The 56965-nt window shown below is 66.3% G+C and carries 49 protein-coding genes, 1 tRNA gene and 1 pseudogene (1 of these 51 cut by a window edge); 21 read left to right on the top strand and 30 right to left on the bottom strand.

What is annotated here, in order from left to right:
- Positions 1–900, bottom strand: partial view of a cystathionine beta-synthase gene (locus LQ144_RS05110; protein ID WP_230117486.1) — the 5' portion only. Its footprint begins 486 nt before the window's first position; only the first 900 of its 1386 coding nucleotides appear in the window; the start codon lies at positions 898–900; its stop codon lies off the left edge, out of view.
- A 120-nt stretch (positions 901–1020) separates the two neighbouring features.
- Here LQ144_RS05110 and LQ144_RS05105 point away from each other — a divergent pair, with 120 nt between their 5' ends.
- Positions 1021–2154: an SLC13 family permease gene (locus tag LQ144_RS05105; protein WP_230117485.1), complete on the top strand. Its 1134-nt coding sequence runs from the start codon at positions 1021–1023 to the stop codon at positions 2152–2154.
- 93 nt (positions 2155–2247) lie between these two features.
- Positions 2248–2679, top strand: coding sequence for a VOC family protein (locus tag LQ144_RS05100; protein WP_230117484.1), 432 nt, complete (start codon positions 2248–2250; stop codon positions 2677–2679).
- Between the two features lie 2 nt (positions 2680–2681).
- Here LQ144_RS05100 and LQ144_RS05095 read toward each other — a convergent pair whose 3' ends face one another.
- Positions 2682–3107, bottom strand: coding sequence for a VOC family protein (locus LQ144_RS05095; protein ID WP_230117543.1), 426 nt, complete (start codon positions 3105–3107; stop codon positions 2682–2684).
- Between the two features lie 141 nt (positions 3108–3248).
- On the opposite strand from LQ144_RS05095, the gene LQ144_RS05090 reads away from it, so the two are divergent.
- Positions 3249–4229, top strand: a complete 981-nt coding sequence (locus LQ144_RS05090; RefSeq protein ID WP_230117483.1) for a 3-methyladenine DNA glycosylase — start codon at positions 3249–3251, stop codon at positions 4227–4229.
- Positions 4230–4297: 68 nt separating this feature from the next.
- On the opposite strand, the gene LQ144_RS05085 is transcribed toward LQ144_RS05090, so the two are convergent.
- Positions 4298–5215 carry a hypothetical protein gene (locus LQ144_RS05085; protein WP_230117482.1) on the bottom strand — a complete coding sequence of 306 codons (918 nt, stop codon included), beginning with the start codon at positions 5213–5215 and terminating at the stop codon, positions 4298–4300.
- Positions 5216–5345: 130 nt separating this feature from the next.
- Positions 5346–7022, bottom strand: coding sequence for an AMP-binding protein (locus tag LQ144_RS05080; protein ID WP_230117481.1), 1677 nt, complete (start codon positions 7020–7022; stop codon positions 5346–5348).
- Between the two features lie 103 nt (positions 7023–7125).
- On the opposite strand from LQ144_RS05080, the gene LQ144_RS05075 reads away from it, so the two are divergent.
- Positions 7126–7404 carry an antibiotic biosynthesis monooxygenase gene (locus LQ144_RS05075; RefSeq protein WP_230117480.1) on the top strand — a complete coding sequence of 93 codons (279 nt, stop codon included), beginning with the start codon at positions 7126–7128 and terminating at the stop codon, positions 7402–7404.
- Between the two features lie 91 nt (positions 7405–7495).
- Here the strand turns inward: LQ144_RS05075 and LQ144_RS05070 are convergent, their stop codons facing one another.
- Together LQ144_RS05070 and LQ144_RS05065 are read right to left on the bottom strand one after the other, a co-directional pair.
- The gene (locus LQ144_RS05070) at positions 7496–7933 is read right to left on the bottom strand and encodes a thioredoxin family protein (protein ID WP_230117479.1); all 438 of its coding nucleotides are present in this window, start codon (positions 7931–7933) and stop codon (positions 7496–7498) included.
- A gap of 111 nt (positions 7934–8044) precedes the next feature.
- Entirely contained in the window at positions 8045–8590 is a 546-nt protein-coding gene (locus LQ144_RS05065) for an acyl-CoA thioesterase (RefSeq protein WP_230117478.1), read from the bottom strand.
- Between the two features lie 321 nt (positions 8591–8911).
- Here LQ144_RS05065 and LQ144_RS05060 point away from each other — a divergent pair, with 321 nt between their 5' ends.
- Complete coding sequence (locus tag LQ144_RS05060) at positions 8912–9784, top strand: peptidoglycan-binding protein (RefSeq protein WP_230117477.1); 873 nt, start codon at positions 8912–8914, stop codon at positions 9782–9784.
- Positions 9785–9962: 178 nt separating this feature from the next.
- Here LQ144_RS05060 and LQ144_RS05055 read toward each other — a convergent pair whose 3' ends face one another.
- The 3 genes from LQ144_RS05055 to LQ144_RS05045 all read right to left on the bottom strand — a co-directional run bounded on the left by LQ144_RS05055 (position 9963) and on the right by LQ144_RS05045 (position 11863).
- Positions 9963–10982 (bottom strand): hypothetical protein, encoded by a 1020-nt coding sequence (locus LQ144_RS05055; RefSeq protein ID WP_230117476.1) that lies wholly within the window; start codon positions 10980–10982, stop codon positions 9963–9965.
- A gap of 428 nt (positions 10983–11410) precedes the next feature.
- A tRNA-Tyr gene (locus LQ144_RS05050) sits at positions 11411–11492 on the bottom strand.
- 116 nt (positions 11493–11608) lie between these two features.
- Positions 11609–11863, bottom strand: coding sequence for a hypothetical protein (locus tag LQ144_RS05045; RefSeq protein ID WP_230117475.1), 255 nt, complete (start codon positions 11861–11863; stop codon positions 11609–11611).
- A gap of 243 nt (positions 11864–12106) precedes the next feature.
- Between LQ144_RS05045 and LQ144_RS05040 the strand changes: the two genes are divergently transcribed.
- The 4 genes from LQ144_RS05040 to LQ144_RS05025 all read left to right on the top strand — a co-directional run bounded on the left by LQ144_RS05040 (position 12107) and on the right by LQ144_RS05025 (position 15552).
- On the top strand, positions 12107–12598 hold the full coding sequence (locus tag LQ144_RS05040) for a YajQ family cyclic di-GMP-binding protein (protein ID WP_230117474.1): 492 nt from the start codon (positions 12107–12109) through the stop codon (positions 12596–12598).
- Between the two features lie 253 nt (positions 12599–12851).
- Entirely contained in the window at positions 12852–13802 is a 951-nt protein-coding gene (efeO, locus tag LQ144_RS05035) for an iron uptake system protein EfeO (RefSeq protein WP_230117473.1), read from the top strand.
- Positions 13799–15067, top strand: coding sequence for an iron uptake transporter deferrochelatase/peroxidase subunit (gene efeB / locus LQ144_RS05030; protein ID WP_230117472.1), 1269 nt, complete (start codon positions 13799–13801; stop codon positions 15065–15067). Before efeO ends, efeB begins: the two co-directional genes overlap by 4 nt.
- A complete protein-coding gene (locus tag LQ144_RS05025) occupies positions 15064–15552 on the top strand; it encodes a GNAT family N-acetyltransferase (protein WP_230117471.1) in 489 nt (162 codons plus the stop codon). The genes efeB and LQ144_RS05025 overlap by 4 nt, the downstream gene beginning before the upstream one ends.
- A 51-nt stretch (positions 15553–15603) precedes the next feature.
- Here the strand turns inward: LQ144_RS05025 and htpX are convergent, their stop codons facing one another.
- Positions 15604–16473, bottom strand: a complete 870-nt coding sequence (gene htpX, locus LQ144_RS05020) for a zinc metalloprotease HtpX (protein ID WP_230117470.1) — start codon at positions 16471–16473, stop codon at positions 15604–15606.
- A gap of 75 nt (positions 16474–16548) precedes the next feature.
- The gene (locus LQ144_RS05015) at positions 16549–17820 is read right to left on the bottom strand and encodes an MFS transporter (RefSeq protein ID WP_230117469.1); all 1272 of its coding nucleotides are present in this window, start codon (positions 17818–17820) and stop codon (positions 16549–16551) included.
- A gap of 76 nt (positions 17821–17896) precedes the next feature.
- Here LQ144_RS05015 and LQ144_RS05010 point away from each other — a divergent pair, with 76 nt between their 5' ends.
- The 3 genes from LQ144_RS05010 to LQ144_RS05000 all read left to right on the top strand — a co-directional run bounded on the left by LQ144_RS05010 (position 17897) and on the right by LQ144_RS05000 (position 20650).
- The gene (locus LQ144_RS05010; protein ID WP_230117468.1) at positions 17897–18364 is read left to right on the top strand and encodes a Fur family transcriptional regulator; all 468 of its coding nucleotides are present in this window, start codon (positions 17897–17899) and stop codon (positions 18362–18364) included.
- Between the two features lie 25 nt (positions 18365–18389).
- Positions 18390–19889, top strand: a complete 1500-nt coding sequence (locus LQ144_RS05005; protein ID WP_230117467.1) for a catalase — start codon at positions 18390–18392, stop codon at positions 19887–19889.
- Positions 19890–20014: 125 nt separating this feature from the next.
- The gene (locus tag LQ144_RS05000) at positions 20015–20650 is read left to right on the top strand and encodes a DUF2461 domain-containing protein (protein ID WP_230117466.1); all 636 of its coding nucleotides are present in this window, start codon (positions 20015–20017) and stop codon (positions 20648–20650) included.
- Positions 20651–20726: 76 nt separating this feature from the next.
- On the opposite strand, the gene LQ144_RS04995 is transcribed toward LQ144_RS05000, so the two are convergent.
- From LQ144_RS04995 to LQ144_RS04960, 8 genes are all read right to left on the bottom strand, one after another.
- Entirely contained in the window at positions 20727–22268 is a 1542-nt protein-coding gene (locus tag LQ144_RS04995) for an amino acid permease (RefSeq protein WP_230117465.1), read from the bottom strand.
- Between the two features lie 222 nt (positions 22269–22490).
- Positions 22491–27989 (bottom strand): peroxidase family protein, encoded by a 5499-nt coding sequence (locus LQ144_RS04990; RefSeq protein ID WP_230117464.1) that lies wholly within the window; start codon positions 27987–27989, stop codon positions 22491–22493.
- Positions 27990–28341: 352 nt separating this feature from the next.
- The gene (locus LQ144_RS04985; protein ID WP_230117463.1) at positions 28342–28770 is read right to left on the bottom strand and encodes a DUF779 domain-containing protein; all 429 of its coding nucleotides are present in this window, start codon (positions 28768–28770) and stop codon (positions 28342–28344) included.
- A 15-nt stretch (positions 28771–28785) separates the two neighbouring features.
- On the bottom strand, positions 28786–29808 hold the full coding sequence (gene adhP, locus LQ144_RS04980) for an alcohol dehydrogenase AdhP (RefSeq protein WP_230117462.1): 1023 nt from the start codon (positions 29806–29808) through the stop codon (positions 28786–28788).
- A gap of 128 nt (positions 29809–29936) precedes the next feature.
- Positions 29937–31460: an aldehyde dehydrogenase family protein gene (locus LQ144_RS04975; protein ID WP_230117461.1), complete on the bottom strand. Its 1524-nt coding sequence runs from the start codon at positions 31458–31460 to the stop codon at positions 29937–29939.
- Positions 31461–31591: 131 nt separating this feature from the next.
- On the bottom strand, positions 31592–33013 hold the full coding sequence (locus LQ144_RS04970; protein WP_230117460.1) for a helix-turn-helix domain-containing protein: 1422 nt from the start codon (positions 33011–33013) through the stop codon (positions 31592–31594).
- A 156-nt stretch (positions 33014–33169) separates the two neighbouring features.
- Entirely contained in the window at positions 33170–34603 is a 1434-nt protein-coding gene (locus tag LQ144_RS04965) for an FAD-dependent oxidoreductase (protein WP_230117459.1), read from the bottom strand.
- A gap of 125 nt (positions 34604–34728) precedes the next feature.
- Entirely contained in the window at positions 34729–35727 is a 999-nt protein-coding gene (locus tag LQ144_RS04960) for a DNA topoisomerase IB (RefSeq protein WP_230117458.1), read from the bottom strand.
- 249 nt (positions 35728–35976) lie between these two features.
- On the opposite strand from LQ144_RS04960, the gene rarD reads away from it, so the two are divergent.
- Positions 35977–36909 (top strand): EamA family transporter RarD, encoded by a 933-nt coding sequence (gene rarD / locus LQ144_RS04955; RefSeq protein ID WP_230117542.1) that lies wholly within the window; start codon positions 35977–35979, stop codon positions 36907–36909.
- Between the two features lie 68 nt (positions 36910–36977).
- On the opposite strand, the gene LQ144_RS04950 is transcribed toward rarD, so the two are convergent.
- The 3 genes from LQ144_RS04950 to LQ144_RS04940 all read right to left on the bottom strand — a co-directional run bounded on the left by LQ144_RS04950 (position 36978) and on the right by LQ144_RS04940 (position 40885).
- The gene (locus tag LQ144_RS04950) at positions 36978–37850 is read right to left on the bottom strand and encodes a universal stress protein (protein WP_230117457.1); all 873 of its coding nucleotides are present in this window, start codon (positions 37848–37850) and stop codon (positions 36978–36980) included.
- 158 nt (positions 37851–38008) lie between these two features.
- Positions 38009–39382: a 4-aminobutyrate--2-oxoglutarate transaminase gene (gabT, locus tag LQ144_RS04945; RefSeq protein ID WP_230117456.1), complete on the bottom strand. Its 1374-nt coding sequence runs from the start codon at positions 39380–39382 to the stop codon at positions 38009–38011.
- A 72-nt stretch (positions 39383–39454) separates the two neighbouring features.
- On the bottom strand, positions 39455–40885 hold the full coding sequence (locus LQ144_RS04940) for an aminobutyraldehyde dehydrogenase (protein ID WP_230117455.1): 1431 nt from the start codon (positions 40883–40885) through the stop codon (positions 39455–39457).
- A 142-nt stretch (positions 40886–41027) separates the two neighbouring features.
- Between LQ144_RS04940 and LQ144_RS04935 the strand changes: the two genes are divergently transcribed.
- Positions 41028–42464: a PucR family transcriptional regulator gene (locus tag LQ144_RS04935; RefSeq protein ID WP_230117454.1), complete on the top strand. Its 1437-nt coding sequence runs from the start codon at positions 41028–41030 to the stop codon at positions 42462–42464.
- A 5-nt stretch (positions 42465–42469) separates the two neighbouring features.
- Here LQ144_RS04935 and LQ144_RS04930 read toward each other — a convergent pair whose 3' ends face one another.
- Positions 42470–44074, bottom strand: coding sequence for a CYTH and CHAD domain-containing protein (locus LQ144_RS04930; protein WP_230117453.1), 1605 nt, complete (start codon positions 44072–44074; stop codon positions 42470–42472).
- 139 nt (positions 44075–44213) lie between these two features.
- Between LQ144_RS04930 and LQ144_RS04925 the strand changes: the two genes are divergently transcribed.
- The 4 genes from LQ144_RS04925 to LQ144_RS04910 all read left to right on the top strand — a co-directional run bounded on the left by LQ144_RS04925 (position 44214) and on the right by LQ144_RS04910 (position 48237).
- Positions 44214–45425 carry an MFS transporter gene (locus LQ144_RS04925; RefSeq protein ID WP_230117452.1) on the top strand — a complete coding sequence of 404 codons (1212 nt, stop codon included), beginning with the start codon at positions 44214–44216 and terminating at the stop codon, positions 45423–45425.
- A gap of 5 nt (positions 45426–45430) precedes the next feature.
- A complete protein-coding gene (locus LQ144_RS04920; protein WP_230117451.1) occupies positions 45431–46111 on the top strand; it encodes a FadR/GntR family transcriptional regulator in 681 nt (226 codons plus the stop codon).
- A 176-nt stretch (positions 46112–46287) separates the two neighbouring features.
- Positions 46288–46875: a hypothetical protein gene (locus LQ144_RS04915; protein WP_230117450.1), complete on the top strand. Its 588-nt coding sequence runs from the start codon at positions 46288–46290 to the stop codon at positions 46873–46875.
- A gap of 126 nt (positions 46876–47001) precedes the next feature.
- Positions 47002–48237: an AI-2E family transporter gene (locus LQ144_RS04910; protein ID WP_230117449.1), complete on the top strand. Its 1236-nt coding sequence runs from the start codon at positions 47002–47004 to the stop codon at positions 48235–48237.
- A 121-nt stretch (positions 48238–48358) separates the two neighbouring features.
- On the opposite strand, the gene LQ144_RS04905 is transcribed toward LQ144_RS04910, so the two are convergent.
- Positions 48359–48892 carry a hypothetical protein gene (locus tag LQ144_RS04905; RefSeq protein WP_230117448.1) on the bottom strand — a complete coding sequence of 178 codons (534 nt, stop codon included), beginning with the start codon at positions 48890–48892 and terminating at the stop codon, positions 48359–48361.
- Positions 48893–49068: 176 nt separating this feature from the next.
- On the opposite strand from LQ144_RS04905, the gene LQ144_RS04900 reads away from it, so the two are divergent.
- From LQ144_RS04900 to LQ144_RS04890, 3 genes are read left to right on the top strand one after another with little or no spacing between them, the layout of a single operon-like run.
- Complete coding sequence (locus LQ144_RS04900; protein WP_230117447.1) at positions 49069–49359, top strand: hypothetical protein; 291 nt, start codon at positions 49069–49071, stop codon at positions 49357–49359.
- Between the two features lie 7 nt (positions 49360–49366).
- A complete protein-coding gene (locus LQ144_RS04895) occupies positions 49367–50194 on the top strand; it encodes a DUF1206 domain-containing protein (RefSeq protein ID WP_230117446.1) in 828 nt (275 codons plus the stop codon).
- A gap of 25 nt (positions 50195–50219) precedes the next feature.
- Complete coding sequence (locus tag LQ144_RS04890) at positions 50220–51497, top strand: SRPBCC family protein (RefSeq protein WP_230117445.1); 1278 nt, start codon at positions 50220–50222, stop codon at positions 51495–51497.
- An 86-nt stretch (positions 51498–51583) separates the two neighbouring features.
- On the opposite strand, the gene LQ144_RS04885 is transcribed toward LQ144_RS04890, so the two are convergent.
- From LQ144_RS04885 to LQ144_RS04860, 6 genes and pseudogenes are all read right to left on the bottom strand, one after another.
- Positions 51584–53050 (bottom strand): FAD-dependent oxidoreductase, encoded by a 1467-nt coding sequence (locus LQ144_RS04885; RefSeq protein WP_230117444.1) that lies wholly within the window; start codon positions 53048–53050, stop codon positions 51584–51586.
- 87 nt (positions 53051–53137) lie between these two features.
- On the bottom strand, positions 53138–54403 hold the full coding sequence (cobA, locus tag LQ144_RS04880; RefSeq protein ID WP_230117443.1) for a uroporphyrinogen-III C-methyltransferase: 1266 nt from the start codon (positions 54401–54403) through the stop codon (positions 53138–53140).
- A 125-nt stretch (positions 54404–54528) separates the two neighbouring features.
- On the bottom strand, positions 54529–54825 hold the full coding sequence (locus tag LQ144_RS04875; protein ID WP_230117442.1) for an antibiotic biosynthesis monooxygenase: 297 nt from the start codon (positions 54823–54825) through the stop codon (positions 54529–54531).
- 169 nt (positions 54826–54994) lie between these two features.
- Positions 54995–55978 (bottom strand): ABC transporter permease, encoded by a 984-nt coding sequence (locus tag LQ144_RS04870; RefSeq protein WP_230117441.1) that lies wholly within the window; start codon positions 55976–55978, stop codon positions 54995–54997.
- Entirely contained in the window at positions 55968–56693 is a 726-nt protein-coding gene (locus LQ144_RS04865) for an ABC transporter ATP-binding protein (protein ID WP_230117440.1), read from the bottom strand. Before LQ144_RS04865 ends, LQ144_RS04870 begins: the two co-directional genes overlap by 11 nt.
- Positions 56694–56749: 56 nt before the next feature.
- A pseudogene (locus LQ144_RS04860) lies at positions 56750–56965 on the bottom strand (sulfonate ABC transporter substrate-binding protein); the annotation flags it as partial.

Here is a 56965-nt window from a genome sequence, read left to right as displayed (position 1 = left end):
GATCACCACCACCACTGCGTCCTCGGGGAGGTCGCGGGCGGTCTGGAGCGCGGCGACGACGGCCATGCCTGAGGAACCGCCCACCAGGAGGCCTTCCTCGCGGGCGAGCCGCCGGGTCATGGCGAAGGAATCAGCGTCGGTGACGGCGATGACCTGGTCCGGAACTGACTTGTCGTAGTTGGCGGGCCACATGTCCTCGCCCACGCCTTCAACGAAGTACGGCCTGCCGGTGCCGCCCGAGTAGACAGAGCCTTCGGGGTCTGCCCCGATGATCTTGACCCGGCCGCCGTCGGACTCCGGACGGTTCGCCGAGACCTCCTTGAGGAACCGGCCCGTGCCGGTGATCGTGCCGCCGGTGCCGGCGCCGATCACGCAGTGCGTCACCGTTCCGTCGGTGTCCCGCCAGATTTCCGGGCCGGTGCTCTCATAATGGCTGCGCGGTGCCGCAGGGTTGGAGAACTGGTCCGGCTTGTAGGCGCCGGGGATCTCGGTGACCAGGCGGTCCGAAACGCCGTAGTAGCTCTGCGGGCTGTCCGGCGCGACGGCTGTGGGCGTCACCACCACTTCGGCCCCGTAGGCCTGGAGGACGGCCCTCTTGTCCTCCCCCACCTTGTCCGGCACCACGAAGATGCACTTGTAGCCCTTTTGCTGTGCCACGAGGGCCAGCCCGACGCCGGTGTTGCCGGAGGTGGGCTCGATGATGGTGCCGCCGGGCTTCAGCTTGCCGTCCCGTTCGGCTTCCTCGATCATCTTGGCCGCGATGCGGTCCTTGATGGAACCGCCGGGGTTCACGTATTCCAGCTTCACGAGGACTGTGGCTTTGATGCCGTCGGTGACGTGGTTGAGCTTGATCAGCGGGGTGTTGCCGATTAGGTCCAAAACGGACTGGGCGTACTTCATGGGTACAAACTTACCGTCTTGCCCGCATGCGGTCCTCTTGGCAGCTTTCGGTGCGAAGATTATGCGGTGACGCCCCTGCGCCTGCCGAAGAACTTGCGGAGTTATCTTCTCCCAGGCGTCATGCTTGCCGCTGGCGCCGGAACCCTCGCCGCCGGGTTCCTGCCCTGGGACTCGTTCCGGGAGCTGGCCGGACGCACCGTTCCCGTGCTGGCCTTTGTGCTGGCGATGACGGTGGTCACTGAACTGGTGGACGACGCCGGGCTGTTCCGGGTGGTGACCGACCGCATCGCCGCGCTGGGCCGGGGCAGCGTCTTCCTGCTGTGGCTCCTGGTGCTTGCCTTGTCCGCCGTCGCCACCGCGTTCCTGTCGCTGGATACCACCGCCGTGCTGGTGACACCAGTTGTGGTGCTCCTGGCGGTCCATGCCCGGATCCCTCCGCTGCCGTTCGCCTTGAGCACGGTATGGCTGGCCAACACGGCGTCGCTGCTTCTCCCCGTCTCCAACCTCACCAACCTGCTCGCGCAGGGAAGGCTTTCACTGACTCCGCTGCGTTTCGCCGGGCTGATGTGGGCACCTTGGCTAGTGGGCGTCCTGGTGCCCGCCGCACTGCTGTGGCTTGCGTTCCGCAAGGACCTTCGCGGCCGCTACGGTCCCCAGCCGGCGCACTGGGTGCGGGACCGGAGCCTGCTGAAGGCGGCCGGCGGAACCCTGCTCGTGCTGCTTCCGGCGTTGGTTTCCGGCGTCCCGGTGGCGATTCCCGCCATGGCCGCGGCAGCGTTCCTCCTGGCGGTATTCCTGTGGCGCCGCCCGTCCGCGCTGCGCTGGTCCATGGTGCCGTGGCGCCCGCTCATGCTGACGGCTGGGCTGTTCATGGTGGTGGAGGCCCTGCACTCTCACGGCCTCACGCAGGCGCTGGCCCCGGCGGCCGGATCGGGCGAGACGTTCCCGGAGCTGCTGCGGCTGGCCGCGCTGGGAGCCGGTTCGGCCAACATCGCCAACAACCTTCCCGCGTACCTGGCCCTGGAGCCTGTGGCCGGCTCACCGGTGCGGCTGGCGGCCCTGCTCATCGGAGTCAACCTTGGGCCCCTCGTTTCGCCGTGGGCTTCGCTCGCCACACTGCTGTGGCACGAGCGGCTCCAGACCCTGAACCTGCGCGTCCGGTGGGGTGGCTTCGCACTGGCTGGCCTCGTCGTCGTCCTGCTGGCACTGCCGCTGGCAGTGCTTGCGCTGTGGCTGGGCAACGGGATGCCCTGAATTTTCGGCTGGGGCACCCTAGCCAATAACCATCCCGGCACGGCAGGCTGGCTACGCATCCTCCCTCAGCTTTCGACGAAAGGAACCCTTGCCATGGACTGGACCCTCGAAGTGGTGGTGCTCCCGGTGAGTGATATCGGCCGCGCCGTGGAGTTTTACCGCGACAAGGTGGGCTTCAACCTTGATCACGACACCAAGAATGAGCACATGCACGTGGTCCAGCTGACGCCGCGTGGCTCAGGCTGTTCGATCGTGATCGGCGATCTCCCCGCCCAAAATGAGATGGCCCCCGGGTCCATGCGCGGACTGCAGCTGGTGGTGCCGGACGCCCGGGCCGCGCGCGACGAGCTGCTCAGCCGGGGCGTGGAGGCGAGCGAAATAACCGTCTTTGACGAGCGCGACGGCGGCACCTTCTTCGGGTTCAGCGATCCCGACGGCAACACCTGGGCCGTGCAGGAACTCAAGGTCCGCGCCCAGAAGCCGCTGATCCCGGCGGAGGCCCGCGCCCGCTTCGGCGAGGAGTAGCTTTAGCCCGCTGCGCCCTCCGCACCGCCGGCCGCCCCGGCCGCTTCGGCCGGCAGGTTCTCCCACAGGCCCAGGACGTTGCCCTCGGTGTCCTTGAAGTAGGCATAGAAACCCATGCCGGGAATGGCATCCTTCGGCTTGACCACGGAACCGCCGAGCTGCTCGACAGTCCGCAGGGTGGCTTCGATGTCGTCGACGTCCACCGTGATGACGGGGGTCGTCAGCTCGCCTTCCCGGGCCATCATGCCGCCGTTGATGGCTCCGGGTTCAGTAGGCCTGCCGGTCTGTTCATCCATCGGGGTGGTGATGACCACGTTGTAGTCCATCTCCGGCATGGAATCGATCCGCCAGCCGAGGGCCTGACTGTAGAAGTTTCTCGCCCGGTCCTGGTCGTCCGCGGGGATTTCGAAATGCACCACTCCACCCATTGCGCTCACCTGACAGTTTGAAGGGAAGACGCGGCGGACCCGCGCCACACCTGGGATTGTAGTCCTCCGCACCGCACTGGTTAAGGGCTGTCCGGAAGCTCCCCGGCACGCGCTGTCAGCGGTCCGTGGGACGATGATTCAATGACCATCACAGACGTCCCCGCCAGCGTTGCCGCTGCCGCTGACGCCTCCCTGCGGTGGCATCCCGGAGGTCCCTACAGCCTGCGCCAGACCCTGGGCACGCTCATGCGCGGCAACGGAGATCCCTCATTTGCTTCCCGGCCGGAGGGCCTGTGGATGGCATTCACGACGGCGGAAGGTCCGGTCACGCTGCGGCTCACCAGCGCCGAAACAGGACCGGAACCCTACGTCGGTGTGCAGGCGTGGGGTCCCGGTTCCGCTGCGGCCCTGGCCTCCGTTCCCCGCCTGCTGGGAGCCGAGGACGATTGGTCGGCGTTTGACGAGGCCGTGTTCCACGCGACGCTCCCCCGCATGGTCCGTGACGCCCGACGCCGGAACCTCGCCGTCCGTCTGCCCTCCACGGGGCGCATGGCTGACTCGCTCGTGCCCACCATCCTGGAACAAAAGGTAACCGTCATTGAGGCGCGGCGGGGCTACCGCTACCTCATGTACCGCTATGGCACGCCAGCGCCCGGCGCGGGTTCCGTTGCACCGGCCGGGCTTCTCGTCAAGCCCACTCCTGAGCAGTGGCTCCGCATTCCGTCCTGGGAATGGCACAAGGCCGGGGTGGGTCCCCAGCGGTCGGCCACCGTCATGCGGGCGCTGCGTTCCGCCGTCGCGCTTGAACGGCTGGCCCAACTGCCGGCGGCGGAGGCTGCAGCGAAGATGCAGACCATTCCTGGCATAGGTGTGTGGACAGCCGCCGAGGTGGTGCAGCGGACACACGGCTGCCCGGACTCGGTCGCCGTGGGCGACTACCATCTGGCAGCCTATGTGGGCGCCGCGCTGACCGGCAGGAGAACTGACGACGCCGGTATGCTGGCCCTGCTGGAGCCGTGGAAGGGCCACCGGCAGCGGGTGGTCCGCATGATCGGTCTCAGCGGCTTCCGGAAACCCACGTTCGGCCCGCGCATGACCATCCAGGATCACCGCCGGCACTGAAACCAACGCGGGGTCACTTCGAGCCCAATTCCCTGCCTCCGTTGGGCGCCAAGTGACCCCGCGTTGTCTTAGGATGAGCGGCGCTTCGCACATTTGACCCGGCTGATCACCCGTTGGAATCCGTCCTCCAAATCGTCGGCGTTGACCTTGAAGTAGGTCCAGCCCGCACTGATGAAAGCCTCGTCGCGACGGTTGTCTCGGGACTGCTGTTCCCGCGAAAGGTGATGGGCGCCGTCGTACTGCAGTGCAATCCGAAAGCGCCGGTACCCGAGGTCGGCCGTCGGCGACCATGGGTCGGACGGGTCAACGCGCAGCTGCAGTTCCGGCTCGGGCAGGTGGGCGTCCAGCATGGCGAGCCGCAGGAACGTTTCCGGGTAGGAGTCTGCCCCTACACGCATCTCATCCAGCGCCTGCCGGGCCTTCTCCACGCCCTTCATGTTCGGGTGCTGCCGGATGAGCAGGCGCAGACCGTCCTTGTAGGCATGAGGCGTGGTCCGGCCCTCGAAGTTAGCCCTTGGAACCCTGATGAGCTGATCCCCCATCGCGATGACGTAATCGAGCGGCAACACCGCCGCCAGGTCCAGCCAGGTCCGGGGCGGCAGGGACATGGGGATGCCGTCACGCTCCCCGACCTCCCCTGGAATTATGCGGACCCGGTGACCGGTCACTCCGTCGCGGCGCACGCGGGGCAGCTCATGCGTCTTGCTGAGGTGAACCGTGTCCCCGTCCATCCACGGCGGAAGCCCCAACGGCGTGAGCTCCGCGGCGGTCTGATGGGACACCCATGCTCCCGGCGTGGCGGCCGCCAATACCCTGGCTCGTTCCCACAGTTCGAGTTCCCGGCCACGCGGCAGATAGATAAGGCGGCCGCCGTCGGCAAGGTCTTTGGCGCGGAGCCGTTTCGCTGAAACGCCCTGCGCCCTCGATTCGTACACGGTAAAGGGCAACTGGTTCAGGGTGTCGGGTAGCGGCGTTGACCGGGCCATGGGAACTATTCTGGCTGCTCGTCGCGGCCCTCAGGAGTTATCCACAGCCTGACTTCAGCTTTTGCAACGCGGGGTCAGATGGCGCCCAATAGACGCGCTCTATGCGGCGATATCTGACTCCGCGTTGCTCTCAGAGGCCGAGGCGAGCCACGGCTTCCTCGCGCATCTCCACCTTGCGGATCTTGCCCGAGACCGTCATGGGGAAGCTCTCGCGGACGTCGACGTAGCGCGGGATCTTGTAGTGGGCCAGCTTCCCGCGGCAATAATCAGCCACGGCGGCGGCGTCGAGCGGCTCCGCCCCGGGCTTGAGGATGATGCACGCCATGAGTTCCTCGCCGTACGTGGCATCGGGCACGCCGATCACCTGCACGTCCTGGATCGAGGGGTGGGTGTAAAGGTATTCCTCGATCTCGCGCGGGTAGATGTTCTCGCCGCCGCGGATCACCATGTCCTTCATCCGGCCCTCGATCACCACGTAGCCGTCGTCATCCATGCGGGCCAGGTCGCCCGTATGCATCCAGCCCTCGGCGTCGATGGCCTCCGCGGTCTTGTCCGGCTGGTTCCAGTAGCCCTTCATGACGGCGTAGCCGCGGGTGCAGAGTTCGCCGATTTCGCCGCGCTCCACGACGTCCCCCGTGGCAGGGTCCACCACTTGGCTCTCCAGCCGCGGCATGGTCCGGCCCACGGTTTCGGTGCGCTGTTGCATGGTGTCCCCGCTCCGGGTCATGGTGGACACCGGCGAGGTCTCGGTCATGCCGTAGCAAATGGCCACGTCCTCCATGTTCATTTCCGAGATCACCCGGTTCATAACCTCGATAGGACACAGCGAACCGGCCATCACGCCGGTGCGCAACGTCGAGAGGTCGTACGACGCGAAGTCCGGCAGCGCCAGTTCGGCGATGAACATGGTGGGCACGCCGTAGAGGGACGTGCCGCCGAAGTCCTGCACCGCTTCCAGCGCGGCGGCCGGCGTGAAGCTGCGGCCGGGAATGATGGTGGCCGCGCCGTGGCTGAGAGCATTCAGGTTCCCGATCACCATGCCGAAGCAGTGGTAGAACGGCACCGGAATCACCACGCGGTCGTGCTCGGTGTACCCCAGGAGCTCGCCGATCGAGTAGCCGTTGTTCAGAATATTGGAGTGCGTCAGTGTCGCGCCCTTGGGGAAGCCCGTGGTCCCGGAGGTGTACTGCAGGTTGATGGGGTCGTGCGCGTCCAGTTCCGCCATGCGGGCCTTCAGCCCGGAATGCCCGACGTCGTCCGCCCGCTTGAGCAGCTCGGCGTAAGTAAGCTCCTGCCCGGCTTGGGGGACGCCGGCGTCGAGCTGTTCCGCACCAAGATCCGGCAGAAACACGAGCTCGCGCAGCTCCGGACATTCGGCGAGCGCCTGTCGCGCCATCGCCACGTAGTCGCTATTCCGGTCCGACGGCGCCGTAACCAGCATCCGCATGCCGTTCTGCCTGACCACGAACTCCAGCTCATAGCTGCGGTAGGCCGGATTCACGTTGACAAGAACGGCCCCGATCTTGGCCGTGGCGTACTGCAGGATGGTCCACTCGGCGCAGTTGGGGCTCCAGATGCCGATCCGCTCCCCCTTCGCGACGCCCAGTGCGAGGAGCGCGCGGGCGAGCCGGTCGACGTCGTCGTTCAGTTTGGTGTAGCTCCAGCGGCGGGCGTCGGCGCCGGGCACCGCGGCCGCCTCGATCAGCGCATCATGGAACGGAAACCGGGCCACCACCCGCTCGAAATTCTGGCCGATGGTTTCTTCGAGCAGCGGGACGTCAGTGTCCCCGGCTGTGTAAGCGCGCATGATGGCACGCTATCAACTGGCTCCGGGCAAGAGAAGCGCAACAGAAGGGTGTTCGGCGTAAACAGGTCCGGACCCGCAGGCGGCGGCCGGTATTGTGAAATCCATGAGTGCACCCATCGACCTGCAGGCAACGTTCATCCCCAACGACGGCGAATTCTTCCGCGTGAAGCTCGCCCTGGAAATCGCCATTGACGAGGTAGTCAGCGAGCCCGGCTGCATCCAGTACGAGCTCACCGAAGTCAGCGAGGAGAAGCTGGTCCTGACCGAGCAGTGGGCCTCGGAAGAAGACCTCCACAAGCATTCCAAGGGGACCGCGGTCCAGGACCTCAACGAATCCCTCAGCGCCCTGCTGGCCGAGCCTGTCCAGCTCGTGCGCCTCTAGTCCGTCCCTACAAGAACCGCGGGGTCACTCCGCACCCAAGGAACCGAGGTTGTGGGTGCGGAATGACCCCGCGTTGCAGTTAAAAGCCGAACTAGAAATCCGGGATCTGGGTGCCGTCCTGCGTGCCGGCGTTGTTGCCCGTGCTGTTGCCTGCGGACGCGGCGGCTTCGGCCTGCGAGCGCGCCACGTGGGCGTGGACTTCCTCCATGTCGAGGGCCTTGACGGCGTCGATCACCTGTTCAAGCTGCGGGGCGTTCAGCGCACCGGGCTGCGAGAAGACCAGGACCTTCTCGCGGAAAGCCATGAGCGTGGGGATGGACGTGATGCCGGCCTCCGCGGCCAGCTGCTGTTCTGCTTCGGTGTCCACCTTGGCGAAGACGACGTCGCTGTGCTTCTCCGAAACGGCGGAGTACGTGGGGGCGAACTGGCGGCACGGCCCGCACCAGGCGGCCCAGAAGTCCACCAGGACAATGTCATTGCCCTCGATGGTCGATGCGAACTGTTCACCTGTGATGTCAACGGTAGCCATGGTTCAACCGTACGCGAGGCCGGTCCCGATGTCCCTCCGCCGGGCGGCTTGTTCGCTCCCCGCGTCACCGGGAATATCTCCGCCCCGGCTCTTCGACGGCCTCTTGCGTGGTCAGACCCAGGCGTGCGGTGCCGGCCTGCGAGCCCCGGGCAGCGCGTTGGTTTCGCGCCAGTCATTGATCCACTTCGGAAGCTCCAGCCCGGCCGGGGGCTCGCCAAACTCGGCGAGAATTTCCTCCTGGCTCACGGGCCTTCCCGCGCTCACAAGACGCGTGGCGATATATGCCCGGGCATAGATCTCGCCATCCACGACCATGCGCTGTTCGAAATAAATCGCCTTGGCATCCAGTCCGATGATCCTGGACTCGACCGTGTAGCGCTGCCATAACCGCAGGGAGCGGCGGAACGCGATGGTCTCGCCCGCGGCCACGGGACTCCAGCCGCGCCGGCGCATCTTCGCCCACGTGCCGCTCCGAACCATCAGGTCGAAGCGGCCCAGGTCCATCAGCGAGAAGTACATCCCGTTGTTGACGTGCATGGCGATGTCGATGTCCGTCGGGAGCACGCGGAGCGGAAGCGAGGACTCCTCCCAGACGCTGATTGCAGAGCGTTTGGAGGAGCTGAACAGCAGCATCAGGGTGCGCAGTAGCAGGTGCATTACGTCTATGTTACTTGTGAGTAACAACTTTCGCAGTTCCCCGCCCGCAGGTTCCCCGCGCCCGCAGGCCCCCGGCGAGGCCTGCGGGATTCAAGTAGGGGTCGCGCGGAAAGACAGGTACTGCCCACGCGGGTGCCCCCGGCCCCGCGCTCCTACACTCAACACTGCTGGGCAGATGCGTTTGTGAGCGCGTCCCTCTCAATTTAATGGTCAAGCGTGAACAGGAAGCGATCCCGCCAGAGCGCCTCCCCTGTCTGCGTCTGACCGCCCAGCAAGCGGCCGCGAGATACTGCCGGCCGCGCAACGGTTCAGGGGTCAGCCATGAATCAGCAGGAAATCGCCAGCCAGCACCGTGCGGCGGTTCAACTATTTGATCTGCAGCCAGGCTCGCTGCACACCGGATTCGGCATCCGGGTCCTCGTGCTCGCCGGCGTGCTGCTGGTGAGCGCTACGGCCCCCATTTGGTCAGCGGCTCCCGCGCACGAGACTCCTGCTTCAGCGAGCCAACCCGTACCGGCCGCCCTCCAGGATGACGCGATGCCGTGGTCCGGCCGGCCGGGCTCAGTGTCAGACATGCCCGCTTCCGAACCCGCCGCCAGGCCGTCGCCGCGGGTGTCCGCCGCAGTTAGCCGCACGGTCCCAAAGAAGACATCCGCCTCCTCGATTGCTGCGAAGGCCCGGGTGACTGCGGCCCCGCACAGAACTGCCCCCGCCGCCAAGGTGCCGGTGCGTGCTCCGGCTCCGGCGCCTGCTCCCGTTCCGGCACGTGCCGCGGTGGCGGCACCCGCTCGGGTAACGGTACCCGTTCCCGCAGCGGCCCCGGCAAAACCCGCGCCTCCGCAGCCGGCACCGGCTCCGGTGCCGCTCGTCCGGACCATCTACGTTGCTGGCGCAGGTGGACAGGCCATGGTGGACCAATGCATCGGACCCATCCACTACACACCAGACGACGGGTACTCGCTTTTCATCACTGAACACGACTTCTGCGGCGGCTGGGCGCGTTTCTCCGGAATCCAGGTAGGCGAGAGAGTGGACGTTCCGGGCTACGGCACCTACACGGTGGCCGCCCGGGGCCAGGTTCCCAACGGCGGTACCACCAACGATGTTGCCGCCGTGTTTGGCGGGTTCCCCAGGGCGGTGCTGCAGACCTGCATTCCCGGTACCACCCAAATGCTCGTGATAGCCCTTAACTAGCAGCAGGGCGGCCCGGCCCACGATACCCGGCAGCCGCTACGCCATGCCCGTAAGTGGCTGCCCTCGGCCGAAAAATTGCTGGTTCCAGGAATGACCGGTCCCTTTAGGGCGGCCGTTCGCCGCGATGGGGACCGGTCGATGGGTCCGGAAACCCATGTCGTCCTGGTCGTTCAACTCCTCAGTAGCCGCCGGTGCCCGCAGCCGCCTCTTCGGCGCGGGGCGTCTTGGCGTAGTCGGTCTTGTTGACCTGGTATGCGTGCGCGTCGAGTTTCATTGCCCCCTGGTTGACTTCTTTCAGCTGGGCGTCTGTCAGCTGCTCGATCTTGACCAGTTCGAGGGTCTCCTGGTCTGCGCCGCCCACTGCCGTCACTTTCACCAGTCCGGTGCCCGCTGAATAGTATTTCCGCTGGTGCCCAACAGCCGGTTCCAGCGGGTTGTGTTCATCGATGACCAGCACGTCGTCGTAGCAGCCAGTGGGCACGCACACCCGATCGTTCTCCTTGAAGACGTTGCCGCAGTCCAGGAAGTCCACTGCCGGTGCATGGGCCTGAACATATTCCGGAGTGCCGGTCTTGGGCTCGCCCGGCATGGCGACGCCGGCCTGGGCTTCGGAGATGCTGTGAATGAACGTGCTGGGGGCGCCCGTGAACTTGCCGTTCTCGTACTCTTCCGGGTACTCCCCAAACAGCCAGACTGTCCCCGACTCCGTTTGGGCAAAGAAGGCCAGTTCGGATTCGACCAGCACGCCGTCAGCATAGTCCCGGTCCCACATCACCTGGGTCTTCACGCCGTCTATCGTCTTGGTCAGGCCGGTCACTTCGTGGACAACCTTCCGCTCCGCGGTGCCCTCCTCGGTCTTCACGGTGCCCGTCGTCGTGTACTGCGCGCCCGGCTTCAGCGGGAACCACTTGTTGTCGATCTTCGGCGACGCCTGGAACGCGCTGAGGTCAAAGTTGATGGCAGAGCCGGGCCCGCACAGCTCTGTGGCGTCCGCGCTGCCCGTCGGCGACGCTGCCGGCGAAGTCGTTTCGGTTGTTACTGACGGGGTCGCCGAAGCAGAGGCCGACTGCGACGACCCCGAAGTCGCAGCCGGGGCTGGCGCGGCATTGGGCGCGCCACACGACGCCACTGTGGACATCGCTATGAGCAGCGTGAAAGCGGAACCCAACGCTGCCGGTCGTCTTTTTGGCTTGAACATCTCTGTAGCCTTTCGCTGTTGGAATTACTGGATTCCAGCAGCTGCGCCCGGCCCGCCGCATTGGGCTCATCTGGAGGGCAGCGCTGGCGAAACCGCACCCAGTACGGATACGTGCAAAGTCTCCGTGGACGGGGCGCGGATTAGTGTCTCTCGGGACGACTCACCGAGGAACGACCAGAAGATGCATTCAGCCTCCTCTACCTGAGACCGTTGCCAAGTCCGGACAGGGTTAGCAAAAGCATGGCCCTATTTGGTCTATTTGAGAAGGGGTGCGGAGGCGGCATTTGAGCGGCAGCATGAACGGGTTGCCGCGGCACAGGCTGGACCCGGGTGGTGCCTCATTGGGTCACCAGGCTGTAGGGGCCCTCCAGGGACGAAAAACCCCGCCCGGCCTGCGTTTCGCAGGTCAGACGGGGTTTTCCCGTGGGTGGCAGATGAGGGATTCGAACCCCCGTAGGCGTTGCCAGCTGATTTACAGTCAGCCCCCTTTGGCCGCTCGGGTAATCTGCCGAACTTCAAAGAAGTTACCCGGGTTATTGCTTCCAGTAACCGCGGGCAAGACAACTTTACAGAACTTCTGCCGAAGAATCGAATCGAGCCGGAAACGGCCCAAAAAGCCCGGAAATTCAGGCTTCTCCGAGAATGCGCCCGGCGAGTTTCGCTTCAAACCGGACAGCTTGCTCCTCGGTGATCTGATGGAGCTGCACTGCCCGCTGGAGGTCCGCGTGCACGCCGTCCAGTCTCGATGATGCGTCCGCGGCGGGGCTAAGGATGATCGACGCGGCCACGGCCGCGGCGGTGACCGAGGTGGCTGCAGTCGCGATCACCCCGGCGGCGGCTGCGGTGGATCGGCTGACATAGCGGACTGCCTGGTGGGTCATTGCATTCCTTCCGGGGCGGCTTCCAACTCCTACAACTCTGCGCAGCCAACCTTCGTTCCACCAGTGCCTTCGCTATGAGAGAACTGTGAAAGGGGTTTCACCTTCACAACCGGCCCATCCGTACTACGCTGGACTGCAGATATCCACGCCAGGCCGGGCCGGCACAACTTTGCAATGGGCAGTCCATGCGCGGGCACAACCGGCGCCGGCCGGGCGAAAGCAACCACCATCAAGAGGAGAGTCATGGCAGGCGAGTCCACATTCGACGTCGTAAGCAAAGTAGACAAGCAGGAAGTGGCGAACGCCCTGAACCAGGCGCAGAAGGAGCTGGTGCAGCGATACGACTTCAAGGGCGTCGGGGCCGAGGTTGACTTCAGCGATGACAAGATCCTCATGAAGGCGAACTCTGAAGAGCGCGTCCTTGCCGTTCTGGACGTGCTGCAGTCCAAGCTGATCCGCCGCGGGATCTCGCTCAAGTCCCTGGACACGGGTGAGCCGTACGCTTCGGGCAAGGAATTCCGGCTGGAGGCTTCCATCAAGGAGGGTATCGCCCAGGATCTCGCCAAGAAGATCAACAAGCTGATCCGCGACGAGGCGCCCAAGTCCGTCAAGTCCCAGATCCAGGGCGACGAACTCCGCGTGACGTCCAAGTCCCGCGATGACCTTCAGGCCACCATGGCCCTGCTGAAGGACTTTGACGAGGCCGATCTCCAGTTCGTGAACTTCCGCAGCTAGCAAGCATCACCTCCGGCCCTTTCGGCTGGACCGCCGGGGCGGGCGCCCGCGTCACATCTGGCGCGGACACCCGGCCTCATGCGTATATCTGAGCCCACGGACGTTCAGCCTTACGAGCCCCCCCGTAATTAGGGCACGGAAATTTCGCTTAATTCTCAGCCGCGGGTAGTCTCCTGCTTAGGCCAGCCTTACTTAGGGTCAGTTGACCACGAGGCCGGTACCCACGCCCCCGCACCGAGACCCCGAGGACACCATGAACGCGCCCTACTTTGACCGGCAATCCCGCGCTCCGCGAGGCCCGGCCGCCCGCAGCATCACCTCCGCACTCGGACTGGTTGCCGGCGCAGTCCTCCTTCCCCTGGTCCTCACATCCTGCGCCGGCGCGGGAGTAGGCGCAGGAGCCCCCGCTTCACCCGCCGGCAGTCCTGCCGGGAATGTCTCCGGGGATGCCACCCTGCAGAAACTCAATGACACCGCCGCCGCCAAGTACTCCGCCTACGTCGAGGATCAGGTTGACCAGCTCGTGGCCGGCACCAAAGCGTTCGCCGCCGCCTTCGCGGACGGCAATGCCGCCACTGCCCGCAGCCTGTACGCCCCCACCCGCATGCACTGGGAACGGATTGAGCCGGTGGCCGAGGCCTTCGGCGATCTGGACCCCAAGCTGGATCTCCGGCAGGCGGACCTGGCGCCGGGCGAACAGTGGACCGGGTGGCACCGGGCGGAGAAGGACCTCTTCGCCCCTGCCGGCTACCAGCCGATGACGACGTCCGAGCGCGCAGTGCTGGCCAAGCAGCTCGTGGCGGACACGGAAGACCTCCGCCGGCGCACCCGAACGGTGACCCTCACCGCAGACAAACTGGGCAACGGCGCAAAGGAACTTCTCGACGAGGTGGCCACCGGCAAGGTCACCGGCGAAGAAGAGACCTGGTCCCACACGGACCTCTGGGACTTCCAGGCCAACGTGGACGGCGCACGGACCGCCTTCGAGATCCTTCGCCCCGCGCTCCAGCAGAACAACGCCGGGCTGGCGACTGAACTCGACTCCAAGTTCGCGGCACTCCAGACGGAGCTCAAGAAACACGCCAAGGGTGACGGCTTTGCCTACTACGGCGAGCTCACGCCCGTGCAGGTCCAGAAACTGGCGGCCTTGGTCGATGCGCTGGGCGAACCGCTTTCCCGGCTCACGTCGGCAGTGGTGCAGTGAGCCAGGTAAGTCGTCGCGGACTGCTGTCCCTCGCCGGGGCCGGCGGTGTGGGCGCTGCCGCCGGACTGGCCGCAGGATTCCTGGGGCACGACGCCGTCGCCGAGGCTGCGGGCCCGGCGAATGACACCGTCGCCTTTTACGGTGACCGCCAGTCGGGAATCACGACGCCGGCCCAGGACCGGCTGCACATGGCGGCTTTCGATGTCATCACCGAGGACCGGGCGGAGCTCATCCAGCTGCTGAAGGACTGGACGGAGGCTGCCGCTGCCTTGACGGCAGGGCGGGAAACCGGATCCACCGGCGCCGTGGGCGGGCCGGCGGACGCCCCGCCCGAGGATACCGGCGAAGCCCTGGGCCTGAATGCGGCCCGGCTGACCCTCACCTTCGGATTCGGCCCCACGCTCTTCGAAAAGGACGGAACCGGCAGGTTCGGGCTGGCGGGGCGCCGCCCCGAGGCCCTGATTGATCTCCCCCATTTTCCCGGGGACGGCCTGCAGGAGCAGCGGACCGGCGGCGACCTCGTGGTCCAGGCCTGCTCCGATGATCCCCAAGTGGCGGTCCACGCCATCCGCAACCTGGCCAGGATCGGATTCGGCAAGACCCGCGTGCGCTGGTCCCAGCTCGGCTTCGGCCGCACATCCTCTACGTCCCGGTCCCAGCAGACACCGCGCAACCTCTTCGGCTTCAAGGACGGCACCAGCAATGTGAAAGCCGAGGACGCCGGGCTCCTCGACGCACACGTCTGGGTCCCCGGCGGCGGCAAAGCCACCGAAGCCTGGATGGAAGGCGGCAGCTACCTTGTGGCCCGCCGAATCCGCATGCACATAGAGATCTGGGACCGCACCTCCCTTCGCGAGCAGGAGAGCCTGATCGGCAGGACCAAGGCCGAAGGTGCGCCGCTCTCCGGCGGCACCGAGTTCACTGCCCCGGACTTCGACGCGAAGGGCCCGGACCAGGAAACGCTGATCGCCAGGGACTCGCACGTCCGGGTGGCGCACCCGTCACACAACAACGGCGTGCGCATGCTGCGGCGCGGCTACAACTTCACGGACGGCTCCGACGGCCTGGGCCACCTGGATGCTGGCCTGTTCTTCATCGCGTTCGTGAAGGATCCGCGCACGCACTACGTGCCGATGCAGCTGGCCATGGCACGGCAGGACACCCTGTCCGTAGAATACCTGCAGCACACCGGCTCGGGCCTGTTCGCTGTTCCTCCCGGAGTGCGGCCCGGCGGATTCTTCGGCGAAGGGCTTTTTACGGCATGACAACCACCCAGGGCGCAAACACCGGCGTGGACTTCAGCGTGGCAGCTGAGCCATGGGACGCAGCGGATGGCACGCGGCTCCGCGCCATGCAGCGGGCCGAACTGGACGCCCGGTACGGATGCGACGACCATGAACCCGGCTCGGCACCCACCGCCGAGGACATCACCGTCTTCCTTGTCGCCCGCGACGGGCAGGGCGCGGCCGTGGCCTGCGGCGCGCTGCGGCAGCTGGACGCGGCCTCGGCGGAGATCAAGCGGATGTTCGTGCTGCCGGGCCACCGCGGGAGCGGAGTGGCTGCCGCGGTGCTGCGCAGCCTTGAATCCGAGGCGGCCCGCCTGGGGCTGCGCGAGCTCAAGCTCGAGACCGGGACAGCCCAGCCGGACGCCATCGGGTTCTACGAGCGCGAGGGCTACCGGCCGATCGACAACTTCGGGCCGTACGCCGGCGAGCCGCTGTCCGTGTGCTACGCGCGTTCGTTCGGGTAAGCCTGCATCCAGTACCTGCATCCCGCCCCGTTGAAGTACGACGGCGGGAGGTCAGTTGAGCGGCCGGCCCGCCATCCGCTCCAGCCTGGCGATGCGGTCCTGCATGGGCGGGTGGGTAGCGAACAGCTTGGTCATCGCCCCGCCGCGGAACGGATTGGCGATCATCAGGTGCGAGGTGTTGACCAGACGCTGGTCCTGCGGCAGCGGCGCTGCCTGAACCCCCTGATGGATCTTCCGCAGGGCTGAGGCCAGCGCGAGCGGGTCTCCGGTGAGCTGCGAGCCGTCCTCATCGGCGTCGTACTCCCTGGTGCGGGAGATGGCCACCTGGATCAGCGACGCCGCGAGCGGCGCGAGCAGCGCCATGGCAATGAGGGCCAGCGGGTTCGAGTTGCGGCGGTCGCCGCCGCCGAAGAACAGCAGCATCTGCCCCACCGAGGTGATGACACCGGCCACGGCGGCAGCCACGGACGAGGTCAGGATGTCACGGTTGTAGACGTGCATCAGCTCATGGCCCAGGACGCCGCGGAGCTCGCGGGGGCTCAGCAGCTGCACGATGCCTTCGGTCACGCAGACGGCCGCATTCCTGGGATTCCGCCCCGTTGCGAATGCGTTCGGCGCCATGGTGGGCGAGACGAAGATGCGCGGCATGGGCTGGCTGGCGCGCATGGAGAGGTCCCGGACCATTTGGTAGAGCTCCGGGGCCTGCGCTTCGGTCACGGGGTAGGCCTGCATTGAACGGAGCGCGATTTTGTCGCTGTTCCAGTAACCGTAGGCGGTGGTTGCGACGCCGATCAGCGCCATGATCAAAAGGGGCGCGGCACTGCGCATACTGGACCCGATCAGTGCGCCAAGCGCCAGCAGAACCGCCCACAGCACTCCGAAAAGCGCTGCCGTCTTCAGTCCGTTGTGGTGATTGTGCACTGTTGCCTCCACTGCTCGTGAGTCGGGGCCGGACTCCAGGTCTTGCCCACAGAGGTCTTGCTTGCGGCAAGGCCGCTACGGAACGGGATTCCGGGCGTCGTACGTCAGGAAGCCGGACTGACAGCGCGCCGCCGCCCAGGCCACCACGATGCACAGGACTCCGCCGATCAGCAGGACCCAGCCCTCACTTAGAATTTTAGTCCCGCCGCCGGCAAGCATGTCGCCCAGCCGGGGCCCTCCCGCAACCACCACAATGAAGACCCCCTGGAGACGTCCGCGCAGGTGGTCCGGGGTGGCCGACTGCAGGATGGTGGTGCGGAAAACCGCACTCACGGAGTCCGCAATGCCCGCGAGGGCGCAGCACAGCACGGCGGGCACCAGCCACAGCGTCACGCCGCCGGAGCCGGAGCGGCCGGCGAGAACCACCACCAGGCCGAAACCTCCGATGGAGGCACCCCAGCCCATGACCGACCAGACCACGGCCCTGCCCTGCCTCCGGATGTGGCCCAGCGGTCCGGAAAACAGCCCCGCCAGAAAGGCGCCGACGGCCGTGGACGCAAGGAGGATGCCCACCGTGGTTTCGCCGCCGCCGATCATGAGGGCCCCCACCGCGGGCAGCAGCGCCCTCGGCTGGGCAAGAATCATGGCAACGAGGTCGATGATGAATGTCATGCGCAGGTTGGGCCGGGTGCCCAGGAACCGGAATCCTTCCGCCACGGACCGCAGCCCCGCCCGGCCGGCCTCCTTGCCGGGCGGCATGGGCGGCAGCTTAAACAATGCCCAGAAAGCGAAAGCGAAGCTCACGAAGTCCAGACTATAGGTCCAGCCAAACCCTACGGACGCCACCAGCAGGCCGGCCAGCAGCGGCCCCGCCGTCATGCCCAGGCCGAACGTGATCATGCTCAGCGCATTCGCCGCCGGAAGGAGCTCCTTGCGCACCAGCACCGGAATGATGGCGCTGCGGGCCGGCTGGTTGATGGCCTGGGCCCCGCTCTGCACGGCCACCAGCAGATACAGCAGCCACACGTTTCCCAGCTCCAGCCAGGCCTGCAGAGCGAGTCCGCCCGTGGTGAGCCACAGCACCAAGGAGGAAAGCAGCGCCACGATGCGCCGGTCGTGCGAATCGGCAATGGATCCGCCCAGCAGTCCGCCGAGCACCAGCGGAACCAGGGCAAAGATGCTGAGCAGGCCCACGTAGAGGCTGTCCTGCGTCAGCCGGTAAACCTCCAGGCTGACGGCCACAAGGGTGAGCTGGCTGCCCACGTTCGAAATGGCCGAACCCAGCCACAGCCGCCGGAAGGCCGGACTTTCGCGCAGCGGAGTGATGTCAGCCAGAAGTTTTCCCACCCGGCAACTCTAGCCGCGGACGGGAGTTAGTCCCCCCTTATTGTGATCTAGTCAAAATAAGTGGTTGAATAGGGACATGACGGAGCAACCGGAAAGCCACGAAGCCTGGGCCGCGGCCCTGCGCGCCCACGGCCGCCGGGTGACCAAACAGCGGCTGGCGGTGCTGGCCGCCGTCGAACACCACCCGCATTCCCCGGCGGACAGCATTCTGGCGGCGGCACGCGAGGAACTTCCGGAGCTGACCGCCCAGTCCGTCTACGTGGTCCTCGGGGACCTCACCGACCTGCACATGCTCCGCCGTTTCGAACCGCCGCACTCCCCCGCGCTGTACGAGACGCGCGTGGGTGACAACCACCACCACGCCATCTGCATCAGCTGCGGCCGCGTGGAGGACGTTGACTGCGCGGTCGGCCACGCCCCGTGCCTCACCCCGCACTGGAACGAGAACTCCCATCCCATGACCATCCAGATCGCCGACGTCATGTACCAGGGCATCTGCGGGGACTGCCAGCAGGCCCAAAAACTTCCTTCTGAACGCAACTGACAAGTAATAAAGAAATAGGAGAAAGATGACTCAGAACATCTCTGCGCCCGCTGTGTCCACGACACAGTCCGGTGCTCCCGTCACGTCCGACGCCCACTCTCAGGCAACCGGCGCCGACGGCGCTATCATCCTGACCGACCACTACCTGGTCGAAAAGCTCGCACAGTTCAACCGCGAGCGCGTCCCGGAGCGCGTTGTGCATGCCAAGGGCGGCGGCGCATTCGGCAGCTTCAAGACCACCGAGGACATCTCCAAGTACACCAAGGCCGCTTTCCTGCAGCCAGGTGCGGAGACCGAAATGCTGATCCGGTTCTCCTCGGTCGCCGGTGAAAACGGCTCTCCCGACACCTGGCGCGACCCCCGCGGCTTCGCGGTCAAGTTCTACACCTCCGAGGGCAACTACGACCTCGTGGGCAACAACACCCCGGTGTTCTTCATCCGCGACGGCATCAAGTTCCCCGACTTCATCCACTCCCAGAAGCGCCTCCCCGGCACCCACCTGCGCGACGCCGACATGCAGTGGGACTTCTGGACCCTGTCCCCCGAGTCCGCCCACCAGGTCACCTGGCTCATGGGTGACCGCGGCCTGCCCGCCTCCTGGCGCGAAATGCAGGGCTACGGCTCGCACACCTACCAGTGGATCAACGCCGAGGGCGAGCGCTTCTGGGTCAAGTACCACTTCAAGTCCAACCAGGGCGTGAAGTCCATGACGGGCGACGACGCCGAGGCTCTCGCCGGCTCGGACGCGGACTTCTACATCCGCGACCTGCAGGAAAACATTGCCGCCGGCAACTTCCCGTCCTGGGACCTCCACGTCCAGGTCATGCCGTACGAGGATGCCAAGACCTACCGCTTCAACCCGTTCGACCTCACCAAGGTGTGGCCGCACGCTGACTACCCGCTGATCAAGGTGGGCACCATGGAGCTGAACCGGAACCCGGAGAACTACTTCGCGCAGATCGAGCAGGCCACCTTCGCGCCGTCGAACTTCGTGCCGGGCATCGCCGCTTCGCCGGACAAGATGCTGCAGGCGCGCATCTTCTCCTACGCGGACGCGCACCGCTACCGCGTGGGCACCAACCACGCCCAGATCCCGGTGAACCTGCCCAAGAACCAGGTCAACAACTACAGCCAGGACGGTGCCGGGCGCTACCACTTCAACGCCCCTTCCGTTCCGGTCTACGCCCCGAACTCCCTCGGCGGCCCGGCAGCCGTGGAACCGCAGAACCCGGCCGGCGGCTGGGAGAACGACGGCGCGCTGACGCTCGCCGCGCACTCCCTGCACGCTGAGGACGGCGACTTCGGCCAGGCCGGCACTCTGTACCGCGAGGTGTACAACGACGGCGAGAAGGCCCGTCTGCTGGAAACCATCACCGGTGCTGTGGGCGGCGTGAAGAGCCCGGGCATCAAGGAGCGCGCCATCCAGTACTGGACCAACGTGGACGCCGAGCTTGGCGCCAAGCTGCGCGCCAACCTGGGTGCAGCCCAGACCGAGTCGGACGCCGAAGCGGCCGCGAAGTTCTGACCCCAGCTTTACCGCCCTTACCGGGCACGCCCACCCCGTCACGGATTTCCGTGGCGGGGTGGGCCTTTTCCACATAGCCGATGCCTTCTCTGGCTGTATTGACGATGCCTCCCTACGATCCTTGTATGGACACGTTCGAAGGCATCCCGGATGCCGCCTTCCGGTTCTATGCGGAGCTGGAGAACAACAACAACCGTGAATGGTGGCTTGAAAACAAGGACACCTATGACTCGGAGGTGAAGCAGCCGCTCGCGCTGCTGCTCGCCGAACTGGAGGATAAGTTCGGCCCGGGCAAGATCTTCCGGCCCAACCGGGACATCCGGTTCTCGCAGGACAAGTCGCCGTACAAGACCGCCCAGGGAGCCTTCGCCGCACGGCAGGAAGGCGTGGGTTACTACATCCAGGTCAGCGCGGACGGGCTGCTGATCGGCGGCGGCTACCACTCACACACGCCGGCGCAGCTTGCCCGGTTCCGCAGCGCCGTGGATGCCCAGGCCAGCGGCGCGGCCTTGCAGAAAATCGTGGACAGGATCGCCGCTGCCGGGTTCGTGGTGGAAGGCGAGAAGCTCAAGACCGTGCCCCGGGGCTTCGACAAGGACCACCCTCGGGCCGAGCTGCTCAAGCACAAGTCGCTGTCAGCGGGAGTCACGTTCCGAGACGCCGGGTGGCTCGCCACTGCGGGCGCCAAACGGGAGGTGGCCAGCCGATGGGAACAGCTCCGCCCGCTCGTCGACTGGGTCGGCCAGTATGCGGCCCCATAATGGCAGCCCGGGAATCGGAAAGGCCACCCGGGATCAAGAAGACCCCGGGTGACCTTTCGCGCTCTACTGGGTCGCGTTAGACGCGCGTGTAGGTGTCTTCGTCGTCCAGGTCCACGGCCGCCGGGTTCACGGCTGCCTTGGCCTCGGCGAACTTCTCGTTAAGGCGCGAGTGCCGCTGGCCGTACGCGAAGTAGATGCCCAGGCCGATCACGAGCCAGATGGCGAAGAAGATCCAGGTCTCCACGGCCAGGTTCGTCATGAGGTACAGGCAGAGCACCGCGGACACAACGGGCAGCACTTTGCCGAACGGAACCCGGAAGGCAGGCTTGAGGTCCGGCCGCTTTTTGCGCAGCACAAGGATGCCAAGGCTGACCATCACAAAGGCGGAGAGGGTACCGATGTTGATCATTTCCTCCAGCAGATCCACGTTGGTGAGTCCGGCTACCAGTGCCACCGCTGCACCACAGATGATCTGCAGCCGGGCCGGCGTCGAACGCTTCTCGCTGGTCTTGGACAAGGACCGCGGCAGCAGTCCGTCGCGGCTCATGGCCAGCACAACGCGGGAGAGGCCCATCAGCAGCACCATGATCACCGTGGTCAGGCCCACCAGTGAGCCGAAGGCGATGACCTTGGCGGCGTCGGTGTTCCCCACGGCTTCGAAGGCCGTGGTGAGCGTCGGGTTCTTGACCGCTGCGAGCTCCTTGTACGAGACCATTCCGGTCAGGGCCAGGGACACCAGGATGTACAGCAGCGTGACCAGTGCCAGGCCGCCGAAGATGCCGCGCGGCAGGGTCTTCTGCGGGTTCTTGACCTCTTCCGCGGACGTGGCCACCACGTCAAAGCCGATGAACGCGAAAAAGACCAGGGCGGCCCCGGCGAAGATGCCCAGCGTTCCGTACTGGGCGGGTGCGGCACCGGTGAGGAAACCGAAGAAGGACTGCTTCATGACGTCAGCTGCTCCGGTGCCCGTGGTGGGCTCCGAGGCGGGAACGAACGGCGTGTAGTTGGAGAACTTGACGTAGCTGAAGCCCACGACGATCACGAATATCACGACGCCGATCTTGATCAGCGTGAAGATGTTGCCCACGCGGGCGGATAGCTTCGTCCCGAGGACGAGCAGCACGGTGAAGATCGCCACGATGAGGAACGCTCCCCAGTAGAGGTCAACTCCTCCGAGGGAGATGGCGGGCGGTATTTCCACGCCCATGAGGGCGAAGACCTTGCTGAGGTAGATGCCCCAGTACTTCGCAATCACCGCGGCGGCGGTGAACAGCTCCAGGATGAGGTTCCAGCCGATGATCCAGGCCAGCACCTCGCCCATGGTTGCGTAGGTGAAGACATACGCAGAGCCGGCCACGGGGATGGCGGTGGCGAACTCGGCGTAGCACATGATCGCCAAGGCGCACGTGACGGCGGCCACGGCAAAGGAGAGCGTAACAGCCGGTCCGGCGAAGTTCGCCGCGGCCTTGGCGCCCACCGAGAAGATGCCGGCGCCAACCGCAACGGCGACGCCCATGATCATCAAGTCCCAGGTGCTGAGGGAGCGCTTGAGCTTGCGTCCGGGTTCATCGGCGTCGGCCATTGACTGCTCGATGGACTTGGTCCGGAAAAGATTCATAGGAAATCCACAATCCTGATTGGGGGTAGGAAACAGACCTATCAATAATAGTGTCCATCCAATGGACGGCCATATTTGTCCCAAATAATGAGACGCCGCGCACGCGAAACCACGCCCGGCCCTCCTCCGCGCTGCGGCTGCGCGGTGTGGTGGAGGGCCGGGCGTGGTGTCCGGGAGGACAGCTGGCGGCCCCTTGTGGGAACCGCCAGCCGGCCAATTACATTACACGGAGCCTGTCCTGAAGGTCCAGGACCGGAACGCCAGCGGGTTGCCGGCGAGGTCAAGGACCGAGGAGGTGGCCATCGTGTATGTGGTGTTGGCCACGAGGGTCGCCGACGGGTTGAGCGTCGCCGTCCTCGTTGCCGCGTTGTACGTCACCGTTGCGGTCACGACCGGTCCCGTGAGGCTGCCGCGCCTCAGGACCACCGTTGACGTGCTGACGTTCGTAACAGGCTCGCTGTAACGTACCGTGACGTTGGCCGTGCGGCCCACGTTCGTTGCACCGATCGCCGGTGTCACCGAAGCCACCGTCGGGGCGGGCCCGGTGGTGAACTGCCATGACGGCGGTGTGGCCATGGTGTTGCCTGCCGTGTCCCGGATGGAGGAGAACGCCATGTTGTACGTACGGTCGGCGAGGAGGGTCGCGGTGGGGTTGACCGTCACGGTCCTCGTAGCGTTGTTGTAGGTCACACTGGCCGGGATCGGCGTTGCACTGCCGTTGAGCCGGAGAACAACCGTTCCGGAGCCGACGTTCGTGACCGATTCACTGAACGTGGCCGTCACGTTTGCCGTCTGGCTGACGGACTTGGCGCCGAGGGCCGGCGTCCTGGCGGTGATCGTCGGGAGCACAAACTCGGTCCGCGGCGTGATCAGCGGAGTACGGGCCGATGGTGCGCCCGTGCCTGCTGCGTTGATTGCCGAGACGTCGAAGGTGTATCCCGTGCCGTTGATCAGGGCCGCCACCGCGCTGCTCGTGACGTTCCCTACCGTGACCTCGCGGGTCGGAGTGGCACTCGTTCCCACGAAGACGCGGATTCGGAACTGCGTGACTGCGGCACTGGGAACTGCCGCGGGGGCGGTCCACCTCACCGTAACCTGGGCATTGCCCGCAGTCGCCGTGCCAATCGCCGGAGCGCTGGCAAGGACGGGAGCCGACGGCGTGACCGCGTTGGACAGTGCCGAGAATGCGCTGGCGCCGAGTGCGTTCACTGCCCGAACCTGGAACCTAACAGCGGTTCCGTTGGTCAGACCCGTCACCACCAGGCTGGTGGCACCGGCGTCAGCCGTCTGAAGCGCACCAACCTGGGTTCCGGCTGCGTTGACCACCCGCACGTCGAAGCTGGTGGCAAGGCCGCCTGCTGCCGGCGTGAAGTTGACCGTGGCCTGGCCACTGCCGGTAGCAGCAGCCGCGCCGATGACGGGAACGGATGGTGCGACAGTGTCAGCGAACACCAGCCGTTCGACGTTCCGCACGGTGTCGGTACCGTCAGTGCCCACGTTGTCGGTCACCGTGGTCGTTGACCCCGGAGAGCCAAGGACGCCGGTTCCACCGGTGGTGGTGACGGTGTAGTCGGCCTGCGCGCCGGTGAACACCGCCGAGTCGGTGCCGCCGGAGCCCGTGAGGACCTCGCGGACCGCCACGATGTTGCCGGGGTTCACGGTTCCCGCGAAGACACTTTCCTGGAGCGTCGGTCCCGTCAGGTTGCCGCTGGCGTCCTTCAGGTACCGGCTGGCCATGGCGCTCTGCCCCAACCCTTCAATGCTGGCGCTGCCGATTTCGCTTGCCGGATCGGCCGCGTTGGTGCGGACGCTGAGACGGACACCGACGTACCGGTCGCCGTCGAGAATGTCATTGGCGCCGCGTCCCTCGAGAAGGTCGCTGCCGCTGCCGCCGAGGAGGATGTTGCCTTCGCCCCAGACGTTCGCACCGGTGAGGAGCGGGCAGTCCTTGGAGGCCGAAGCGGCCACAACGTCGGATGTCAGAGTCGGGAAGGTCGACACCAGGTCGCCAAGTCCGGCGATCCGGTCCACACCGGCCTGATCCAGCACGTCACATCCAATGAACCCGGCGCCGCCAACGGCGCTCGGAACCAAATCGTCACCGCGAAGCTTGTCGTCGAGTTTGCCGCCCGAGAGCGCTTCAACCTCGTTGAACTTGTCGCGGACACCGACCGTCAGGATGTCCAGCGGAGGGATCGGCAGGGCCAGGTCAAGATCCTGTGCCTGTGGGTCGCCCTGACCGATCTCCCAGTCGTAACCGGAGGCTCCGGCGACCTTCTCGATGCCCGGACCGCCGACGCCGATGTCGTCGCCGCCCTCCATGTCGTAGTCGTCGTCGCCGCCCTGGCCGACGAGGATGTCGTGTCCGGGCTTCTGGGAATCATCCAGGAAGAACAGGTTGCCGCTGTCTCCCTGCATCAGGTCCGGCTGGTCGCCGCCCTCTTCCCAGTCATCGCCGCTGTCGCCGAATGCGGCGTCAAGGCTCTCACCAAGCATCACGAAGTCGTCACCGGCTCCAGCGAAGGTCTCGTTGGCGTTGGCTCCGCCGTTCGTGAAGTCCTTGCCATCTCCACCCATGATGATGTCCAGGCCCGGTCCGGCGTCGATCGCGTCATTGCCGGGTCCGCCCTTCGGGACGTCGTCACCTGCGAGGTCCGTGATGATGTCGTCACCTTCGCCGCCGAGCGCGATGTCAGCTCCGTCGCCACCCTCGATGACGTCGTTGCCGGTACCGCCCCAGAAAGTGTCGTTGTCGTTGCCGCCATAGATGCGGTCGACTCCGGCGGTGCCGTTGTAGACGCTCTGGCCGTTGATTCCGGAGGGGTCGACCGTGTTCCTCGCACGGTACTTGATGGTGCCGTCGGACATACGGATCAGCAGATCCGTCTCACTGCAGTCTGAGTCCGGGTCATCCGCTACGGTGTTGCCGGAGGCCGTAAAGCCCGCAGGCGTGCCGTCCAACTTCTTCAGTTCGAACTTGCAGTCCGCCGTGGCAAACGCGTCGGCCTTCAGGCTGTGCACGTTGGTGTTGCGCATCATCATCTCGGCGAACGAGTTGCCTTCCAGTTGCGCCCTCAGGTTCATGCCCGGGGTGCGCGCCAGGTAGTACAGACGGTCGCCGTTCTGCAGGTTGGTCAGCTGGTTCTCGAAGACGTAGTTGAACGTGCTGCCCAGCAGACCGCCAAACAGGTTTGTCCGCTCCGCGAGGCCGCCGACCCAGAGGTCCACGTTGTCGAGGCCAGTAATCGAACTCGTGCCGGTGTTGGCCCACGCGTCCGTGCTGTTCATGAACGCCGCGGCGTCAGCCGGAGGGACATCCGCGGGTGCGGGGCTGACGATCAGCCGTGCGGCCTCCCGCTTGGCCGCCAGCGTCGTTGCGCCGGTGATGGACGGGTGCAGACCGTAGGCAGCGACGAAGTTGACGAGCGACTCCGGGTGCTTGAGGTTCTCGCCGAAGTCGACCCAGTTGGTGTAGGGCTTCAGCTGGCCGTCATTGGTTGAATTGAAGAGCTCCCGGCGGAGGACGTTCAACCGCGGAATTCCTTCAGAACGGGCCCGCGTCATGTTGATCGTCGGAAGGTCCAGGGGCAGGCCCAGCAGGTTGTTGCGGAGCGTGTCGGTCACGAACTCATCCAGTTCGTTACCGGCCTGGTCCGACATCCCTGCGATGACGCTTCCTGCAGCCTCTTCCGAGGTCAGCGGCCCGGCAGGACCGCCGTTGGTGTACTCCGGCGGGTTGAGGAAGCCATTGAGCAGCGAGATGTCGTTCTGGCTACCCCTGGTGTCATCAGCATCTCCGAAGACTCCATTGAAGCCGGCGCCGTCCTCGTTCCTGCGTGAGATCGTTTCGGTCAGCATGGAGTGGCCGAAGCGGTACACAGCGTGGGCGAATTCCGCCTTGATCGCGGGGTTGAGCTCCGTCTGGGTGAACGCAAACGGCTCAAAGGGGTTGATCGCAGGCTGAACCTTGCGGGCGAACTCCTCAAAGACCAGGTGCTGGTACTCCATTTCCGTGATGAACCGTGCGGCCTGGAAGAGCCGCTCACCGTTCCAGCCGGCGGCACCGGCAGTCAGCTTCCACTCGGCCAAAGCCGCGACGCCGCTGGGGGAAGTATCGGTCGTCAGGACGTTCTCGATGTCGCCGACGAGCCGATCGTGCTCGGAGTGGAAGATCTGGTGAATGGTGGTCAGGCCAATGTTCTCGTTGACCCGGCCGTCACCGGCGATGAAGTGCGCGTTCAGCATCTCGTCGTCGTAGGTACCCGCCGGCTGGCTGGCGAAGTCGGCAGATGCCGTGTTGTCAGCATCAGGCGCCGGCGTCACCCGCGGCGTGGCCGGGTTGTTGTCGGTGTCCTGGGGACTCGGGTCCGCGTTGTGCGCGATGTCCGTCAGGAACGGGGTGTCAAAGTACTTGACGTTCGCCGGCACCAGGGTGCCCAGGCCGCCGTTGTCGGCGCGGTTGGCCTCCACGAGTCCGGTCGCGGTCACGAACTGCGGCAGACCGCGGGCGGGGCCGGGAATGAACTTGCCGTACGGGTCCGCGGCGACCATCGGGACATTCAGGACGTCCTTGTCCAGCAACTGGATACCCAGACGCGCCGAGGCCTGGGCCTTGGTGGTGGTCCAGGTGGCCATGCCGCCAGCTGTGGGGCCGGCAGGTCCACCGAGCAGCTTGCCCGTGGCGACCGGGCTCCCGGCGGTGTTATCAACGTACTCCCGCAGGAACACCTGGTGCGAGGAGTGCGAGGTGTAGGTCTGGCTCTGGTCCACCCAGGGCGAGTCCGTGTTGTTCGCATCCTGGATATCGTCAGCGCTTTCATCGGCAGGAGTCGCGGGGTTGTCACCCAAGACGCCGTCCGGACCGGGCTGGTTCTGGGCCCGGGTCAGCACCATGAAGCGCAGGTTCGGGCTGAGGTCGTCCGCGTTCCCGAAGACGTGGTCCGGGCCTGCGATCAGCGGGTCGTCATCCTTCAGCGGAACGAAGACGGTTCCGCCGCTCTTGACGGTCTGGTCAACGCCGTGGTCGAAGAACTGGCCGAACAGCGTGAACATCGAGTTGTAGGGCGGGGAGAGGCCGACGTCGGTGGTCACGTTCGGGATGAACAGCGTGCTGTGCGACGGCACGCAGTCTACGGGAACGCCGGCGACAGGCGGAGTCGCCAGGGGATCTGGGTCCGTGGTGCAGGGGACGACGCCGGTGTTGCCCTGCGTCCTGACCGGGTTACCGGCCGCTGCGACAGCGGCAGGGTTGGTCGAGGTCTGGTCCACGATCAGGTTGCTGATCACGCGGGGCTCGGAGTCGAAAACGTTGCCCTTCTTCTGCGCGTACGAGGTCGGCTGGGAAGGGCCGAACGCGGGAGGCGAGTTCTCGGCACTCTTGAACACCGGCGTGGTCAGGCGCGGGAACTTCTGGTCAGCCGCACCGAACGTCTCCTGGCCCGCCTGAAGGTTGTTGCATGACCCGTCGACCGTCCGCAGTCCCTGAGAAACCAGGGGGCTCGGGATCTGGTTGGGGCCAGTCCCGATCAGCGCACCACAGGGGCCGGTGGCTGAGGTCGTGTTGGCCACATGGGCTTCAGCGATCTTGATCTGCTTCAGGATGTAGGAGAGATCGGAAGGGGATACGGTAAAACCTTCCCCCACCGGCGCCTGCACCGCGTTGGCTGCCACAACTGGCAACCCCATGGCGATTGGCATCATGAGTGTGGTTACTGCTGCCACCGTCCGAAAGGAGATGGCCTGCTTGCCGTGCTTTTTGCGTCGTTGACGCCGGTTTGTTGGTGGATCGGTGGGTGACGCGGATCGACTTTGATCCGCGCCCCCGTCTGACTTCCAGGCTGAGATTTTCATGGCACACCTGCCGCTAGGAGGGATGTAACCGTGCCATCGTGCGATGGTGTGCCCGTGAAAACCTTGTGGCAGCAACCTCTCTGCCGCTGTTTCACCTGCTGAGCCACCCAAATTGGGGGTTTTCAACCAGTCAATTAACCGGCAACGCACAGGTGGGGCCGCTAGTTCGCAGCCCCACCTGTGCGTCATTTGCCAAGGCGTATTACATCCGGTCTGAGATGGCTCAGACCGGCCAGTCCATGAGGGTGGAACGGATCAGGAACCGTTTGCCCTCCGGTGCCTCGACCGAGAAACCGCTCCCCCGGCCCGGCACCACATCCACAGTCAAATGGGTGTGGCTCCAGTAGTTGAACTGCTCCCTGGACATCCAGAAGTCCAGCGGCATGGTGCCCATTTCAGCATCGGCGCCGGGACCGCCGTCGGGAATTTCAAAGCGCCCCAGCAGGACGTCGGAGTCCCCGGTCAGGAACTCCCCGGCCGGGAAACACATCGGCGAGGAGCCGTCACAGCAGCCGCCGGACTGGTGGAACATGAGCGGCCCGTGCTGGGCCCAGAGTTTCCTGAGGAGGTGCACGGACTCGGCGGTGAGCGCTACCCGGGAGAAGTCCTCCCCGGGCAGCGTCACCGCGGCGTCAAGACTGGCTTCAGTCATCACCGATTCCGCTCATCAGAACCTCAACACGACGCGGCCGTCGATTTTCGCGTGCTTCATCTCGTCCAAGACCGCGTTGACCTCAGAGAGCTCCCGGGCGGACACGGTGGGATGGATCTTGCCCTGCGCGTAGAAGTCCAGAGCCTCCTCCAAATCCTGGCGGGTGCCCACGATGGAGCCGCGGACGGTGAGGCCCTTCAGCACGATTTCGAAGATCGGCGCCGGGAAGTCGCCGGGCGGAAGCCCGTTGAAGACGATGGTGCCGCCGCGGCGTGCCATGCCGATGGCCTGGCCGAAAGCGGACGGGTGGACGGCCGTGACCAGGACGCCGTGGCAGCCGCCCGTTTCCCTTTGGATGACCTCTACCGGGTCCTCGTGCAGGGCATTGACCGTGAGCTCGGCACCGTGTGCCTTGGCGAGGGCCAGCTTGTCGTCGGCGATGTCCACGGCCGCTACGCGCAGGCCCATGGCCACGGCGTACTGGACCGCAATATGCCCCAGCCCGCCGATGCCGGAAATGGTGACCCACTGGCCCGGCCTCGTCTCAGTCATCTTCAGGCCCTTGTAGACCGTGACGCCGGCGCACAGGACGGGCGCAACCTCCACCGGATCCGAACCCGCCGGAATGCGGGCGGCAAAGCGCGTGTCCACCAGCATGTACTGCCCGAACGAGCCGTCCACGCTGTAGCCGGCATTCTTCTGTGCTTCACAGAGGGTTTCCCAGCCGGTGCGGCAGTACTGGCAGTCGCCGCAGGCGGACCACAGCCAGGCGTTGCCTACGAGGTCTCCGATGGCGAGGTCGGTGACTCCCTCTCCGAGAGCCACCACTTCGCCCACTCCCTCGTGGCCGGGGATGAACGGCGGAGAGGGCTTGACAGGCCAGTCCCCCTCCGCGGCGTGCAGGTCGGTGTGGCAGACTCCGGTGGTCAAAACCTTGACCAGCGCCTCACCGGGGCCGGGCGTCGGAACGGGAACGGTCAGGATCTGGAGGTCCTTGCCGAATTCGGTTACTACGGCTGCTTGCATTGTCGTCGTCATTGGCGATCCTTGCGTCGTTAGAGCATTTGTTGAACTGAGTGCGGTGACGGTGGTGCTGCCTTCCTGAGGGGTGGCCAGGTGGGGCGGGCGGGGACGGATTGGGCCGTCCCCGCCCGGGTCGGTGCGGCTTAGAAGAAGCCGAGCTTGTTCTCGTTGTAGCTGACCAGGAGGTTCTTGGTCTGCTGGTAGTGGTCCAGCATCATGGCGTGGTTTTCACGTCCGATGCCGGAGGACTTGTAGCCGCCGAACGCGGCGCCGGCCGGGTAGGCGTGGTAGTTGTTGACCCACACGCGGCCGGCCTGGATCTCGCGGCCGGCGCGGTAGGCGACGTTGCCGTTGCGGGACCAGACGCCGGCGCCGAGCCCGTAGAGGGTGTCGTTGGCGATGCCCATGGCGTCGTTGTAGTCGCTGAAACGCGTCACGGAAACGACGGGGCCGAAGATTTCCTCTTGGAAGATCCGCATCTTGTTGTGGCCTTCGAAGACGGTGGGCTGGACGTAGAAGCCGCCGGCCAGGTCACCGTCGAGCTGGGCGCGTGCGCCACCGGTGAGCACCTTGGCGCCCTCCTGCTTTCCGATGTCGATGTAGGAGAGGATCTTTTCCAGCTGGTCGTTGGAGGCCTGGGCGCCGACCTGGGTTTCGGTGTCCAGCGGGTTGCCCTGGATGATCTTCTCCACGCGGGCCACGGCGTCGGCCATGAACGAATCGTAAATATCCTCCTGGACGAGGGCACGGGACGGGCAGGTGCACACTTCACCCTGGTTGAAGGCGAAGAGCGTGAAGCCTTCCTGTGCCTTGTCGTAGAAGGCGTCGTTGGACTCGGCGACGTCGTTGAAGAAGATGTTGGGGCTCTTGCCGCCGAGTTCAAGCGTGACCGGGATCAGGTTCTGGCTGGCGTACTGGCTGATCAGACGGCCCGTGGTGGTCTCGCCGGTGAACGCGATCTTGCGGATCCGCGGGCTGGAGGCCAGCGGCTTGCCCGCCTCCACGCCGAATCCGTTGACCACGTTGAGCACGCCGGCCGGCAGGAGGTCGCCGATGAGTTCCATCAGGACCAGGATGGAGGACGGCGTCTGCTCGGCGGGCTTGAGCACCACGGCGTTGCCCGCTGCGAGGGCAGGCGCCAGCTTCCAGACGGCCATCAGGATGGGGAAGTTCCAGGGGATGATCTGGCCCACCACGCCAAGGGGCTCGTGGTAATGGTAGGCCGTGGTGTCCTCGTCGAGCTGGGACAGCCGGCCTTCCTGGGCCCGGACGGCGGAGGCGAAGTAGCGGAAGTGGTCGGCGGCGAGGGGAATATCCGCGTTCAGGGTTTCGCGGATGGGCTTGCCGTTGTCCCACGATTCGGCGACGGCCAGCATTTCGAGGTTCTCGTCGATCCGGTCGGCAATCTTGTTCAGGACCGCCGCGCGTTCGGCGACGGACGTCTTGCCCCACGACGGCGCGATCTTGTGTGCGGCGTCCAGTGCCAGTTCGATGTCCTCGGCGGTGCCGCGGGCAACTTCGCAGAATGCCTTACCGGTGACCGGGGTGATGTTATCGAAGTACTGGCCCTTGACCGGGGCAATCCACTCGCCGCCGATCCAGTTTTCGTAGCGGTCCTTGAAGGTGACCTTCGAACCTTCGGTACCGGGCTGTGCGTAAACGGTCATTGCTGGCTCCTTTGCTCTGCAACATGATGGCGACACGCAGGGTGATCGCCGTTGCACCCAGCCTAGGAGCGGGAAGGTTGCAGCAAGGTTGCAAGCGTGTGAGCCAGCTCACTGCACGGTCGCAACCATCGTCAGGCGCTGAGCTCGGTTTCCAGCCGTTCAAGATCGGCGACGACGGCGGCCCGCTTGGGTGAGCGCGGCGGCAGGAGCTTCAGGGCGGCAAGGCGGACGCCGACGTCGTCCCTCGCCTCCGGCAGTTCCGCATACCTGAGCAGCGATTCCGCGCTGCCGTCCGTCAGGACGGCCTCGCGCAGCAGCGAGGACACCCGGTCCCGCAGGTCCACGACGCCGGGGGCCTCGGACCGCGGGAGCACGGCGCCGCGGTAGATCTCGAGGGCGATGCGGTGGGCGCCGCGCTGCAGGCAGCTGAGTACCTGGCCGCTGTCCGGCACGAGGTCCATGGTCAGTTTGTAGGGACGCGACTCGGGAACCGCGGCGGGGTTGAGCTGCTGGAGGACCTTGCGGAGGCGCACCATCTCGGCGCGCAGGGTCATGGTGGAGTTGTCACCCGGATAGAGCAGGGTGCTGAGTTCCTCGGCGCTGAGGCCGTCCGGGTGCGTGCTGAGCAAGGCCAGGATTTCACTGTGCCGGGCGGACAAAGGAACGGTCCGGCCTTCTATGCTGAGCAGCGCCTGGTCGCGGCCGAGCAGCTGCAGGCTGTTGCGGTACAGGCTGCCTTCGGCTGTGGAACCGGACTTGGCTACGGAACCGCTGCTCCGCCGTCGTGCCGGCATCCGGGCCTGCGCCGCCGCCAGCTGGAGCCGTTCGACGCGCAGCTGTGCCTGGGCGGCGGCCACGGTGGCCTCCACCAGTGACAGGGTGTGCGGCGCCACCGCCGACTCCGTGCCGGTGATGTCCACGACGCCCAGCAAGGCGCCCGAATCAGGGTCCTGGAAAGGGACTGCCGTGCAGCTCCAGGGGTGCACGGAACGCTTGTAGTGCTCGGCGCCGGAGATCTGGAGGCCCCTGCCAAGCGCCAGCGCAGTTCCGGGCGCACTGGTTCCCACCGTGGCCTCGGACCAGTCAGCACCGGGGACGAACATCATGCCCTCCGCGCGGCGCTGCATCACCGGATCGCCTTCCACCCAGAGCAGCCGGCCCACTTCATCACCGACAGCGACCAGCAGGCCGCTGTCGTGGCTGGGCTGGATGAGGAGCTTCTGGATCACGGGCATGATGCTGGCGAGCGGGTGCTGGCGGCGATATTCCTCCAGCTCATCCCGGTCCATGGCCAGCGGCGCCTCCGGAACGTCAGGGTTGGCGTGCAGCTTGGCCGAGCGCTGCCATGATTCCCGGATCAGGCGGCGCAGGCCGGGAATCTCAGGGGCGTCAGGAAAGGCGTGGGCTTCCGGAATGCTGCCGGGGACATAGTCATGGCCGCCGAACCTGCCGGCCAGCTGGTCGTCCAGATACTCGTGGCCGGCCAGGGCGCGCCGCTGGAGCAGCGCCGCGGCGTCGCCTTCGGGTGCTGCCGGCTGGATCAGGTTCTTCATCGAACTCCCATGTGCCACACTCTCGGGCAGTGCCGCATTGAGGGCGCTGCCGACGGGCACGCCCCATCAAGGGGCGTCGCTCCGTCCGGCAAGTCTAGCTCTGTCGCCGTTCCACGGCCATGGGTGCCGGCACCTGCCACAGCAGAAGCGCGAGTGCTAGGCGCGGGAGATGTCGATCATTTCCTCGCGCGGCACTACCTTGATGCGTTCACGCACGACGCCGTCGGCCGCCGCGGATTCGGACCACGCCGCGCCGAGGGCTGCTTCGTGCGAGTTCAGCCTGTTCCAGCCTTCCCACGTGGTGTACTCGATGCCGCGCTCTTCCAGCAGGTCGATGATGGCCTGCGGGTCCGGGTTTTTCGCCGGCGGCAGGGTCAGCCGGTCCTCGAGGAGAAAGCCGATGGTCTCCAGGGCATCGCCCTTGGTGTGCCCGATGAGCCCGACCGGCCCGCGCTTGATCCAGCCGGTGGCGTAGATGCCCGGGACGGGGTTGCCGTAGGCGTCGAGGACGCGGCCGCCCTCGTTGGGGATGACACCGCGTTTGGCATCGTATTCCAGCTCGTCCAGCGGGGAGCCGTGGTAGCCGATGGCCCGGTAGACGGCCTGGACCGGGTAGTCGATGAACTCCCCTGTGCCCTTGACGTTTCCGGTGCCGTCCAGTTGCATGCGTTCAAACTTGATGCCGGCCACCTTGCCGGACCCGCCGTCGTCGTAAATCTCTACCGGGCTGTGCAGGAAGTGCAGGTGCAGGCGGCGGGAGGACGGCTGCTCGGCTTCGGCGTGCTCCTCCACCAGCCAGTTGGTCATGGTGTTCACCATGGTCTTGGTCTGGTTGTTGCTGCGGATCGCGTCGTCCGAGGCTTCGTCGAACTCAAAGTCCTCCGGGTACAGCACGATGTCCACGTCCCGGGCGTGGCTGAGCTCGCGCAGCTCCAGCGGCGTGAACTTGACCTGCGCCGGGCCGCGGCGGCCGAACACGTGCACGTCCGTGACGGGCGATTTCTTCAGACCCTCGTAGACGTTGTCGGGGATCTCCGTGACGAGCAGTTCGTCGGCGTGCTTAACCAGCATCCGCGCCACGTCCAGCGCCACGTTGCCGTTGCCGATCACGGCGATTTCCCTGGCATCGAGTGGCCAGTCGCGCGGGACGTCCGGGTGGCCGTCGTACCAGGACACGAAATCCGCGCCCCCGAAGGACCCTTCTAGCTCGACGCCGGGGATGTCCAGATCGGCGTCCCTGATGGCACCGGTGGAGAAGATCACGGCATCGTAGAAGGCCCGGAAATCGTGCAGGGTGAGGTCCCGGCCGTAGGTGACGTTGCCAAGGAATCGGATGTCGCCGCGGTCCAGCACTTTGTGCAGCGCGTTCACGATTCCCTTGATGCGCGGGTGGTCCGGGGCCACGCCGTAGCGGATCAGACCGTACGGCGCCGGGTAGGCCTCGAAAAGGTCGATGCTGACCTCGACGTCGCCGCCCTTCACCTCGTTGGACTTGGTGAGGATGTCCGCAGCGTAGACGCCGGCGGGTCCGGCGCCGACGATCGCGACGCGGAGCGGCCGTTGGGAGGCGGATTCAGCTGAGTTGGACACCGGGAGCCCTTCTGGAACGGAGACTGCGCCTGCTCATCCTGCGCACAGTTACCAATTCTAATTGTCCGTACGATCCTGAAGTGAAACCCGTGACGCGGCGCTTCGGCTCTCTGCGCGGGAGCACTTCAGCCGCTTTTCCGCAGCGCCACCACGTCGCCTTCGCGGTACAGCAGGGCCCGCAGCTCCGATTCCGCGGAGTCCAGCCGCTTGGGGTCGATCGTTTCCCCGGCGGCAAAGTGGTCCAGCAGCCGCGGGTCCACATAGCTTTTCCGGGCGATCGACGGCGTGTTCCCCAGCACCGCGGCTGCCTCCAGCATCGCTGTGCTGATGGCGCCCTTCCTGGCCGCGACCCGGTTCTGCGGGCCGCTTTGGGCCAGGCTGACGGCTGCCGCCACCGTGCCCCGCAGGGTCCGGAAGTCCTTCGCGGTGAAATCAGAGCCGGTACGTTCCTTGACGTAGCCGTTGATGTCGGCACTGGTCAGCGGACGCCAGGTCCGGCCGTCCTTATAGGCCAGCAGCCGGGCGTTGCCGCCGCGCCGTTTGAGGACCCGGGCCAAGGCGGCGAGGTCCTCGTCGACGATCTCGGATTCCCAGTTTTTGCCGCTCTTGGCGGGAAAGCTGAGCTGCAGGCGCCCTTTCCTGACCTGCACGTGGGCGCACAGCAGCGTGGCCAGGCCACGGCTGCCGTTTTCGTTCGTGTACCGCTCCGAGCCCACCCGCAGGGATCCGCTGTCAAGCATCCTGAAAGCGGCGGCCAGGACGCGTTGCCGGGTGACGCCGTCGCTCCTCAGGTCGATGGTGACGAGCCGGCGTGCGGTGGGCAGCGACTCCGCGAGCTGGAGCGCCCGGTCGAACTTCAGCCGGTCCTTCCGCTCGCGCCACTCGGGATGGTAGATGTACTGCCGGCGGCCCACGGCGTCCAGCCCTGTGGCCTGGATGTGGCCGTTCTCAAAGGGGGCAATCCACACGTCCGTCCAGGCCGGCGGAATGCCGATGCTTTCCAGCCGTTCCCGGAGCGGTCCCGGCGGCAGCGTTGACCCGTCGACGTCCCGGTAGCTGAACCCTGTGCCGGCCGGCACCCTGCGGTAGCCGCGGCCGGAGGCATTGCTGTGGCGCAGCCTCATCGGGCTGCAACCTGCCCATGCATCATGCTCATGATGGCAAGCCTACTGACTATTTGGCGTCAGCAGGCCAACACCGACCCGCCAGGACGGAATACCGGGCCGCCGGATGGTGTTACTGCTCTTGTGCCTACCCCCGACGGATCCGTCTCTTCCGCTGCTCCTGCTTCTGCCCTGCCCGGCGCGGCGCCCTCTGCGATGACCAGTCCCGGCCGCCAGCCCGGAAGCGGCAAGACGCCCGGCCTGAAGGCCGTGGACAAGGAGACGACGGCGGGCGTCCTGTTCGGCATCGGGGCCTACGGGCTGTGGGGGCTGCTCCCCCTGTATTTCTTCGTTCTGCATCCGGCCGGGGCCGTCGAAATCGTGGCCAACCGCGTGGTCTGGTCCCTGCTGTTCTGCGCCCTGCTGATCACCGTAACAAGGGCCTGGCGCGTTTTGGGCGCGGCGTTCCGGGACCGTTCCGTGCTGGGCACTCTCGCGATCGCCGCCGGGCTCATCGCAGTGAACTGGCTGACGTACACCTATGGCGTGACCACCGGGCAGGCCGTTGAAGCCTCGCTTGGCTACTTCATCAACCCGCTGGTGTCCGTCCTGCTCGGCGTGTTCGTCCTGAAGGAAACGCTCCGACCCCTGCAGTGGGCCGCCGTCGGAATCGGCTTCATTGCCGTGGGAGTGCTCACCGTTTCCTACGGCAAACTGCCGTGGATCGCGCTGACGCTGGCCATCAGTTTCGGGCTGTACGGATTCGTCAAGAAGCGGGTGGGGCCGCGCGTGGATGCCATCACGAGCCTGTCCATGGAGACGATCGTGCTCACTCCGCTGGCGGCCGCCACCATGATCTTCCTGGGTGTCAGCGGCGGCGCCTCGCTGGCGAGCAACGGCGCCGGGCATTTCTGGCTGCTCGCGGCGTCCGGCATCATCACTGCGGTGCCGCTGCTGTTCTTCGGCGCGTCCGCGCGCAGGCTGCCCATGACCACCATCGGGCTATTGCAGTACTTCGCCCCCGTACTGCAGTTCATCGTTGCGCTGGCCGTCTTCCGGGAGACGATGACCCTGGACCGGTGGATCGGCTTCGGCGTGGTGTGGCTGGCGCTGCTGCTGCTGACCGTGGACATGCTGGCGACCGCCCGTAAGAACTCGGTGGCGCGGAAGCTCTCCCTGCGGGAAGCGCGAACGAACACTTGAGCCGCTGTTTCTGCGCGCGAAGGCGGGGCGTTAAGTGTTCGTTCGCGCTTCACCAGCGCGGGCGGGTGTCAGACTTCGGGGACTGAGTCGACCCGCTCGTAGTCCCGCGGAACAACTACCATCGGCACGGGAAGTGCCCGCAGCACCTTGTAGGCCGTGCTGCCCATGAAAAGCCGGTTGCCCTGGGCCAGGCGCGAGGAACCGATGATGACAATTTCGCCGTCGTCCCACTCAAGGTCATCGATCGCCTCTTCGATGTTCCGGCCGTGCGCCACCTCCACCGTGACCCGGTGCCCGGCGGGGAGCCTGCGCGAGGCTTCGTCCAGGACCGTGTTCGCGTGCCGGTGAGCAGCGTTGACGTTCTCGCCCCCGTCGCCGTGCTCGTCCAGTTCCACGAGCGAGACGAGGCGCAGCGGGACGCCACGGCGATTGGCGGCACCGACGGCCGTAGCGATCGCAGCCTCCGCGCCTGGACGTTTGCCCACGGCAAGGGTCAGCCGGGTGATGGGGTCGGTACGGCGGTAGCCGCGGGGAGCCAGCGCTACCGGGACGGGCGAGGCGTGCAGCAGCGCATTGGCCATGCTGCCCACCGAGTAGCGCTTGAACAGGCCGTTGTTGGCCGCGCCCACCACTATCAGTCCGGCCTCCAGCTCCCCGGCCGCCTCAATAAGACCGGTCGCAAATGAGTCGGCTTCACGGACGTGGAACTTGGCGCTGACACCCTCGGGCACCAGCGCAAGACCTTCGCGTTCAGCCGTCAGCACGTCCTGCTCCGCCACGCTGATCCGGTTCCCTTGCGGGTTCAGCGCCACGTACGGTGTGCCCGTCTTCACAACATAGACAATGTCCAGGTGCGCGTCCTGTGCGCGTGCCAGGGATGAGGCCAGGGCGACGGCGTCCGCGCCGCGCTCGTTGGGTGTGTAGCCGACTACGTATCGCATGAAAACCCCTCTTTGGGTTCAGGGCAGACGACGGCGCCGCCCGGGTTCCCGGCGACGCTGCCTGGTCTGCGTTGCAGTGATAAGCATGACTCTACCCGCGGAAACGACGACGGGCCGGGCACCCGAGAGGGTGCCCGGCCCGTGGCCTGATCGAGTAACTACGCGTTGGCGCGGATGGCCGCAGCCAGCACCTCAAGGCCGTCCTTCAGCAGGTCGTCGCTGATGACCAGCGGCGGCAGCAGGCGGATGACGTTGCCGTAGGTGCCGCAGGTCAGGATGATCACGCCCTCCTTGAGGCAGGCGGCCGCCACGGCCTTGGTCAGCTCGGGGTTGGGTTCCTTGGAGCCGGCCTGCACCAGCTCGATGGCAAGCATGGCGCCGCGGCCGCGGATGTCACCGATCACGGAGCCGCCGGTACCGCCCGGAAGCTCAGCTGCCAGCTCACGCAGCCGGCCAAGGGCGAGTTCCTCGATGTGCTTGGCACGGCCGTTGAGGTTGTATTCCTCCATGGAGCCGATGGAGGCCAGCGCGGCGGCGCATGCCACCGGGTTGCCGCCGTAGGTGCCGCCCAGGCCGCCCGGGTGGACGGCGTCGAGCAGGTCGGCGCGGCCGGTGATCGCGGACAGCGGCATGCCGCCGGCGATTCCCTTGGCCATGGTGATGATGTCCGGAACGACGCCCTCGTGGTTGACGGCGAACCACTCGCCGGTGCGGCAGAATCCGGACTGGACCTCGTCCGCGATGAAGACGATGCCCTTTTCCTTGGCCCAGTCAGCCAGTGCCGGCAGGAAGCCGTCGGCCGGAACGATGAAGCCGCCCTCGCCCTGGATGGGTTCGATGATGATCGCGGCGACCTGCTCGCCGCCGATCTGCTTCTCGATCATGGTGATGGCGCGCTTGGCGGCCTCGGCACCGGTGATCTCCGGGTTTTCCTCGCGGAACGGGTAGCTCATGGGCATGCGGTAGACCTCGGGCGCGAACGGGCCGAAGTTGGTCTTGTACGGCATGGCCTTGGCGGTCAGCGCCATGGTCAGGTTGGTGCGGCCGTGGTAGGCGTGGTCAAAAGCGACGACGGCGTCACGGCCGGTGGCGAGGCGCGCCACCTTGACGGCGTTTTCCACAGCTTCGGCACCGGAGTTGAACAGCACGGTGCGCTTCTCGTGGTCGCCCGGCGTGAGGCGGTTCAGCTGCTCGGCGACGGCAACATAGCCTTCGTAGGGCGTGACCATGAAGCAGGTGTGGGTGAAGTGCTCCACAGCTTCCTTGACGGCGCCGACGACGGCGGGATCTGACGCGCCGACGCTGGTCACCGCGATGCCCGAGCCGAGGTCGATGAAGGAGTTGCCGTCGACGTCGTGGATGATGCCGCCGTCGGCGTCCGCGACATAAACGGGGACGCTCGAGGCGACGCCGGCAGCGACGACCGCCTTACGGCGTTCGGTCAGCGCGAGGGACTTGGGGCCCGGGAAGTCAGCCTGGATACGGCGCTTCTGCTCAAGGCGGTAGGTGATTTCGCTTGCGGTGGTAGTCATGGGGAGGCCTTTCGGTGCCAGGTGATCGAGCCTGTCGAGATCTTGGTTTCGACAAGCTCAACCAGCGAATTGTTAGGAGTCGAGTGCACTCATGACGTGCTTGATGCGCGTGTAGTCCTCGACGCCGTACATGGAGAGGTCCTTGCCGTAGCCGGACTGTTTGAACCCGCCGTGGGGCATTTCGGCGGTGAGCAGGATGTGGGTGTTGATCCAGACCGCACCGAAGTCCAGGTCGCGGCTGAGCCGCATGGCGGTGCCGTGGTCTGAGGTCCAGACGCTGGAGGCCAGGGCGTACTCGACGTCGTTGGCCAGCTCCACGGCCTCGGCCTCCGTGCTGAACTTCTGCACGGTGATGACGGGGCCGAAGGTTTCCTTCTGCACGATGTCATCGGTCTGTTTGGCGCCCGTGATGATGGTGGGCTCGAAGAAGAAGCCTTTGTCCCCGGCACGGTGTCCGCCGGTCTCAATCTGGCAGTTCTCCGGCAGCGACTCCACCACGGCGCTGACCGCGTTGAAGTGGTTGACGTTGTTCAGCGGGCCGAAGTAGTTGTCTTCGTCGTTCTGCGAACCGGTGTGCAGCGTCTTGGTATGTTCCACCATTGCCGCCACGACGTCGTCGTGCACCGAATCCTCGACCAGCACGCGTGTGATGGCGGTGCAGTCCTGGCCGGCGTTGAAGAAGGCGAACTCTGCGATGGCCGCCGCACTCTTCTTGATGTCGGCGTCTTTGAACACGATGGCCGGGGCCTTGCCGCCCAGCTCCAGGTGGGCCCGCTTGAGGCCCTTGGCGGCGCCGGAGGCAACGGCAATGCCGGCACGGACGGAGCCGGTGATGGATACCAGGCCCGGGACCTTGTGCTCCACCATCATGGCGCCGGTTTCCCCGGTGCCCAGGATGACGTTGAGGACGCCGGCCGGGAAGATGTCCTTGGCCAGCTTCGCCAGCACCAGCGTGGATTCGGGCGTGGTGTCGGAAGGCTTCAGGACCACCGTGTTGCCGGCGGCGAGCGCGGGGCCGATCTTCCAGATGGCCATCAGGAACGGGTAGTTCCAGGGCGCAACCTGGGCCACGACGCCGATGGGTTCGCGGCGCACGAAGGAGGTGTGGCCCTCGAAGTACTCGCCTGCCGACTTGCCTTCGAGAATGCGGGCGGCGCCGGCGAAGAAGCGCAGCTGGTCGGCGCCGGCGGCAACTTCCTCGGACGCGATCAGGGAGCGGACCTGCCCGGTGTTGCGGTGCTGGGCATCGACAAGTTCGTCGCTGTTGGCCTCGACGGCATCTGCGAGCTTGAGGAGCATGAGCTGGCGCTGTCCGGGTGTGGTGTGCTTCCAGGTCTTGAAGGCGTCCTTGGCGGCAGCCATGGCGGCGTCGACGTCCGCCGCGACGGAGATGGGCGACTTGGCCACCACGTCACCGGTCGCGGGATTCACGATGTCAAGCAGTCCGGTGCCGGCGGGCGTGACGAACTCGCCGTTGATGAAGTTCTGCAAGGTTTGAACCACGGTGTACAACCTCTTTCGTACTGAATGATGTGATGCAGCTGCTCCGAGCCTATGTCAGCGCGGCAAGCCGGGGAATAGCCACCTGCACACCCTCCGGCCGGGGTTTTAGTGCGATCGGCCAGCCTCCGGCTACGCTTGATGCATGGCAATCTCCCTCGCCGCGTTGCTGGCCGTGCAGTCCCTTGGGCTGAAGAAATCCGGCCTCGCCGAGACCACCTCCCACCAGGACATCCACTGGGTTGCCGTCACCGAGCAGGAGGATCCGCAGCGCTTCCTCAACGGCGGTGAGCTGGTGCTCACCACCGGCATGCGCCTGCGCAGCGCACCCGAGCAGCGACGCTTCGTCCGCCAGGTCCAGCGCGCCGGCGCGGTGGGGATCGGCTTCGGTGTGGGATTAACCCACGACGCCGTTCCGCCGGCTTTGGTCGCGGAAGCGAACCGATGGGGGCTTCCGGTAGTCGAAGTCCCCTATAAGACGCCCTTCATCGCCATCGGCAAGCTCGTGGCGGACGCGCAGTCGGCCGACCACTATTCCAAGCTGGAACGCCTGATTGCCGGTCACCAGATTCTGGCGCGGGCGCTGCTCACCGGCGGCGGGCTGGCCGAACTGCTGAGGCACCTGGGCGGCATGCTGCGCACGGAAATTGTCCTGACCCAGTTCACGGCCCAGCTGTACAACAGCGGCTCCGAGCCTCCGGTGGCGCACTCGTGGGCGTCCTATCCCATTCCCACCGGCCGACGTGACGCGTGCACGCTGTGGGTCAAGCAGCCGTTCGAGGACTCCGGCATCATCGGCTACGCGCAAAACCTCATCAGCGTGGAGCTGAACAACATGGTCAAGCAGCGCCAGGCCGAGCGGGCGCTCTGCGGGCAGGTGCTGGAGGACGTCATTCACGGAACCCTGGATCCCAGTGAAGCCACCCGCCGGCTGGCGGGGACGGGCATCAACAGCACCCGCAAGAACGTGGTGCTGCTGGCCGGATCCGAGGCGCACCACAAGCAGCTGGTTACTTCCTCGCTGCCGCGGACGCTCGAGAAGGCGGTGACCGCCGTCGTCGGAAAGGACCTGATCACCGTGGTGCCCGACGACGGCCGCGGCGCCACGGCCCTGGCCCGGAACCTCAGCGACCATCTAGCCGAGGCCGGCATCCACGCGACCATCGGCATCGGCGGTGCGTACACCAAGCCCAACGGCCTGCGCTGGAGCTACTTCGAGGCCCGGGACGCCGCCAGCCACGGGCTGCCAGTCAATGAACCGGAGCGGCTCAGCCTGACATCCCTGCTGCTGGCGAGCGAGGACGTGCCGCTCGCGGACATGGCCAATGAATCGCTGAACCCGCTCCGCACCTTCGACGCCGCCCACGGCGCCGAGCTGATGACCACGCTGGAGAGCTACCTGACCAACAACGGTTCGGTGGCCGCCGTCGCCGAAGCCCTCACGCTGCACCGGAACACGGTCCGTTACCGGCTCGCGCAGATCACCGAGCTCACCGGTTACGACCCCTCGGTCACCGCCGACCGCGTCCAGCTGTGGCTCTCCCTGGCGGTTTCGCGGCTGGGGTCGCGTCACTCCGGCTGACAAACCTAGTTGACGCCGCGCTTCAGGAGCTTGCGGGCCTTTCGCCGGGCCTTGCGGTACTTGGCCTCGTCGCGGGCGGCGATCCTTTCCTCCCGCTCCAGCAGCGAACGGTAGGCGTCGGCCACCGCCTCCGGCAGCTCCGGGCCACGCCCCAGTTTCCCGAGGAAGACCCGGGCCATCACGCTGTCGTGGTGGTCGCCGAGGATTTTCTGCTGCCGGTGCGCGGCTTTGGCGAGCTTCACCGCACGCTTTCCATAGAGGGGCACCACCGATTCCGCCGCGTGCCGCAGGCGCTTGGCGTCCTTTCGCACCTGGTGCAGCGCGGTTTCATGGGCCGCACCCTCCACGGCGCGCATGGCCGCCCGATGGGAGCGGCGCAGCCGCCGGACAGTCTTTTTCACCCGTTTGGCCGCCACTTTGCCGCCGGGTCCCGACGCCGGCGGCCGAACCGGGGGGTTGTCCCGGAAGTCCTCGAGGTCATCCAGCAGCCGGAAGTAGCGGTCGGCCGCGAGCACTTCCAGAGCCTTCCGGTATCCGGCGTCGAACCGGTTGCCCAGTTCGCGCTCCACACTGTCCTGCACGGCTCGGCTTGCCTGGCCCGGCGGAAGTTCGGCCGCGTGGGCGCGCAGCCGTTCGCGCATGACTTCGGCGTCGCGGGGGGAACCGAGGATCCGGCCGAGCCACTGGAGTTCATCACGGAGCCTCCGGACGGCGGCAGCACCGAACAGCGTGCGGTAGACCGCCAGGGTGGACCGCAGGCGGCGGGTGGCCGTGCGCATATTGTGCACGGCGTCCGGTTCCTCCAGCCGCACGCCGGGATCGCACGCGAGGATTTCGCCGATCTGCCCGCCCAAGTACGCGGTCACGACGCCGGACACGGGCTCTTTCTTGTCCCTCGCCTTTTTGTGCGGTTCCGCCGCCTCTTCGTCCGGGATTTCCCCGCGCTGTCCGGACGGCTGCTGTCCGGACGACCGCTGTCCGGACGGCTGCGGCCAGGCCTCCCCCAGCGCCCTGCCGAGTTTGGACTTATGCGCTGCCGGCCAGGCACCCGCCGCAGCCAGGATTGGTTCGGCGGACGCGAAAAGCTCCGCACTGCCGTGGACGAGCTCCAGTTCCCATTCGCGCCACTCCTGGTGCTGTCCCGCCCCGCCCAGGGACTCGGACCCGACCCTGTCATCGGCGAAGTCAGCCAGGTGCACGCCGTCGTCCCCGTACAGCGCATGGGTGGTGCGCTTGGTCGTCAGCCGGGCGGCCGGCGCCAGCTGGGCACCGCGGAGGTAAACGTACACATGCGCCAGCAGTTTTTCGGGCACGACGGCGGCCTGGCCGAGGGGCGCATGAATCTCCCGGCGCTGCTGAGGTGCTGACTCCGTTCCTGATTCTGCAGGCAGCTTGACGTGCCAGCCGGCGTCCGCACCGCCCGTCCGGCGCCGGAGGGTGATGCCCCGGGAGGCGAGCGTAAGATCGTCGGTGTCGAAATAGACCGCTTCCAGGACTGCCTCGGAGGCCTCGCCCACCCGTCCGACCCCCGGGATCTCCCGAAGCGCCGGCAGCCCGGCCCCGGGATCGACGTCGTACTTCTTCTCGGTTTCAAGGCCCTCGGGAGTCATGGCCGGGCATCCTTTCGCATGGGCGGCCCGCAGCGGCCCACTGTGTCGGTGGCCCGAGTCTATTCCCCGGGAACGCAGGGCCGCGAGAGGTTGACCACAAAACCCTAGACATCAAACGTCTAACGTCTAACGTTAAGGGATGGCTTCCATCTCTTCAGCTCCCCCGGCTACCGCCGCCCGACAGCCCAAACCGCGCGCCGCCGTCGTCGTCAGTGTCATTGCCCTGGTGCTGATCGGGCTGAACCTCCGGGCCGGAATCACCGGCGCCTCCGCACTGCTGCACGACCTTCAGCTGGTGCTGGGCTACGGTCCCCTGGTTGCTTCGGTCATCCCCTCCATCCCCACGCTGTGTTTCGCGGTGGCGGGGGCGGCAACGTCGTGGCTTACGGGCCGGATCGGCGTTGAGAAGTCCATCCTGCTCTCCCTCGGAATGCTGGCTGCGGGGCTGCTGGTGCGCGGCATCCCGTCCACCGGCATGCTGGTGGCCGGCACGGTGCTGGGCATGTCCGGCCTGGCGGTCTGCAATGTCGCCATGCCCTCTTTCATCCGCGAGCATTTTGCCGACCGCACCTCTCTCATGACGGCGCTGTACACCGTGACCATGACCACTGGCGCCACCGTCACGGCCGTGGTCGTGGTGCCGCTGGCCCAGGTGCTTGGATCACCGTCGGCGGGAGTCGGCGCCATCGGGATTCTCGGCGTGGCAGCGTTCCTGGGGTTCGTGCCCGTGGCGCTGCATGCGCACCGCAACAGCGTCCGGGGAACCTCCGCCCACGTTTCGCCCTGGCCGCTGCTCCGGACCCGGAAAGGCGTGCTGCTCACGGCGACCTTCACGCTGCAGGCCCTGCTGGCCTACGCACTGCTGAGCTGGTTCCCCTACATGCTGACCACCATGGGACTCAGCGCGGCTGAGAGCGGCCTGATGTTCGGACTCATGCAGCTGGTGTCCGTTCCGGCGGGCATGGTGCTGATCGCCGTCGGGTCCCGCCCCCGGATGCTGCGCCCCGCCTTTTACGTGGTCAGCGTCACCATGCTCATCGGGGTGGCCGCGCTCCTGGTACTGCCCGTTTCCCTGGCGGCCGTCCCCGCGGTGCTGCTCGGCTTCGGGCTCGGCATCTTTCCGCTGGTCATGGTGATGATCAGCCGCAGCGGGCGGGACACAGCCGAGACCACAGCCCTGTCCACTCTGGCGCAGTCCACCGGCTATCTTCTGGCTACCGTGGGGCCGTTCGGAATGGGCCTGCTGCACAGCGCGACGGGCGGCTGGACGCTGCCACTGGCGCTGCTGCTGGCCATCGCGCTGGCCCAGATCGTCGTGGTGCACCTCCTCACGGCCAAGACGAAAGGTTAGCCGCCGTGACTCTGAGCACCTCGCACCGCCAGCCGCTGGCCGACGAAATCACGGCCAAACTCCGGGAGATGATCCACTCCGGCGAGTGGCCGCTTCAGCAGCGGATCCCCTCCGAGACCGAACTGATGGCAGGCCTGGGCGTATCCCGCGGGACGCTGCGCGAAGCGGTCAAGGCCCTGGCCCACAGCGGGATGCTGGAGGTCCGCCGCGGCGACGGCACCTATGTCCGCGCCACGAGCGAGATTTCCGGGGCAGCCCGCCGCATGTACCAGGACCACACCCAGGAGCACATCCTCGAGGTCCGGCTGGGACTGGACACCCAGGCGGCACGCCTCGCGGCCAGGAACGCCACGGCCGACGACGTCGCCGCCATGCGCGCGCTGCTCGCCGAGCGCGATGTGGCCTGGAAGGCAGCCGACTACGCCGGGTGGGCCGGAGCGGACTGGGGCTTCCACGAGCGCGTGGCCCACGCCTCCGGCAACCCGCTGCTGCACGAGCTCTATGTCAGCTTCGGCGAGGTTTTCCACAACGACCTGCTGAAGCAGCAGCGCCGTGGCGGCTTCGACGGCCTGCCGCATGAGGGCCACGGCGAACTCGTGGACGCCATCGAGGCGCACGACGGCGATGCCGCCGTGGCCAGCGTGAACCGGAACCTTAATTCTTGCGCCGAGTGGCTGCGGGATTAACACCGAAGCCCCCGCCCGCGGGCATGACTCCCCCAGATGTGGGGGGCTGCGATGTTTTTCTAGGGTTTTTCCAAGGTTTTTCCAATGCCACGGACTGATGCTCGAACCAGCGGTTTACCCTCCGTCAATACCGGGACGGCCGCGGACAAAGTCCTTCAGGCAGTTGGAGGTATCCCGTGGCGTACAGTGCATCGGCCGGCCGCTCCGCGGGCAGGCGCGTGCGGCCGAAATCACACAAGTCGTCCCGCCGGCTGGTCGGCATCCTCTGCGTGGCTGCCTTCGTGACCTGGTCACTCGCCGTCATGGTGGGAACGTCCGTGACCCTCCAGGGGCCGCTCCACGTCCTGGCCATTGCCGCACACATCCTCGCGATGGTCCTGGCTTTTGGCGCCATCCTGTTGGTGGACTGGCACGGCTTTCTGTGGCTCATCGGCAAACGCGAACTCTCCGAAACCATCCGGCTGGACGACGCCGCCAGCCCGCTGATCTGGGTGGGCATCACCGCCATGCTGTTCACCGGCGCGTTTCTCAGCCCGCACCTGAACAATCCGCTGACGGTGATCAAACTTGCCGCCGTACTGATCCTGATCCTGAACGGCATCATGCTGATCCCCCTCATGCGCCGCCTGCTCGTCATGCCGCCCACCACCACGTTCGGGGCGCTGACCCCCGGCCAGCGCTTCCATATGCTCGCCTGCCTGACGATTTCGCAGGTCTGCTGGTGGACGGCCATCGTCATCGGTTTCGTCAACGCCGAGTTCTGAAGCCGGGTTCCAACCCTGCCGGGGTTTCGCCATCGCCAAACCGATCAGTAGGCTTACTACCCGAGACGGGGAGTCACCGCAGGGAGTCCAATGCTGCCGTGTGCCCGCTGACGACTAGGAGTTCCCATGGCCCGAGCAGCACAAGAGTCCGAGCAGCAAGCACCACCGGGGCAGCAGATGCCCAGCCCGCAAGCGGGAGGCACCCAAACACCCGGACCAGAGGCATCTGTCCGGCGCAACCGGCCTGAAAGGCCGGCACGGGAACAGAGGCCACCCCGCGAACTGTGGGGCGACGGACTTGGCAGGGTCGGCATCCGCAGCGCGCAGGTGCTGCTGGTGCTGGCCGTCGCCGTGGTATCCATCTACGGCCTCCTGCAGATCCGCCTCCTGGTCATTCCGGTGGTGATCGCACTGATCCTCGCCGCCGCCATCGGCCCCTTTGTGAATGTGCTGCGGCGCCGCGGCATGCCCGGCGGCGCGGCCACCGGCCTGGCCTTCGTGGCGCTGCTCCTGGTGCTCGCCGGCGTTGCCACGGTCATTTTCTTTTCGGTCCGAAGCCAGTGGGGCGAGCTCGTGCAGCAAGCCTCCTCCGGACTGGACGAACTTGAAAAGTTCCTTCTCTCCGGCCCCCTCCCTATTGACCGCGAGCAGCTGAACCAGGCGAGGGAGGGTGCGGTCCAGTTCGCCACGAGCAGCCAGGTCCGCTCCGGCGCCCTGTCCGGCCTCTCCGTGGTGACCGAGTTCTTCGCCGGCGCGAGCCTCGTGGTGGTGATCCTGTTTTTCTTCCTCAAGGACGGCGCCAGGATCTGGAACTTCATCCTGCGGCCCTTCTCCGGTCACCGGGAGGCCAGGCTTCGCCGGGCGGGCCAGCGCACCCTGGAAGTCCTGGGCGGCTATGTCAGGGGAACCGCCATCGTGGCGCTCGTGGATACGGTGGCGATCGGCGCCGCGCTGCTGATCATGCAGGTGCCGCTGGCCATCCCCTTGGCCATCATCGTCTTTATCACGGCGTTCATCCCGCTGGTGGGCGCCACCGTGGCCGGGATCCTCGCCGCGCTGGTGGCCCTGGTGGCCAACGGGCCGGTCGTCGCCCTGATCGTCGTCGCGGTGGTGATCGCGGTCAACCAGCTCGAAGGCGATCTGCTGCAGCCGGTCGTCATGGGCAAGTCACTGCAGCTCCACGCGCTGGTCATCCTCATGGCCCTGACGGCCGGCACCATCCTCGCCGGCATCATCGGCGCAGTGCTGTCCGTGCCGCTGGCAGCCGTAATCTGGGCGGTCATCCAGGTGTGGACGGCGGAGGATCCCAGTCTCGAACCGCTCAACCCGGACCTGCCGCCGCTCAACAGCCAGCCCACGTAGACACGGCGCCCTGCGGTGGGCGGAACTGTTCCCACGCAGGACGGCGGGCGGGCACTTTAGGTGGCCGCCCGCCGTCGTATATTCAGTCAGGTCGTGCGTTCAGGCAAAGAATAGACCGCCGTTACCGAAGGCCCTTGAAAACATTCTTGGGCCGCTGCATCTCACCGTGCTTGGCACCGAGGACGATGACCCACGCCGCGAATGCCGGGATGGTCCACTGCAGCACCTTCAGCTGCTTCTGGGCTGCCTGCAACTTGTCCGATGCTCCGCGCCGGGGCTCGGTGGCGCCTTCCGCCCCCTCGTCCGCCAGTTTTTCGACCTTCTTGCCCAGGATGCCCGCATACAAGGTGACGGCCGCACCCGCCAGCGTGACTGCCGTCTTGTAGATGGTGTCGGCGCCCACGCTGTCCTGCTTGGCGATCCGCTCCCTGTTCTCCCAGGCGATGGCCAGGTCCGCGACAAGGTGAGTGGCAAAGGCAGCGGTTTGAATGGGCGCCCACTTCATCCAGCCAAGGCTGGACAGCCGTGTTCGTTCGGCGGGGTCCTTGGCTTCCGCCGCGGCCCCGTTGAGGCCGATGGCACCCATCAGCGAGCCGCCGAACCATGCGGCCGCCGTCAGATCGTGAACAGAGCGGGCCAGTAGATTTCCTGCCATGATGTGCTTCCTAACGTAGAAATCGGAACCTGAAGATGGAAAAGATGGCTTTGCCGCCCTCAGGCTCTTCCTGCGGACGGCCGCCGCACCAAAGTCATGGTGCGAGTATGGTAAGCACACTTACTAATGTTACGGAAGCCCGTAATAGCGCCGGCTTTGTGCGTAAAATCAACGCCATGGAAGCAACGGGAACATTGTTCGGCTGGGCCTTCGGCGACTCTGCCCGCGAGGACGACCAAGTCTATGTGGACGGGCTCCGCCATGAAGCGCTGGAAAACGCCCGGCAGGCTGCACGGTCCAAGGGCTTTGACGTGGAGCCCGGCTCGGAGGTCTTCACCATCCTCAGCGCCGGTGACGCCCTGGTGGACATCGACACCGCGCCGGACAACCTTGTGGTGCGCTGCACTGTGAAATTGACGGGTGAGGGAGCCAGCAAGGTCCATGCCGAGGGACCCATGAACGGCTGATACGGGAATGACGGACAGCACAACCCCCATCGGAGAGGCGGCCGACGCCGCAGAGGCTGCGTCGAACACCAAGGCGCTTGACGTCGTCGCGCGTTCAGGGTTTGCCGTCATGGCACTGCTCCACGTCGTCATCGGCGGCATCGCGATCGCGCTGGCCCTCGGCCAGCCAGGGCAGGCCGAAGCCACCGGGGCGATCGAGCAACTGGCCGCCAACGCCTGGGGACCCGCCGTCATGTGGGCAGGAACGGTCGCCTGCATCGGCCTGGCCCTGTGGCAACTCAGCGAGGCGACACTCCGGGCACGCCATCTCCCGCGCAAGGAACGAATCGGCAAAAACATCTCCTCAGGCTTCCTGGCCATCGCCTACGGCAGCGTGGCGTTGAGCTTCGGCGGCTTTGCGTTGGGCCTGCGCGGTGACTCGGGTGAATCAACGAAGGACGTCAGCACGGCGCTCCTCAATGCCCCGTTTGGCGCCGTGGCGCTCAGCGCGCTGGGCCTCACCGTCATGGGCGTGGGCGTCTACTTCATTGTGAAAGGAGTCCGGCGGGGGTTCAAGGAGGAGCTCTTTCATTTTGACGGCACCCGCCGCGGGAAGGTCATTGATTCCCTGGGCGTCACCGGCCATGTGGCAAAAGGCATCGCACTGAACCTTGCCGGGCTGCTCTTCGTGATCGCCGCCGCCAAGCACACCCCGGAAGAATCCACCGGACTGGACGGCAGCCTCAAGGCCCTGCGCGAGCACGCCTACGGCCCCTACCTGCTCCTGGCGATCGGCGCCGGCTTCATTTGCTACGGCGTTTTTGCCTTGGTCCGGTCACGGTTTGGCAGGATGTGACGGGTAATCCCTGAGGAGGGCTCGAATGACGCAGACACGCAAACCGGCAGGCGGGGCAAGCGCGCTGGCAGGGCAGGCCTTCGCCGCTGTCTTCAAGGCGATCAAGGCAGTACGCCCTCTCCGTCCGATCCATCCCCACGGCCTCAGCCTTGTCGGCGAGCTGTCGCGGCATGGCATGGACGAACACGCTGCCGGCGGGCTCCAGGGTACGCACAGCGGAATCAGCTGGCTCGACGCTGCCGGCAGTGAACAGGTGCAGGCCCGTTTTTCCCGCTCGGTGGGCCTGCCGGAAGCGCTGCCCGACATTCTTGGCCTCGCCCTCCGCATCGGCGCCGCCTCCGAGGGTACTGCCGGCGGCCAGCCGGCGGATATTCTCTTCGCATCGACCGGCTGGGGCTTTCCGGCGCGGTATGCGCTGCTTCCCAAGCTCGACGTCGGTGCCGCCAGATTCACCACGCTGATGCCATACAAGGGTGCGAACGGCCCGGTGCTGCTGGGGTTGCGCACGCTTTCACTGCCTCCGGGCGCCACCGGCCGCGCCGAAACCGGCGCAGACTTCAGGGACGCCCTCATCGCGGGCGACTGGGTCCTGGCGCTCTCCTTCGCCAAACCCGCCGGCCGGTGGGTCCACGCGGGGACCCTCCGGCTGCGGGCCGTCCCCGGGCCCGACGACACCACCATCCGCTTCGACCCGCTCGAACACCCGCTGCCGGGAGCCGGGACCTACCCGTGGGCGCGGCGCCTCCGGGAACGTTCCTACCGAACCGCCCGCGGGACCGCGCCAGGGCAGCCCGACGCCCGGAAAACCGCGGCTGACACAACAACCCAGCAGCACACCCCGCCGCCCCTCGAGAGGAAACCCATGTCAACCGTCACGCAGGTCTTCAATTCCCCGGCACCGGACGTCTGGAAGGTGATCGCCGATGGCTGGCTGTACTCCGGCTGGGTTGTCGGCGCCTCGCGGATCCGCTCCGTCGACGCGCACTGGCCCAAGGTTGGCGCACGCTTGCATCATTCCGTGGGCGCATGGCCCCTGATCATCAACGACTCCACCAAGGTGACGGCCGTTGATCCAGGGAAGTCACTGGAACTGATGGCCCGCGGCTGGCCCCTGGGCGAGGCGAAGGTGGTCATCACGCTGGAGGACCAGGGGACCCAATGCCGCGTCTCGATTGCCGAAGACGCCGTCAGAGGTCCCGGCCTGGCCGTGCCCAAAGTAGTGCGGGATCCCCTAATCTCGGTGCGGAACCGGGAAACCCTGAAGCGGCTCGAACTCATGGCCGCCGGCGGGGCGGGCCGCTAGCCGGACGTTAAGCACAACGCGGGGTCACTCTACGCCCGGTGATCCGAATGGAACGGGCGGTGAGTGACCCCGCGTTGTGTAGAGAGCTAGACGCTGGCGGCGACCCCGTCGCGGGAGATGGACACCATGTCCTCGCGGGGCACAACCTTGATGCGCTCGCGCTTGACCTGTACGCCGTGCGATCCGCCGGCCGCCGTGGCCTCGGCGCCCAGGGCAAGCTCGTGCGCGTCCAGTGCCAGCCAGCCTTCCCAGCTGGTGTACTCCACGCCGCGGCTTTCGAGAAGGTCGACGACGGCGCTTGCGGCGGGCGCCTCGGCCACCGGCAGGTTTTCACGGTCTTCCAGCAGGTACGTCACGGTTTCGAGGGCGTCGCCCTTGGTGTGGCCGATGAGGCCCACGGGACCGCGCTTGATCCAGCCGGTGGCGTAGATGCCCGGGACGTGCTCGCCGGACGCGTCCAGGACGCGGCCGCCGGCGTTCGGGACGACGCCCTTCTTGTGGTCGAACTCGACCTCCGGCAGGGCCGAACCGAAGTAGCCGATTGCGCGGTAGACGGCCTGCACGGGGTAGTCGACGTATTCGCCGGTGCCGCGGGCGTTGCCCGTGCCGTCCAGCTCGGTGCGTTCAAACTTCATGCCGCTGACGCGCCCGGGGTTCGCGGCGTCGTCGTAAATTTCCACCGGGCTGTGCAGGAAGTGCAGGTGCAGGCGGCGGGAGGCCTTGAGCTCTGAGAGGTCCTCGGGCTGCTCGGCGATCCAGTTGGTGAGCGTGCCCACCATGGTCTTGGTCTGGTTGTTGCTCTGGATCTGGCGGTCCGATTCCTCGTCGAACTCGAAGTCCTCCGGGTACAGGATGATGTCCACGTCCTTGGAGTGGGACAGTTCGCGGAGTTCCAGCGGGGTGAACTTGACCTGGGCCGGGCCGCGGCGGCCGAAGACGTGGACGTCCGTGACGGGCGAGGACTTCAGGCCGGCGTAGACGTTGTCCGGGATTTCGGAGACGAGGAGGTCATCAGCGTGCTTTGAGAGGACGCGGGCCACGTCAAGCGCCACGTTGCCGTTGCCGATCACGGCGATTTCCTTGGCGTCCAGCGGCCATTCGCGGGACACGTCCGGGTGGCCGTCGTACCAGGAAACGAAGTCCGCGCCGCCGTAGGAGCCCTCAAGCTCGATGCCCGGGATGTTCAGGTCGGCGTCCTTGATGGCGCCGGTGGCGAAGATGACGGCGTCGTAGTGGGTGCGCAGGTCCTCGATGGAGAGGTCCGTGCCGTAGTCCACGTTGCCGAAGAAGCGGATGTCGCCGCGGTCCAGGACCTTGTGCAGGGCATTGACGATGCCCTTGATGCGCGGGTGGTCCGGGGCCACGCCGTAGCGGATCAGTCCGTAGGGCGCCGGGTAGCGGTCAAAGAGGTCGATGCTCACGGTCAGCTCGCCGCTCTTGACGGCTTCGCTCTTGGTGAGGATGTCCGCAGCGTAGACGCCGGCCGGGCCGGAGCCCACGACGGCGACGCGCAGTGGACGTTCGGCAGAACCTACGGTGGTGCTTGATGACACGGCTGTGTTCCTTTTCTTCTGCATCCGTTGCTCCACAACTGCCCTTCTGAGGCTTGATAACGGCAGTTATAGAGCAATCGACGGGCTTTACGGGGTGAGAACGCGGGTGGTGCGGGGCTTGTTGGGGCTGGTGGTGCTGTAGTCAGCGGTCTTGAAGTGCGACGGCGCAAAGGGGCTCACGCGGACAACGTCACCGATCACGATCACGGCAGGATTCGCGACGCCGGTGGCCTCAGCCTGGTCGGCGATGGACCCGAGGGTGCCAATCGTCACGCGCTGGTTCGGCAGGTAGCCGTTTTCCACAATACCAACCGGAGTGTCCCCGGGCAGTCCGGCTTTGCCCAGGGCGGACGCCGATTCGCGCAGCTGGCCCACTCCCATGAGGAGCACCACGGTATGGTCTGCGCGGGCCGGGACCTCGGACAGTTCCTCGTGGCCGGTGACCACGCTGAAGCCCTTGGCCAGGCCGCGGTGCGTTACCGGAATGCCTGCGGCGGCCGGGACGGAGATCGCGGATGTGACGCCCGAAACCACTTCAACCTCGACGCCGTGCTGCCGGCAGAACTCCGCTTCCTCGCCGCCGCGGCCCAGGACGTAGGGGTCGCCGCCCTTGAGGCGCACCACGCGGTGTCCGGCGAGGGCCTCGTCGACGAGGATGCGGTTAATCTCGGCCTGCGGCACGGGATGGTTGCCGGGCGTCTTGCCCACCTCGATCACGCGCACATCGGGGGCAAGTTCGTTGAGCAGTTCGCGGGGGCCGAGGCGGTCTGCCACCACAACATCGGCCTGGCCCAGGAGCCTGCGGCCGCGGACGGTGATGAGGCCGGTGTCGCCGGGGCCGCCGCCCACGAGGGCCACGGAGCCGGCAGTCGCCCGGCGCCGGCGGAGCGGCAGGTCACCGGTTTCCAGGGCCGTAGCGACGGCGTCACGCAGGGCCATCGCGCGGCGCGGGTCTCCGCCGGCGTTGACGGCGATCTTGACGTCGTCCACCACGGCGACGGCGGGGGTCCAGGCAGCCGAAGCTTCGTGGTCGGAGGCGTTGACGCACCAGATGCGCTGCGCCTCGGCATCGGCAGAAACCTGCGAGTCCACGGCGGAATCGCCAGTGGCGGTCTGAACGAACCACGCGCCGTCGACGTCGGAGGAAGAGTAGGCGCGCGGTACCCAGGTGAGCAGGCCGGCGTCGGCGAGTTCCTGGAGCGCGGCTGAGGCAACCGGGGCCACCACGGTGACCCGTGCACCGGCGTCGAGTAGGCCCTTGGCGCGGCGCGTGGCCACGGGTCCGCCGCCCACCACCAGCACAGGGCGGCCGAGCAGGCGCAGTGCCGTTGGGTAGATGTCCTGAATTGCCATGAATCAACGGTAGGGCCGGGTCACATTCACCAACAACGGCGGCGGAAACACCAGTTCACGTAAGGTAACGCTGCGTCACATAGGGGCGGTCGCGGCGTAGAGCCGCCCCCGCCCCGCGCGGGCCGCTACTTCACGGCGATAAGTTCGATCGGCCGGATGTCCGGATCCTTGGCGAGCAGGGACGGGCCATGTTGGCCCAGGGCGGCAGGAATGGCCCCGTTGAGGTGGGCCTGCCGGTCCTCCTCGGTGTCAAAAGTGTCGAAAATGCCGAACGTGTTCTCGCTGACCCGGAACGCGTACCAGGTCCTCGTGCCAGGCTCGCCGAGTACTATCTCGCGGCCTCCGTTGAGGAAGTCCCAAACTTCCTGTTCCTTCCCGGGCTTGGCCTCGACCAGTGCCAGCAAGCCAAATTTTGGTGCCACGGCTACCTCCTGAACAGTTGTGGGATCGGGCCGGCTGCCGGCCTTGTCGTGAGTGTAGGCACGCTGCATCGGTGGAACAAGGGTGCGACGGTGCCAGGACAAAGGACAGCGGAAAGCCCGACGGCGAGTATCGCCGTCGGGCTTTCTTGTTGGGTCAGTGCGGACGCGCTTAGCGCGTGCTGCCGGCCAGGAGGCCGCGGCGCTGGAGCAGGCGCTTCTCGATGGGCGCGAAGACGAGCAGCTCGATCAGGATGCCCACGGCGAGGATCAGCAGGATTGCGGACATCACGATGGTCATGTCCGCGAGGTCGCGGCCCTGGTTCAGCATGGAGCCGAGGCCGAAGCCGATGGTGCCGCCCACGGCGATGATTTCCGCGGCCATGAGCGACCGCCAGGAAAATGCCCAGCCCTGCTTGAGCCCGCTCAGGTAGCCCGGCAATGCGGCCGGCAGGATGATCTGCACCGCCATCTGAAACCGGGACGCACCCAAAACTGTGCCTACGCTGCGGTACTGCGGCGGGATCTGGTCCACGCCGGAGATCAGGCCATTGATGATGGACGGGATGGCGCCCATGAAAACCACGAAGTACACGGTGGCGTCGGTGAGGCCGAACCAGATGATGGCCGCGGGCACCCACGCCACGGACGGCAGGACCTGAAGCCCGGAGATGAGGGGCCCGAACGCCCTGCGCAGCGGAGCCACCTGGGCCAGCAGCAGGCCGATCGGCGTCGCGATCACCACGCTGATCAGGAAGCCCATGATCCCGCGCTGCAACGAGGTCCACACGGCCTCCTGGAGCGATCCCTCAGCCCACAGCGTGCCGAACTGCTCCAGCACGTCCATCGGTCCGGGCACCTGGTCGCGGCGCTTGAGGCCCAGCGAGACGTAGAACTGCCAGATGATGATGAGCACCACAAGGGCGGCCACCGGCAGCAGGATGCGGCTCCAGTCGACACGCGCCTTGCGGATGGCGTCCGACTGCAGCGAGTCGAGCCCGGATTCGAGTTCGCGCAGGTCTGCGGAACCGGTGGAGGAACGGGTCAGGGCCGCATGGATTTTTGTGGAACCGGTGGCTGAGCCTGCCGACACCGGGGCCTCGTCAGGGAGGACCGCCGGCTTCTCTTCTGCCACAGGGGTCGGGTTACTTGGCATGGCGGCGGATCTCCTCTCGCAGCCGGGCGGTGATGACCCCGGTCAGCTGTCCGGCAAGACCGGCGTCGGTACGGTGTTCTTCGGTGACGTTCCATTCCTGCACCACGCGGCCGGGCCGGGAGGACAGCAGGAGCACGCGCTGGCCCAGCCGGACGGCTTCGCGGACGTTGTGCGTCACAAACACGATGGTGCGCCCGGTTTCCTTCCAGATGCGTTCGAGTTCGTCATGGAGCAGGTCGCGGGTGATGGCGTCCAGGGCAGCGAACGGCTCGTCCATGAGCAGCAGCTGGCGGTCCTGCGCGAGCGAACGCGCCAGGGCCACACGCTGGCGCATGCCGCCGGAGAGCTCGTGCGGGCGCTTGTCGCCGGCCTCCGCGAGGTGCACCAGGTCCAGCAGTTCATCGGCTTTCGTGCGGCGCTCGGCCTTGCCGACGCCGCGCAGTTTCAGCGCGAGCTCGACGTTCTCCCGGGCTGTGAGCCACGGGAACAGGGCGGCGTCCTGGAACATGAACGCGGCGCCGTCGCTGGGCACCTCAAGAGCGCCCGACGTCGGGACCTCCAGTCCCGCCATGATGTTCAGCAGGGTGGACTTGCCGCAGCCGGACGCACCGAGGAGGGCGACGAACTCGCCCTTGCCGATGGTGGCGTTGACGTCGTCCAGCACCGGGGCGCCTTCGCCGAAGCGCTTGCCCAGGTTTTCCAGTACGACTGGCATGGTCCCGTCCTTTGTTCGTGGTGCGTGGAGCTTGGTGTGCGGTGAAGCCGGTTGGGCTAGTCCAGGCCCAGCCCCGCTGCGGATGCCTTGTCGTCGGTCACCGCGTTTAGTGCCCGGAGATCGAAGATGCCGTTGAGGTCGGCCTGTTTGGTGGTGCCGGCGTCCACGCCGTCCTGCAGCAGCTTGTTGAAGGCTCCGGCCAGCGGGTCAACGGTGAACACGATGTTCTTCAGGGACCGGTCGATGACGTCCTGCGGGAGCGCCTTGCCGGC

The sequence above is a fragment of the Arthrobacter sp. Bi83 genome, from assembly GCF_918698095.1.
In the GTDB taxonomy this organism is placed as follows: domain Bacteria; phylum Actinomycetota; class Actinomycetes; order Actinomycetales; family Micrococcaceae; genus Arthrobacter.
This window is presented reverse-complemented; position numbering and strand designations above follow the sequence as displayed.

Excerpts from the sequence above, each read along its gene's own strand:
- LQ144_RS05105 (WP_230117485.1), top strand. The coding sequence starts at position 1,021 with ATGCTTGCCGCTGGCGCCGGAACCCTCGCCGCCGGGTTCCTGCCCTGG.
- LQ144_RS05100 (WP_230117484.1), top strand. The coding sequence starts at position 2,248 with ATGGACTGGACCCTCGAAGTGGTGGTGCTCCCGGTGAGTGATATCGGC.
- LQ144_RS05095 (WP_230117543.1), bottom strand. The coding sequence starts at position 3,107 with ATGGGTGGAGTGGTGCATTTCGAAATCCCCGCGGACGACCAGGACCGG.
- LQ144_RS05090 (WP_230117483.1), top strand. The coding sequence starts at position 3,249 with ATGACCATCACAGACGTCCCCGCCAGCGTTGCCGCTGCCGCTGACGCC.
- LQ144_RS05085 (WP_230117482.1), bottom strand. The coding sequence starts at position 5,215 with ATGGCCCGGTCAACGCCGCTACCCGACACCCTGAACCAGTTGCCCTTT.
- LQ144_RS05080 (WP_230117481.1), bottom strand. The coding sequence starts at position 7,022 with ATGCGCGCTTACACAGCCGGGGACACTGACGTCCCGCTGCTCGAAGAA.
- LQ144_RS05075 (WP_230117480.1), top strand. The coding sequence starts at position 7,126 with ATGAGTGCACCCATCGACCTGCAGGCAACGTTCATCCCCAACGACGGC.
- LQ144_RS05070 (WP_230117479.1), bottom strand. The coding sequence starts at position 7,933 with ATGGCTACCGTTGACATCACAGGTGAACAGTTCGCATCGACCATCGAG.
- LQ144_RS05065 (WP_230117478.1), bottom strand. The coding sequence starts at position 8,590 with ATGCACCTGCTACTGCGCACCCTGATGCTGCTGTTCAGCTCCTCCAAA.
- LQ144_RS05060 (WP_230117477.1), top strand. The coding sequence starts at position 8,912 with ATGAATCAGCAGGAAATCGCCAGCCAGCACCGTGCGGCGGTTCAACTA.
- LQ144_RS05055 (WP_230117476.1), bottom strand. The coding sequence starts at position 10,982 with ATGTTCAAGCCAAAAAGACGACCGGCAGCGTTGGGTTCCGCTTTCACG.
- LQ144_RS05045 (WP_230117475.1), bottom strand. The coding sequence starts at position 11,863 with ATGACCCACCAGGCAGTCCGCTATGTCAGCCGATCCACCGCAGCCGCC.
- LQ144_RS05040 (WP_230117474.1), top strand. The coding sequence starts at position 12,107 with ATGGCAGGCGAGTCCACATTCGACGTCGTAAGCAAAGTAGACAAGCAG.
- efeO (WP_230117473.1), top strand. The coding sequence starts at position 12,852 with ATGAACGCGCCCTACTTTGACCGGCAATCCCGCGCTCCGCGAGGCCCG.
- LQ144_RS05025 (WP_230117471.1), top strand. The coding sequence starts at position 15,064 with ATGACAACCACCCAGGGCGCAAACACCGGCGTGGACTTCAGCGTGGCA.
- LQ144_RS05010 (WP_230117468.1), top strand. The coding sequence starts at position 17,897 with ATGACGGAGCAACCGGAAAGCCACGAAGCCTGGGCCGCGGCCCTGCGC.
- LQ144_RS05005 (WP_230117467.1), top strand. The coding sequence starts at position 18,390 with ATGACTCAGAACATCTCTGCGCCCGCTGTGTCCACGACACAGTCCGGT.
- LQ144_RS05000 (WP_230117466.1), top strand. The coding sequence starts at position 20,015 with ATGGACACGTTCGAAGGCATCCCGGATGCCGCCTTCCGGTTCTATGCG.
- LQ144_RS04995 (WP_230117465.1), bottom strand. The coding sequence starts at position 22,268 with ATGAATCTTTTCCGGACCAAGTCCATCGAGCAGTCAATGGCCGACGCC.
- LQ144_RS04985 (WP_230117463.1), bottom strand. The coding sequence starts at position 28,770 with ATGACTGAAGCCAGTCTTGACGCCGCGGTGACGCTGCCCGGGGAGGAC.
- adhP (WP_230117462.1), bottom strand. The coding sequence starts at position 29,808 with ATGACGACGACAATGCAAGCAGCCGTAGTAACCGAATTCGGCAAGGAC.
- LQ144_RS04975 (WP_230117461.1), bottom strand. The coding sequence starts at position 31,460 with ATGACCGTTTACGCACAGCCCGGTACCGAAGGTTCGAAGGTCACCTTC.
- LQ144_RS04970 (WP_230117460.1), bottom strand. The coding sequence starts at position 33,013 with ATGAAGAACCTGATCCAGCCGGCAGCACCCGAAGGCGACGCCGCGGCG.
- LQ144_RS04960 (WP_230117458.1), bottom strand. The coding sequence starts at position 35,727 with ATGAGGCTGCGCCACAGCAATGCCTCCGGCCGCGGCTACCGCAGGGTG.
- LQ144_RS04950 (WP_230117457.1), bottom strand. The coding sequence starts at position 37,850 with ATGCGATACGTAGTCGGCTACACACCCAACGAGCGCGGCGCGGACGCC.
- gabT (WP_230117456.1), bottom strand. The coding sequence starts at position 39,382 with ATGACTACCACCGCAAGCGAAATCACCTACCGCCTTGAGCAGAAGCGC.
- LQ144_RS04935 (WP_230117454.1), top strand. The coding sequence starts at position 41,028 with ATGGCAATCTCCCTCGCCGCGTTGCTGGCCGTGCAGTCCCTTGGGCTG.
- LQ144_RS04930 (WP_230117453.1), bottom strand. The coding sequence starts at position 44,074 with ATGACTCCCGAGGGCCTTGAAACCGAGAAGAAGTACGACGTCGATCCC.
- LQ144_RS04925 (WP_230117452.1), top strand. The coding sequence starts at position 44,214 with ATGGCTTCCATCTCTTCAGCTCCCCCGGCTACCGCCGCCCGACAGCCC.
- LQ144_RS04910 (WP_230117449.1), top strand. The coding sequence starts at position 47,002 with ATGGCCCGAGCAGCACAAGAGTCCGAGCAGCAAGCACCACCGGGGCAG.
- LQ144_RS04905 (WP_230117448.1), bottom strand. The coding sequence starts at position 48,892 with ATGGCAGGAAATCTACTGGCCCGCTCTGTTCACGATCTGACGGCGGCC.
- LQ144_RS04900 (WP_230117447.1), top strand. The coding sequence starts at position 49,069 with ATGGAAGCAACGGGAACATTGTTCGGCTGGGCCTTCGGCGACTCTGCC.
- LQ144_RS04895 (WP_230117446.1), top strand. The coding sequence starts at position 49,367 with ATGACGGACAGCACAACCCCCATCGGAGAGGCGGCCGACGCCGCAGAG.
- LQ144_RS04890 (WP_230117445.1), top strand. The coding sequence starts at position 50,220 with ATGACGCAGACACGCAAACCGGCAGGCGGGGCAAGCGCGCTGGCAGGG.
- cobA (WP_230117443.1), bottom strand. The coding sequence starts at position 54,403 with ATGGCAATTCAGGACATCTACCCAACGGCACTGCGCCTGCTCGGCCGC.
- LQ144_RS04870 (WP_230117441.1), bottom strand. The coding sequence starts at position 55,978 with ATGCCAAGTAACCCGACCCCTGTGGCAGAAGAGAAGCCGGCGGTCCTC.
- LQ144_RS04865 (WP_230117440.1), bottom strand. The coding sequence starts at position 56,693 with ATGCCAGTCGTACTGGAAAACCTGGGCAAGCGCTTCGGCGAAGGCGCC.